The organism is Micromonospora sp. NPDC049049, from assembly GCF_040649115.1.
GTDB lineage: Bacteria > Actinomycetota > Actinomycetes > Mycobacteriales > Micromonosporaceae > Micromonospora.
Map to the genome: position 1 here is coordinate 115,343 of NZ_JBEZEX010000005.1, position 42,670 is coordinate 158,012.

Genomic DNA, 42,670 nt, shown 5'->3' on the forward strand with positions numbered 1-42,670 from the left:
TCGCCCAGCACTCCGCTCTACCTGACCAGCGGTCGCTACGCCGGCCAGTTCGTCATCGGTGACGTCACCTACGGCGGCCTGCAACGGGCGAACGTGGAGAAGGTCAACGGCGAGTACCAGGGCGCGTTGTTCCGGCTCACCCAGGGCCTGGAGGCGGGCGTCTCCGAGGTCAACGTCGGCCCGGACGGCGCGATCTACGTCGGCGGGCTCGGCGCGGGCGGCAACTGGGGCCAGACCGGCAAACTCTCGTACGGCCTGCAGAAGCTCACCCCGAACACCGCCACCACGTTCGAGATGCTCGCGATGCGCGCCACCACGACCGGCTTCGAGGTGGAGTACACCGAGCCGGTGTCGACGGCGACCGCCGCCGAGCTGGCCGCGCGCTACAAGCTCAAGCAGTGGCGGTACGTGGCGACGTCGAGCTACGGCGGTCCGAAGATCGACGAGGAGACCCTGACCGTCACCTCGGCCACCCTCTCGGCGGACGGCAAGAAGGTCAGTCTCACGGTGCCCGGTCGCAAGGCCGGCCGGGTGGTGCACCTGCGCTCCCCGCGCCCGTTCACCTCGACCAGCGGTCAGTCACTGTGGAGCACCGAGGCGTGGTACACGCTCAACTCCATCCCGGGCAGTCCCCCGCCGCCGACCGGCGGCACCATCACCGGCGTCGGCGGCAAGTGCCTGGACGTCGACAACGCGGGCACCGCCGACGGTACGAAGATCCAGCTCTGGACCTGCAACGGCACCACAGCGCAGTCGTGGACGAAGGTCGGCGACACGTACCGGGTGCTGGGCAAGTGCCTGGACGTGGACAACGGCGGCACCGCCAACGGCACGAAGGTTCAGCTCTGGACCTGCAACGGCACCGCCGCGCAGGTCTGGCAGCCACAGGCCGACGGGTCGATCCGCAACCCGCAGTCGGGCAAGGTCCTGGAGGCCGCAGGCGGCAGCAGCGCCGACCGCACCCAGATCCAGCTCGGCACGTACGCGGGCGGCGCACACCAGAAGTGGGTGGTCAGTAGCGGGGTAACCGGCTGACCTCGGACGGAGGGGCGCGGTCTGGCCGGCGGGTCAGGCCGCGCCCCGCCCGTCCACGGCGCGAAGATCTCCGCTCAGCGGAAGAGCACCGGCCGGTTCCCCCGGGCGCCGACGAGGTGGCCCCTGATGTTGATGTCCTCGACCGAGTCGGTCTCCCACACGCCCCGGGTGGTCAGGTCCGTCATCAACCCGTTGCGCCAGAGGAACGGGTGCCACGCAGCGGTGGTGGTGCTCTGGCCCACCACCTCACTCCGGTCGTTGATCGCGGTGGCGCGGCTCCAGTCGCCACCGAGCGTGCCGAGGTCGGTCAGTGTCCCGTTCTGCCAGCGGAACGCCCGGCCGTTCGCCGCGCCCACCACCTGGCCCCGGTTGTTGACCCCGAGGGCCTCGCTGCCGATCTGCGTGAACACCCCGTCGCGCAGCCGGCCACCCACGCAGGTGCACGGGTAGTCCTGCGGCGGCACGTTGAACCCGCCCACCACGTCGCCCGCGTTGTTGAAGTCGGCGGTGAACTCGTAGAAGTACTCCCGACCCAGGTCGGTGAAGACCCCGTCGCGCCACAGGAAGCGGTGCGGCATGTCTCCGGCCGGTTCGCTGGTGCCGAGCACCTGCCGCCGGTCGTTGACGCCGATTGCCACACTGTTCTCCCCGCCCAGGGTGCCCAGGTCGTGGAGCTGACCGTCGCGCCAGAGCACAGCGCGGGTCAGGTAGTCCGAGCCGAACGAGGTGATCGCCACGTCACCGAACTCGTTGACGTCCACGGCGCTGGAATCCGTTTCACCCGGTAGCACGCCCAGGTCGGTGATGACACCGTGGCGCCACAGCACGGCGTGCCGGGCGCCGCTGGCGACCGTGCTCCAGCCGACGATGTCGCCGCGATCGTTCATCGCCGTCGCAGCGCCGTCGCCCCCGCTCAGGGTGCCGAGGTCGACGACCCGATAGCTGTGCGGGGGTGACGGCGCTGCGACGGCGGGAGCGGGAGCGGGAGCGAGGGTGATCATCGCGACGGCGGTCGTCGCTGCGGTCAGCAGGGGACGCGGGGACACCATGGACGCCAAGGGGGACGCTCCTCGGATCGGAGCGGCGACGACCCGGCGGACGGGCGCGGGGCAACCGCCACTGCGCGTTCGATCGGTAACGCACAGTAGATCCGGTGTCGTGGCGGCACGCCAGGGACCGAACGGTCACCGACGCATGAGGTGCGCGTCGGTCAGGGGCCGTGCGGCAGCGGCTGCGCCAGTGCCCGCAGGTCCGCCGGGAGTTGGGCCAGGGCGTCCTCGAACTCCCGGTGCCCGACCACCCGGTGCATCGTCTGGAGCACCGCCCGGGTGCCCCGCTCGGCGGCCGGACGGTCGATCCCGGCGCGGTCGGCGACCCGGCTCAGGAACTCGTCGTAGCCGAACGTTTCCGGCGGCTCGGCGGCCTTGACCAGCAGTGGGCTCAGCTCATCGGCCAGGTGGGGGGCCAACGCGCCCGCCTCCCCGCCGCTGAGCCGCTCGGTGAGGGTCCGCAGGACCGCCTCGGTGAGCGGGCGTGCCTGCTCCGGCGGGAGACCCGCCCGTGCCGCAACCTTGTCGACGAACGCCAGCTCGGCCATGCCCCCGCCCTTCGCTCTCGGAAACGCGTGGCTACCCGGGCCCACCGGCAGCAAACCCGGCAGCCACAGCGGGGATGGTTCTGCTGGTTGCTCCGCGCGGTGCCGTCGGCTTCTCGTACGGTGAGGTCGGACCGGGAACCCGACGGCTGCCCGACGGCGGCCCGTGCCGCAGGAGGAGCAGATGGCCCTCGACCTGCCCGACGTGATCGACCGGTACTTCCGGGCCGTCAACGACCGGGATCTGGACGCCTTCGTCGCCTGCTTCGCGGACACCGCGAGCGTCGCCGACGAAGACCGCCTGTACGACGGACGGGCCTCGATCCGCGCCTGGCGGCAGAAGACGATGGACGCCTACGCGTACACCGCGGAGCCGGTCCGGGTCACGTCGCAGGCGGGCGACTCGTACCTGGCTGTCACCCGGGTGTCCGGTGACTTCCCCGGAAGCCCGATCGAGCTGCGGTACCGGTTCACGCTGCGCGACGGGCTGATCGGCGCCCTGGACATCCGTCCCTGACGGCGAGGGGGCCCACTGACACGAGAGGAATGCGGTGCCGCGAGTCTGGCTCATCACCGGCTGTTCGGCGCGATGGCGGGAGTTGAGCGAATCGATAGCCTTCGACGCGGCACCCTGACCCGACTGCCCTACCGGACCAGCGAGGCCGGTCAGGCCGGCCCGTAGGTGATCAACCGCCGAACGGACGAGACAGTCAAGAGGGCGGTGGGTGACATGATGTGGCGGCAACAGCTACGAGAAGGGTTCCGCTGCCCGATGGCGCACTTTGCGGCTCGCACGCCCACGACACCCGCGCTTAACGCGGTGCCGCTGGTCGGGCAGCCGCATCGGGCGGGCTGATGCCGGGCGAGCGACCGGAGACCGTGGCCGAGCAGAATGTCCCCACCCACGCCGCAGACACCATGGCGTATCAGGTCGCGACGGACATTCGGGCGCTGCGCGCATTCGTCAGCGCCGGTGCGCTGGCCCGTGGCCTGTCGGACGAGGGGGCGGAGCTGTTGACGCTGGCCGTCAGTGAGTTGGCCACCAACACGTTGCAGCACACCACCGGCGGTGGCTGGGTGCGACTCTGGGCCGAGCCGGGTCAGCTGATCTGCGACGTCGTCGACCACGGGCCGACGCGGGCGTTCGGCCGAAGCATGCCGGCCACCGACTCGGTACGGGGTCGCGGGCTGGCGATCGTGGAGCAGATCTGTGACGAGGTCGCCGTGCTCACCAGTCCCGGGGAGACCGTCGTACGGATTCGCCTGAGTCTGTGAACCTCGGCGGCGATCCCCACCCGCCCACGCCAGGTTGACTGCCACAATGCGGACAGCTCGGGCCGACGGTGGCACCGGGTCGGACCCGAACGGGAGGACGCCCCGATGCCGGACAGCGCACGCGAGGCCGAGCTGCTCGACGCCGAGCGCACCCTGCAGGCCGCCCAACGGGCCGGTGACGTCGCCGCCCTCGATCAGCTGCTGGTCGACCAGCTGATCGCCATCGGCCCGGACGGGCGTACCCACAGCAAGCAGGATGACCTGGCCGCTCACCGGGACCGACGCTCGGTCGTCGAGGAGTTGGTGGAGGAGGAGCTGGACCTGCTCGTGGTCGGAGCGACGGGGGTGACGTTCTTCCTGGGCCGCGTGTCCGGCGTCCTCGAGGGAACGCCGTTCGCCGCGCGGCTGCGCTACACCCGGACGTGGGTCCACGACGACCCGCACGGCTGGCGGGTCCTGGCCGCACACATCAGCCCGGTCTGACTCAGGCTGGCGTCCTCAGTTCACTGTGGCGTCGATCGCGCCGAGGCGCAGGGTGCCGTCGTTGAGGGGCGTGCAGCGGATGCCGCCGGTGGTGCGCAGCGCTTTCCACGCCCCCGGTCCGACAGTGACGTCCATCCAGACACACGGTCGGGCCGCCCGGTTGACCCGCAGGCTGACCGGGCCGTCGCCGGAATCCAGCACCAGCACTCTGCCGATCAGCTCGTCCACGGCGATCCCGGTGGTGAGGATGTTTCGCCGCACCTCGGTCAGGCCGATGCCGACCGGCAGCGACTCGCGGGCGATGACAGTGACGCTCGCGTCGCGGTGTGCCTGCTGACCGAAGTACCTGTCGCCGACGATGCCGAGGCCGGCCCGGATCCGGACGGCGTCGACCAGCTCGCCGGGTGGGGCCGGGGCCGGGCCGTCGGCGGGCCGGCCCAGGAAGCGGTGCACGGGCGAGGCCAGCAACTCGACGATCTCCGGCATGGCAGGAATTCTACGAACCGGACAGGGCCGCCGGGGCAGGTCGACGGATGCGCGGTGCCGCCTCTCTTGCCAGGCGACCTCCGCTGTTCTATAACTGTTGCATGAGTTCTATAACAGTACGACCGGCGGGCGTTCCGGGGCGATACGGGAGCTACGGCGGGCGGTACGTGCCGGAGTCTCTGATCCCCGCCTGCGAAGCGGTCGCCGAGGCCTTCTCGCAGGCGTGGGCAGACCCCGGGTTCCGCGGCAGTCTCGCCGCGCTGCTGTCGGCCCACGTGGGACGGCCGACACCGCTGACGCCGGCCGTGCGACTGTCGACCGAACTCGGCGTGACGGTGCTGCTCAAGCGGGAGGATCTGACGCACACCGGATCACACAAGATCAACAATGTGCTCGGGCAGGCGTTGCTGGCCCGACGCATGGGGCGCACGCGTCTGATTGCCGAGACCGGGGCGGGCATGCACGGCGTCGCGACGGCGACGGCCGGCGCCCTGCTGGGCTTACCGGTGAAGGTGTTCATGGGCGAACGCGACGTGGAACGCCAGGCGCACAACGTCTTCCGTATGCGGCTGCTGGGTGCCGAGGTCGTTCCGGTGACCACCGGCAGTCGGACGCTGAAGGACGCCACCAGCGAGGCCATGCGCCACTGGGTGACAGACGTCGACGAGGCGTACTACTGCGTGGGCTCGGTCATCGGTCCGCACCCCTATCCGATGATGGTCCGCGAGTTCCAGCGCGTCATCGGTGACGAGGCCCGGCGGCAGTGCGCGGCCGAGCTGCCCGCTGCCACCCCCGACTACGTGGTCGCCTGCGTCGGCGGGGGCAGCAACGCGGCGGGCACGTTCGCCGGGTTCGTCGAGACCCCGGCGAAGCTCGTCGGGGTGGAAGCCGAGGGCGGCTCCGGCGCGACGAACGGGGAGATCGGCGTCCTGCACGGCTTCCAGTCGCTGTTCCTCCAGGACGAACACGGGCAGATCAAGGAGGCGCACTCGATCGCCGCCGGGCTGGACTACCCGGGCGTCGGCCCCGAGCACGCGTACCTGCGCGATCTGGGGCGCGCCCGGTATGTCACCGCCTCCGACGGGGAGGCGATCGCGGCCGCGGTCCGGCTCGCGCGGTCGGAGGGCGTGCTGCCCGCCATCGAGTCGGCCCACGCGCTCGCCTGGGTCGTCCGCGCCGCCGGCACGCCGGAGCTGCCCAGAGGATCGACGGTGCTCGTCACCCTCTCGGGGCGCGGCGACAAGGACATCACCACCCTGATCGCGGAAGCGGAGCTCGCATGAAGCTACTGATGCCCTACATCACGGGCGGGATCGTGCCCGGCTGGACGGCGTACCTGAACGCCTTCGAGGACGCCGGAGCCGACATGGTCGAGGTCGGGCTCCCGTTCTCCGACCCGACGGTGGACGGCCGCACCATTCAGGAGGCCTCGGACGCGGCGCTCGCCCGAGGCGCGACGCCCGCCTCGGTCCTGGGAGACCTCGCCACGGCGCGGACAGGCATCCCCCTCGTGGCCAGCACGTACGCCAACATCGCGCTACGACCCGGGTTCGGCGACGCGCTGACGGCGGCCGGGGTGACCGGGCTGATCGTGCCCGACCTGCCCCTCGACGAGCTGGCCGGGCTGGACGTGCCGGGCGTCCAGGTGAGCCTGCTCGCCTCCCCCGCCACGCCCGACGACCGGCTCGCCGAGATCGGCCGACGCAGTCAAGGTTTCGTGTACGCCATCTCGATCATGGGCACGACCGGCGAACGCGACCGGCTCGCACCGTCGGCCGTCACTCTGGCCGCCCGACTCAAGCAGGTCACTGATCTACCCGTGCTGCTGGGTTTTGGCATCTCCACCCCGGAACACGCGGGCGAGGCGGCGGCGGTCGCCGACGGAGTCATCGTCGGCGCGGCCGTCATGCGGCGCATCCTCGACGGGGCGGGTCCCACCGAGGTCGGCGCCTTCGTGGCGTCGCTGCGGGCCGCGTTGTCTCAGGTGGCTACCGTGCGATGATCGGCGGTGGCCGTCGATGACGGGAGCGGACAGTCGACGCATCGGGAGACAGAACAGTGGCACGCTACCGGGCCATCGCCGCCGACCTCGCCGCCAAGATCCGCGACGGTCGCTACGTGCCGGGTGAGGCGTTGCCCGCGCAGCGCGAACTGAGCACGGCGTACGGCGTCACTCTGATGACGCTGCGGCAGGCCCTACGCGAACTGAGCGCCGAGGGCCTGATCGTCCAGCGACCCGGCAAGGGCACCTATGTCGCACCTGCTCATGCCGCGTACCAGCTCGGATCGTTGCGGAGCTTCGGCGACGACCTGCGCGAGCAGGGCCACGAGGTCCACACGACGGTGATCTCCCGCGCGCAGCGCCGCGTGCCCTCGCGCGTCGCGGCCCAGCTGCGGGTCCGCGAGGCCGAGACGGGCCTGCGCCTGGAGCGGGTCCGCGCGTTCGCCGGCCGCCGCGCCATCCATCAGATTTCCTGGGTACGCGAGCCGCACGCGAACCGGTTGCACGACGTGGACTTCACCGGCACCTCGTTGTACGCGGCCCTGGCCGACCTCGGGGTGGTGGTGGCCCGGGCGGCGGAGACGATTCGACCGGAGGTGCTGAACGCGGACGTGGCCCGGCACCTGGACGAGGCCGAGGGGGCGCCGGTGCTGGTCAGTGACCGGATCACGTACGCGCCCGACGGGACGGCCCTGGTGACCGACCGGGCCACGATGCTGGGCAGCATGATGCAGATCACCGCCGACCGGGCCGCCACCGGGTTGTCCCTCCACTACGGAGCGGTCTAGCCGGCCCGGCGTGCTCCTCGCCATTGATCTCGCACGGTCGCGACGGTTGCCCGGTGGGGACGGCGGCGTGAGCCGTCGCCGTCCCCACCGTGACCCGGTTCAGGCCGGCGCGCCGGTGACGGTCAGGTTGCGCAGTCGGCCCACGTTGTCGAACGAGCCGAAGCCGACCCGCCCCGAGCCGAACGTGGTGTCCTTCGCGGTCAGCAGCGGGTCCCGGTGCCCGTCGACGTAGACGGCGATCTCGCCGGTGGCCGGCAGGTGCACCACCCGCACCTGGTGCCACCTGGCGTCGGTGATCGCCGGGTTGGCGCCCCGCGAGCGGCCGTTCCACTGGTGGTCGATGCGCTCCCGGTCGGCGTTGTCCACCTTGAAGATGCCGTTGTGCGGATAGATCGTGTTGTCGGTGGAGAGGTGGGCGTAGTAGAACTCGGTGTCCGAGCGCCAGCCGAAGACGATGATCACGTCCCGGTTGGTGACCTCCACCGGGGTGTCGAGTCGTACCTGGGCGTCGACCCGCACCGACGACCACGCCGGTCCGTTGGTCAGCACTGCGTACTCGAAGGGCCGGCGCGGGCCCGGCCGGCTCTCCCCGGCCTCGGCCAGGACGACCTGGTCGTGTGTGAACTGCCACTTCGCCGGCGTCACCGGTGCCCAGTTGGTGGCTCCGGTGGTACGGCGGACTGTGACGTCCCCGACGTCACCGCTGGCGAACTCTCGGGTGCCGGTCACCTTCCAGACCTTTCCGTTGGCCTTCGCGACGACGTAGAGCTCACCGGCGGCGTCGGTGCCGAAGCGCAGGTCCACCCGGTTGGGGTCACCGGGCGCGCCCGGTGCGGACAGGTCGCGCATCCGGACCGGGGTGCCCGCCTCGTCGAAGAGCGCGAGCTGGTGGATAGTGGCCAGCTCCCGGCCCCGGCGCATCTCGTTGGCCTCGGTGTAGAGCACCCGACCGTCGACCAGGTCGCCGAAGACGTACTTGCCGCGCAGCGCGGGCAGCGCCCGCCCCCGGTAGACGAAGCCGCCGGCCACCGCGACACCGACGTCGTCGGTGCAGTTCCAACCGGCTGCGGGGTCGTGGTCGTACGCGGCGACCGGGTAGGTGTAGCCGTAGCTGTCGTCGTCGGCGGGCAGCGGGAGCAGCCGGTCGCAGGGGTTCGTGGCCGCCTTGTCGAAGACGAAGGAGCCTTCGCGCTCGCTCCAGCCGAAGTTGTCCCCGGCACGGACTTCGTAGATCGCCTCGACTGCGTGTTCGCCGATGTGCCCGAGGTACATCCGGCCGGTCGCCCGGTCCCAGCTGAACCGGTGCGGGTCCCGGAAACCCACCGCGTAGAGCTCGCCGAGCGCGCCGGCCCGGCCGACGAACGGGTTCCCGGCCGGGATGCCGTAGCGCCCGTTCGCGGAGTTGGTGCCCCGCGGGTCGATCCGGAGCAGCTTGCCGTGCGGCAGGGCCAGGTTCTGCGGATCGGTGTTGCGAGCACCCTGGCCACCGTCGCCGACGGCCAGGTACAGCAACCCGTAGTCGCGGTCGTGGCGCTTGGCAGTGGGGTTGAAGTTGATCTCCTGGATGCCGTGGACCTGGCCGCCGAAACCGATGCGCAGCACCTCCCGGTGCGTACCGGCGAAGGTGGCGGCGGCGGGATCCGTCGCCGTCCACTCGGTGATGACGCCGTGGAAGAGCGTGTTGGGCTGGGCGTAGTCCGCAACGGCGGTCGTCGTCGACGCCAACTCGGTGTGGATGGTGTAGAACCGGCCGTTCACCCCGAACTCCGGGTGGAACGCGACGTACCCGAAGCCCTGGCCGAGCCCACGACCGGAGAAGAACCGCGGCGCGAACGTCGCGGCCACGTCCAGGTAGACGTGCGGCACGCCGCCCTCGACCAGGTAGAGGCTGCCGTTGAGGTCGGGCACCGCCCGCCGGCCGGAGCCGTCGGGCACCTCCATGATGGTGTTGATCCGCGCGGTACGCATGAGCCGCGCGTCGGTCGGCGCCGGTGTCGGGTACGACTGCGGGAAGCTGGCGTACTCGTTGAGGACCAGCCCGAGTCGGGACTGGACCGGCATGTCGGGGATCGGGTCGTCGACCGCGTCCGCGGCTCGCGCGGGTGTGGCGACCAGTGTGGACAGGATCAGCACGAGGGCGGTGAGGCCGGCCCTCACTGTGGGCCGGCGGACGGCGCCGGCGCGGCGGTGCAGGGTGCGCACGCGTGTCTCCTTCTCGGTGGGACGGTGCCGAGGGTGGTCAGCGGGCAAGGTGGCGGTACTGCCTCCGCACGTCGTTCGCGGAGACCACACTGTCGAGGAACATCAGGCCGTCCATCCGGCAGTCGCACGGGTTGCGTTCCAGGTTGTCCTGGGGGAAGCTGCCGCCGATCTTGATGCCCCGGGGGTCGGACGCCGTGGTCACGTGCGGGCCCGGCCCGGAGACCAGCCACGGGTCGTCGGCGCGGGTGTAGAAGCCGTCCACCGGTTCACCGTTGCGGTAAAGGGCGAGCGCGCCGGTGGCGAAGTCGAAGGTGGCGGCCAGGTGCACCCACTCCCCCATGGGCAGCAGCTCACGCCAGTCCCGGGTGGCGGCGAACGTCTGTGAGTTGCCGCCGTCGAGCCGCCGGCCGAGCGCGACGAGACGCAACTCCCCGTCGACGTCGATCAGCTCCAGCAGAGCGCGGACGCCGTGGCCGTCGGAGTCGCCGGTCAGCACTCCGGCCAGCCCGATCGCGTTGTACCTGTCGTTGGGATCGGCGGTGGTGGAGTTGGGTAGCGGGCGGTCCATGTTCAGCTTGAACCAGCCCATGACCGTGGTGCCGGCGGTGCCGCTGAAGGCACGTAGTGTCCGCACCCCGCTGGCCGACCAGGTGCCGGCCTTCCAGTCGTCGTCGCCGGCGACGGCGGGATCGATCTGCCGGGTCTGCACCGCGTTGCGGCTGCCCCGGTAGGCGCCCTCCGGCACCCGCATGGCGGCACCGCCGTTGATCAGCTCGATCTCGGTGCCGGAACGCCCCTGGTCGCGCTCCAGTGCGGGGTCGCCAGGCACCGGGTGGTCGAAGTCGTACGCGGCGACCAGGTGCGCGCGCAGCGCCGGGTGGACGGCGGACGGGATGCTGCGATCCGCCTGCGCCGGTGGCGCACTGGCGCCGGTCAGTGCGCCGATCGCCAGGAGGGAGACGGCCGCTCGTCGGGCCCTGGACATGGCTGTCACCTCGTTTCGCGGCATCACGGATGCCGGTCACGTAAGCGCTTACGAAAGCGCTTACGTACCCTAGGCTTCGATCGGTGCCGATCGCAACAGATCGGATGACATGGATGTCTTCGGAGGGTTGTCGATGCCCAGGGCCAGCCAACGGCCGCGCCTCGTGGACGTCGCCGAACACGCTGCCGTCTCGCTGGCGACGGCCTCCCGAGCGCTCGCCGGCCGCGAGGGGGTCAGCGCCGAGGTCGCCGACCGGATCCGGCAGATCGCCGGTGAGCTGGGCTATGTCGCCAACCCGTACGCCCGCACCCTGGCCAGCGGGGCCACCTCCACGGTTGGGTTGATCGTCCATCAGATCGATGACCCGTACTTCTCCGAGATCGCCGCCGGGGTCATCCAACTCGCCGCCGAGCAGGGGCTGCTGGTGCAGATCTGCCAGTCCGGCCGCGACCCCGGCTACGAGCTGCAACAGCTGCGCCACCTGATCGCCCAGCGGGTCGGCATCGTCCTGATCAGTGGTTCCGGCTACGACGACCCCCGGATGGAAAGTGCGGCCCGCGCCGAGTTGGCCGCGTTCCAGGACCACGGCGGACGGGCCGCTGCCATCGGACGGCACACGCTCGGCGTCGACGCCGTCCTACCGGACAACGAGGCCGGCGGTCACGCCCTCGCCCAGCACCTGATGGACCTCGGTCACCGGCGGATCGCTGTCGCCGCGGGCAGCGCCGGCCTCACGACGGTCGCCGACCGGCTGGTCGGTGTGTCGTCGGCCCTGCGGCAGCGCGGGCGCTCCCCCGCCGACCTCGCCGTCGTGCACAGCGACTTCACCCGCGGCGGGGGGCGCGCCGCCGCCGAGCAGATCCTCAACGAGCATCCCGAAACCACGGCGATCATCGCGCTCAACGACGCGATGGCCATGGGTGTGCTGTCGACGCTGCGGTCCCGCCGCGTGCCGGTGCCCGCGCGGATGTCCGTGGTCGGCTTCGACGACGTCTCCGTGGCGGCCGACCTGGCACCCAGCCTGACCACCATCCGCCTGCCGATGACCGAGATGGGTCGCACGGCACTCACCCTCGCGCTCAAGCCGCGCACGACACGCCCGCGCCGCCGCCCCACCGGGCACCTGCTGGTCGTCCGCGACTCGACCGGGCCCGCGCCGGGAAGCTGACCGACGCCACCCCGATCAGACGGCCAGGGCCGCCCGGACGTCCCGCTCGGCCGTGACACCCCCGTCGCCGGACGAGGTGACCCGACCGGACTCCAGCACGTGGTAGCGGTCCGCCACCCGCAGGGCGAAACCCAGGTGCTGCTCGACGAGCAGCACACTGAAGCCGGACTGCCGGGTCAACTCGACGATCCGCTCCTGGATCTCCGCGACCACCGACGGCTGGATGCCCTCGGTCGGCTCGTCGAGCATCAGCAGCCGCGGCCGGGTGATCAGGGCGCGGGCGATGGCCAACTGCTGGCGCTGACCGCCGGAGAGCAGCCCGGCCCGCCGCCGCAGCAGCGGGCGCAACGCCGGAAACAGATCCAGCACCTCCGCCGTCGCCACCGCGCCGTCGCGCCGGCCGTCGGCGACCAGCCGCAGGTTCTCCGCCGCGGTCAGGTGCGGAAAGCACTGCTGACCCTGCGGGACGTACGCCATCCCCCGCGCCACCCGCTCGTGCGGCCCGGCGCGGGTGACGTCCTCCCCGTCCAACTCCACGGTGCCGGCACTCGGGCGCAGCAGCCCCGCCGCGACCCGCAGCAGGGTGCTCTTGCCGGCACCGTTGTGCCCGAGCACGGAGGCGACCCCGTCGGGCGGGACCGCCAGGTCGACCCCGTGCAGCACCCGAGAACGCCCGTACCCGGCGTGCACCCCACGCAGCGTCAGCATCATGCCTCCCGGCCGGTGCGGGCCGACCCGGCGTCGACCGGGTGGCCAAGGTAGACCTCCTGCACGCGCGGGTCCGCCTGGACCTGCGCGACCGTACCCTCGCTGAGCACCCGGCCGGCGTGCAGCACTGTGACGCTGCGCGCGAACCGACGCAGGAAGTCCATGTCGTGCTCGATCACGACGACAGTGCGATCCCGGCTCACCCTCTCCAACAGGACGCCGGTGGCGTCGCGTTCCTCATGGCTCATCCCGGCGACCGGCTCGTCCAGCAGCAGCAGCCGCGCGTCCTGCACCAGCAGCATGCCGATCTCCAGCCACTGCTTCTGGCCGTGCGCGAGCGTCCCGGCGAGGTCCGCGGTCCGCTCGGCCAGACCGATCGTCTCCAGCGCGGCGGCGATCTCGTCCGGCACGCCCCGTCGGCGGCGGGCCAAGGTCGCCCAGCTGCGCCGCGCGCCCGCCGCGATGTCGAGGTTCTGCAACACCGATAGCTCCTCGAAGACCGTCGAGGTCTGGAAGGTCCGCCCGATGCCGAGCCGGCTGATCCGGTGCACCGGCCGGCCGAGCAGTTCCTGGTCACCGAACCGGACCGAGCCGCTGGCCCTGACCAGGCCGGTGATCGCGTCGACCAGTGTGGTCTTGCCGGCGCCGTTCGGCCCGATCAGGAACCGGATGTCGCCGGCGGGCACCTCCAGCGAGACGCCGTCCACGGCGGTGAAACCGTCGAAGCTGACCCGCACGTCACGGACGGACAATCCGTCCAACCGCTCGCCGCTCATGCTGTGCTGACTGGGCATGCGCTCACGGCCCTCGCTGCGCTCGGTGCGTTCGCTCATGCCGCCGGCACCTCCGTCCGCTCGGCGCGTCGTCGACCCGGCGACAGCCAGCCGCGCCGCTGCGGCCGCGCGGCGACGTCACGGCGGCGGGCCAACGCCCACAGCGACGCCAGGCCTCCGGGGAGGAACGCCACCACGACCACGAAGAGCAACCCCTGAAGGTACGTCCAGGTGCCCGGAAAACGCTCGGAGAGGGCGGTACGCGCCCAGGCCACCGCCACCGCGCCGAGCACCGGCCCGAGCACCGTCGCCCGGCCGCCCACCGCGACGCCGATGACGAACTCGATCGACGGGACGATGCCGATCAGCGCGGGCGAGATGATGCCCACCGCCGGCACGAAAAGCGCCCCGGCCAGCCCGGCCATGCCCGCCGCCACCACGTACGCCACAAGCTTGACCGACGCCGGGTCGTAGCCCAGGAAGCGGACCCGTTCCTCACCGTCGCGGACCGCCACCAGCAGTTCACCGTAACGGCTGTGGATGAGCTGACGGGTCAGCGCGAGCAACGCCAGCAGCGTGCCGGCGATGATGAAGTACACCATCCGCTGGTTGACCGGGTCGTCGAGGTCGTAGCCGAAGAAGCCCTTGATGTCGGTGAGCCCGTTGGTGCCACCCGTGGTGCCCTGTTGGCCGATCAGCAGGATCACCATCGCGGCGGCGAGCGCCTGGCTGAGGATGGCGAAGTACGCGCCGCGGACGCGGCGGCGAAAGACCAGCGAGCCGAGCCCGAAGGCGACAGCCATCGGCAGCAGCACCGTGGCGGGCAGCGCGAACCACGGGCTGGCGAACGGCCGCCACCACAGCGGCAGCTCGTCGAGTTGCCCGTACAACTGCATGAAGTCGGGCATCCCACCCGGGCCCGCGTCGGCGAGCTTGAGGTGCATGGCCATCGCGTAGCCGCCGAGGCCGAAGAAGACACCCTGGCCCAGGGTGAGCATCCCGCCCCGGCCCCAGGCGATCCCGATGCCGACCGCGACCATGGCGACGCAGAGGTACTTGGCGAGCAGGGCCAGCCGGAAGTCCGACAACACCAGCGGGGCGACCGCGAACAGCAGCGCCGCGCCGAAGGCGAAGCCGGCCAGGGTCCGTAGCCGCGAGCGGCCGGCGGGGCGGCCCGGTGGTACGGCGCCGGCAGGCGCCGGGCGGACGGCGGTGCTGGGTGGCGCGGGGGTGACGGCGGTCATGCGAGGCTCCTGGTCCGCAGGGTGAACAGGCCCTGTGGCCGCCACTGGAGGAACGCGACGATCGCCACGAACACGATCACCTTGGCGACGCTGAGGGTGGTCAGGTACTCCCCGGTGGCCTGGAGCACGCCGAGGGCGAAGGCGACGATCACACTGCCCTTGAGCTGGCCGATCCCGCCGACCACGACGACCAGGAAGGCATCGATGATCAGGTTGGTGCCCATGGTCGGGCCGATCGGGCCGAGAAGGGTGAGGGCCACCCCGGCGAGCCCGGCCAGGCCGGAGCCGAGGAAGAAGGTCGTCCGGTCGACCCGGGAGGTCGCGACGCCGGAAACGGCGGCGAGGTCGCGGTTCTGCACCACCGCGCGGATACGACGTCCGAGCGGGGTGAGTCGCAGCGCCAGGGTGAGCGCCGCGACAGCGGCCAGCGCCAGGGCCAGGATGAACAGCCGGTTGTTGGCGATGGTCAGCCCGCCGGGCAGCGCCACGTTGCCGGTGAGCAGCTCGGGCGCGCGGGTCTGCACATTGGGGCTGCCGAAGATGTCCCGGGCCAGTTGTTGCAGGATCAGTGACACACCCCAGGTGACCAGCAGGGTGTCCAGGGGGCGGGCGTAGAGCCGGCGGATGAGCAGCACCTCCAGCAGGACACCCATGGTGCCGGCGACCACGAACGCCACCGGCAGCGCGACCGCCAGTGACAGGCCAGCGCCGGTGATGCTCTGTTGCAGAACGTAGGTGGTGTACGCGCCGGCCATGATGAACTCACCGTGCGCCATGTTGATCACGTTCATCTGGCCGAAGGTCAGCGCGAGGCCGAGCGCGATGAGCAGCAGCACCGCGCCGATGCTGATGCCGGTGAAAAGTTGACCGAAGAGGACTGTCACGGTGGGTACTCCGAACTGCTGGTCGGGTGGCCCGGGCGGAGCGCGCGGCAACGCGTTCCGCCCGGGCCGGCGTCGTCAGCTCAGGCCGCTCGCCCACGGGTAGGTCTTGAGGTACGGATCCGGTGCGACCGGCTTGCCGGAGTTCCACACCTCGGTGATCAGGCCGTCCGCGCCGATCTTGCCGATCCGGGCGGTCTTCGCGATGTGCTGGGTCTTGCCGTCGACGGTGACCAGGCCCTCCGGAGCGTCGAAGGTGATCCCGTCCGAGGCGGCGCGGACCTTCTCCACGTCGAAGGCGCCGGCCTTCTCGACCATCGCCTTCCACAGGTGCACGCCGACATAGGCGGCCTCCATCGGGTCGCTGGTCGGCTTGTCCGCGCCGTACTTCGCCTTGTACGCGGCCACGAACTTCGAGTTCGCCGCGCCCGGAGTGGTCTGGTAGTAGTTCCAGGCCGTCAGCTGGCCCTCCAGGTACTGGGTGCCGATGCCCTTGACCTCTTCCTCGGCGATCGACACCGACACCACAGGCATCGCGGCGGCGCTCAGACCCGCCGACTTGTACTCCTTGAAGAAGGCGACGTTGCTGTCACCGTTGAGCGTGTTGAACACCGCATCCGCGCCGGATGATTTGACCTTGTTCACGATGGTGCCGAACTCGGTGGAGCCCAGCGGCGCGTAATCCTCACCCAGCACGGTCATCCCGTTCGCGGCCGCGTACGCCTTGATGATTTTGTTTGCGGTCCGCGGAAACACGTAGTCGCTACCGACCAGATAGACCGACTTCGCGCCCTGCGACTTGAGGTAGTCCAGCCCGGGAACGATCTGCTGGTTGGTCGTCGCTCCGGTGTAGAAGATGTAGGGCGACTGCTCGAGTCCCTCGTACTGCACCGGGTAGAACAGCAACGCCTTGTTCTTCTCGAACACCGGCTTGACCGCCTTGCGGCTGGCCGACGTCCAACAGCCGAAGACAGCCGCCACCCGGTCCTCGGAGATGAGCTTCTCGGCCTTCTCCGCGAAGGTGGGCCAGTCCGAGGCGCCATCCTCACCGACCGGCTGGATCTTCTTGCCGAGGACGCCGCCGGCCGCGTTGATCTCGTCGACGGCGAGCATGATGGAGTCGCGGACGGTGACCTCGCTGATCGCCATGGTCCCGGAGAGCGAGTTGAGCAGGCCCACCTTGACGGTGTCGCCGGAGACGTCGGCGGTGACGCCGGTCGCGCCACCCTCGTCGGTGGTCTTGCTGCCGCACGCGGTCATCGCGGCCGCGGCGACCAGGGTCATGGCACCCGCCAGGATGCGGCGGCCCCGGAATAATGACATCTACTCTCCCTGCGGTGCAGTCATGTGGCGAAAGGACGGTCGGTGCGGTCCGATGGAGCTGACGTGGGCGGTGCCGAGATCGACGGGTGGACGCCGCGCAGGGCACCGGCTCGGATATGGGCAGGGAAAGCGTTGACCGGCATGATTGCGCGCGTGTTTCCCGGTCCTTAATTGACTGTTTCCGAGGGACCTTCGCGTCGCACACGAATAAGCGGCCGACACCGTTGGGGAGGAAACGGTGCCGGCCGTTCGGAAAGACGCAGGGATAAGTGCCACCACATTGGTCGACGGCGAATCCGCCAACGGTGGGCACACAATGGTGAGATCTGACTCCTCGGCCAGATACTTCACGCAGGAAGCATCTTAGGGCGGGATCGGGTGGCGCTGTCAAGAGTCGGGTGGGCCGACTGCCGTGCCCGGTTCAGAGCTGAGCGAGCACAGTGAAGTCGAGCCCGTCGGCCTCGGCCAGGTAGATGCGCTGCCGGACGTGCCGCTGACGCAGCCGTAACCGCCCACGCGGCCCGTGGTAGGCGACCGTGTCGGCGGCCGTCTCGATGGCCCGTACGTCGAGGGTGCGGGCCTGGCCGATCAGCGCGGCGAGCAGCATGACGCCCTCGTAGCAGGACTCCCCCAGACTGCCCAACGGTGGCGCCTCCACGCCGAAGCGCCGCGCGAACTCGCCGTGGAAGTCGAGGTTCTCCTGTGTGACAAGTCCGGCGAAGAAACCCGCGGTGCTGTAAAGCCTTCGAGTCGCGCCGGCACCACTGGCCAACAGCATGTTCTCGTCCATCAGGGTGCTCAGCCGCAGGCAGCGCTGATCCAGGCCGGATCGGGCGAACGCCCTGTTGAACCGCACCGCGTCGGCACCGACCAGCAGCATCAACACCGCGTCCGCGTCACTGTGCTCGATGCGGCGTAGCACCTCGGTGAAGTCGTGCGCGTCCAACGGCAGGAAGTGCCGGCCCACCAACTGCCCACCGCCGCGCAGCGCGTACCGCTGGGCGGCCCGCGCCGTACGGCGCGGCCACACGTAGTCGTTGCCCACCACGAACCAGCGGCGCACCCCCTGCTCCGCGGCGAGCATCCGCATCGCGGGCCACAACTGGGCATCGGGCGTCTCGCTGGTCAGGAAGACACCTTCGGTGCGTTCGCCGCCCTCGTAGAGTGCGGTGTAGACGTAGGGCACCCGGTGCGCGACGCGGGGTGCCAAGGCCTGGCGCACCGAGGAGATGTGCCACCCCGTCACCCCCTGCACGGCTCCCACCGACACCAACGCCTCGACCTCGGCGGCCACCTCGGCCGGCGGTGCGCCACCGTCGACAGGCACCAGGCGGACCTCCCGGCCCAGCACGCCACCGCACCTATTGATCTCCTCGACCGCGAGCTGCGCGCAGAGCTCACAGGTGGGGCCGAACATGCCGGCCGGCCCGCGCATCGGATAGACCAGCGCGATGCTGACCACGGCACGGTCGACGGTCAGCCACGGCGGTGCCGGCGCGGACATGAGCACATGATTGCCCGGCCCACGACGGAAGACCAGCGCTCACCACTGACCGGGACGACTCGCTACCATGACAGGGCCACCGGACCAGGGAGTTTCATGTCAGACGTGCCCGGGGCGCCAGCCGACCTGCTGCGCTCGCTCACCCGCGCCGAACGGCTGCTCTCCCGCCGGCTGGGCGCCGTTCTGGCCGACGACGCGATCAGCATCGAGGCCTGGAGGGTGCTCTGCCTGCTCGCCGACGGCCAGGGTCACCCGATGAGCGAGGTGTCCGTCGAGGCGTCGCTGCCGCCGGGCACCCTCACCAAGCTCGTCGACCAACTCGTCGACCGCAACCTCGTCTTCCGCCGGATCGATCCCATCGACCGCCGACGGATTCGGGCGTACCTGACCGCTCGGGGCCGCCGCGAGCACGCCCGCCTGGACGAGCGGGTCCGCGCCAGCATCGCCGAACTGGACGTGCCGCACGCCGCCGACCTGGTAGGCCAGATCGACGACCTGATCGGCCGTCTCGACCCGGCCCGGCCACGGGAACACGCCGACGCGTCCGGCCCCCACCGCTGATCCGTCCCCGGCTCACCGGCCGAACTTCTGGGCGAGCCGCAGTCTCACCCTGCTCCCCACGCGGCAAGAATCGGCCCGGGCTGGCCTCGAGCGCGACCCAAGTCCAACCGCCGCCCGACCCGCACGCATCACTCGGCCACACGCGCCACCAGCCGCGAACGCCACCGGCCCCGCACACCCCAACCAGCCGCCAACACCACCCGGCCACACGGGCACCCAGACGCCAACGCCACCCAGCCCGCACGCCTTCACCAGCCGCGAACGCCACCCGACCGGACACCCCACTCAGCCGCGAACACTAACCGGCCACACGCGGCACCCAGCCGCGAACGCCATCGAGCCTCGCGCTGCACCCGCCCGAGAGCGTGATGTCTGTGAGTCATCGTGATGACTCACAGACATCACGCTCTCCGCAGTGTCCGCCTCCAGAACGGCCCCCGGGGTAGGCGGACCGACTGGGCTTCCTAGTCGGTGAGGTGGGCTAGCCGGTGAGGTGGGCGCGCAGGGTGTGCGCGTCGGGAGCGGTGGCCGTCCACAGGGTCGCCGGGCCACCGGCCAACGGCAGCCGGGCGACACCGCCCTCGGCCAATGGAGGTTCGGCCGGCCGCGACGGGTCGACCACCAGCAGCGATCCCGTGGCCGGGGCGCCGCCGAGCACCGCCGGGCCGGCCCATCCCGGCGCGTGCGGTCCCACCGCGAGGGACTGCCGCAGCAGTGGTCGACCCGCGTAGTCGACCTGGGTGTGCACGACGGCGCTGCCGGGCGCCTCGCCGTACCGGCCGCAGATCAGCTCGTCGCGCCACCGCAGGCCCGCACCGTCGGCCAGCTCGATCCGGGACTCGGCGAGGTGCGCGCAGCCAGCCGCCGCTACCAACTGTTCCGGAAGCCAGTGCAGCGTGGCCCCGGCGTGCACCACCGCCCGCACCGCCATCCGGGAGACGGCACCCACGCGGCCCGGCAGGGCTATCGACGCGGCGACGCTGTGCACCCGCACGGCCGCGCCCGGCCCGACCTCGATCTCCAGGCGCAGATCGTCGCCGGCCAGTGGCCCGGCCGCCCCGCCGACGAGGTGCACAGTGGCGACACCACCGTCGGTCGGGGTCTGGCGCAGCAGCAACGGCGTTTCGCCGTGCAGCTCGACAAGGGCCGTGCCGCCCCGCCCGTCGGCCCGGGCGACCAGCCGGGCGAGCGCTCGCATCAGGCCGTTTCCGCCGTTACGGCGAGCGGGTGCAGGGCGGCGTGGTGGGCCAACTCGTGCCGGATCCAGTCCGCGACCGACGTGGCGGTGGGGTCTCCCACGATGGACAGGAAGAGGGTCGGGAGGTCGCCGCGCCGGGCCCGCGCGTCACGATCCATGACGGCGAGGTCGGCGCCCACCATCGGGGCCAGGTCGGTCTTGTTGATCACGAGAAGGTCGGCGGCGGTGACCCCCGGGCCGCCCTTGCGGGGGACCTTGTCCCCGCCCGCCACGTCGACCACGAAGATCTGCCGGTCGACCAGCCCCCGACTGAAGGTCGCCGTCAGGTTGTCCCCACCGCTCTCGACGAGGACGAGGTCCAACGGGCCGACCGTATCGGCCAGTTCGTCGACGGCGTCGAGGTTGGCGCCGATGTCGTCGCGGATCGCCGTGTGCGGGCAGCAGCCGGTCTCCACCGCGCGGATCCGCGCCGGGTCCAGCACGCCGGCCCGCCGGAGGAAGTCGGCGTCCTCGGTCGTGTAGATGTCGTTGGTCACCACGCCGAGCCGCAACTCGTCGGCGAAGGCACGGCAGAGCGCGGCCACCAGGGCCGTCTTGCCGGAACCGACCGGGCCGCCGATGCCGACCCGCAGGGCACGGCCGGCACGCGCCAACGGCGGATGGGGGTCCACCCCCGGCTCCGGATGGGTGTGCGGAAAGGTCTCGTCGTGGGGTGGGATGGCCGCCGTCGGCGTGCCCGGCGGCGGCGTGATCGGTTCGACGGCGGGCACAGCGCTCGGCACAACGGTGTCAGGACGCAAAGAGACGCACCTCCCAGGTGGCATGGATCTCGGCATGGATGTCGGCGAGTGGGGCGGCGGCGGCTGGCAGCCGCTCCGGTGGATCATCGGCGGCCCGCGCCGCGTCGGCGGCCGTGCCGTCGCAGGCGTCGGCCAGGCCGACCAGCAACGCTTGGACCTGGTACGGGTCGAGTCCGAGAAGACGTACGCCGGCGCTGGCCGCCCCGGTCAGCGTCCCGTACGCGGCGATCGTGGCGGTCTCGACACGGGACAGCCCGGCCGCGGCGCAGAGCAGCCCGAGCACCAGCGGCTGGTGTGCGCCACCGGGCGTCGCGGGCAGGTCGGCGAACGGGGCGTCCGACCAGATGGCCCGCCCGGCCCGCAGCAGCGCCCTACCCTGTCGGCGCGAGACCGCCCGCAACGCCGGGGCAGCGGTACGCGCGTCCAGCTCCGCGTCGAGCCAAGCCAACGCCCCCGACCGGGCGGCGGACTCAGCCGGCACCGCCGCCCGGTGTGCGGCTGCCGCGAACGCCGCGCCGACCAGACCGGCGGTGGCCAGTCGTCCGGCCAGGAACGCCTCCAACGAGGCCAGGTCGGTGACCCGGCCGGCGGCGACGGCCGCCTCCAGACCACCGGAGTGCGCGTGCGCCCCGGCCGGGAAGCGCCCGTCGGCCAACAGCAACAGCAGGCTCGGCGTTGCCATCAGAACAGGAAGTACCGCTGGGCCATCGGCAGTCGGGTCACCGGGTCCGGCTCCACCACCTGCCCGTCGATCCGCACCGTGAAGGTGTCCGGGTCCACCTCGATGCGCGGCATCGCGTTGTTCTCCGGCAGGTCGGCCTTGCCCCGCGACCGTACGTCGCTCACCGGCACCACCCGGCGACGCACGTCCAGGCGGAGCCCGGCGTCCAGGGCCGCCGGGGCCACGAAGGCCAGGCTGGTGGCGGCCGCCGCCGCGCCGTACGCCCCGAACATCGGCCTCGGCAGCATCGGCTGCGGTGTCGGGATCGAGGCGTTGGCGTCGCCCATCTGGGCGTACGCGATCATGCCGCCCTTGAGTACCAGGTGCGGCCGGACCCCGAAGAACGCCGGGTCCCAGAGCACCAGGTCGGCGAGCTTGCCCGGTTCGACCGAGCCGATCTCCCGTTCCAGGCCGTTGGCCATCGCGGCGCAGATGGTGTATTTCGCCACGTACCGTCGGGCCCGGTGGTTGTCGGCGGGCCCGTCACCCGGTAGGGCGCCGACCCGGTCCTTCATCACGTGGGCGCTCTGCCAGGTCCGCATGATCACCTCGCCGACCCGGCCCATGGCCTGCGCGTCGGAGCCGATGATCGAGATGGCGCCGAGGTCGTGCAGCAGGTCCTCGGCAGCCATCGTGGACGGTCGGATCCGGCTCTCGGCGAAGGCGAGGTCCTCCGGCACGGACGGGTTGAGATGGTGGCAGACCATCAGCATGTCCAGGTGCTCGGCCAGGGTGTTCGCGGTGTACGGCCGGGTCGGGTTGGTCGACGACGGCAGCACGTTCGGTTCGCTGGCCACGGTGATGATGTCCGGTGCGTGACCGCCACCGGCTCCCTCGGTGTGGTACGAGTGGATCGCCCGTCCACCGATCGCCCGCAGGGTGTCGGCGACGAATCCGGCCTCGTTGAGCGTGTCGGTATGGATCGACACCTGGACCCCGGACGCGTCCGCCACCCGCAGGCAGGCGTCGATCGCCGCCGGTGTGGTGCCCCAGTCCTCGTGCAGCTTGAAACCGCCCGCACCGGCCCGCAACTGTTCCCACAGCGCTTCGCTGGAGACGGTGTTGCCCTTGCCGAGCAGCAGCACGTTGATCGGCATGGTGTCCAGTGCCTCGTGCATCCGGGCCAGGTGCCAGGCGTTCGGGGTGACAGTTGTCGCGCGGGTCCCCTCGGCCGGCCCGGTGCCGCCGCCGACCATCGTGGTGATGCCACTGGCCAGCGCTTCGGTGACGATCTGCGGGCAGATGAAGTGCACGTGGGTGTCGACCGCGCCGGCGGTGAGGATCCGCCCGTTGCCCGCGATCACCTCCGTCGACGGGCCGATGACCAGGTCGGGGTGCACACCGGGCATGGTGTCCGGGTTGCCGGCCCGGCCGAGCGCCACGATGCGTCCGTCGCGCAGCCCCACGTCGGCCTTGACGACGCCCCAGTGGTCGAGCACCACCGCGCCGGTGATGACGGTGTCCAGTGCCCCCTCGGCGCGGGTGGCACGGGACTGCCCCATCGACTCGCGGATCACCTTCCCGCCGCCGAAGACAGCCTCGTCGCCGCCTACGCAGTGGTCGGTCTCCACCTCGATCAGCAGGTTCGTGTCGGCCAGTCTGATCCGGTCACCGGTCGTCGGGCCGTACAGGTCGATGTAGCGGTCCCGCCGCACGGCGCTCACCGCGTTGACCCGTCGGCAGTGACCGCGTGCGGCGAGGGGTCCAGCGGTCCCGCGCACTCTGCGCGCAGACCCGGCACGACACGTGCGCCGCCAAGTGGTACGAGCTCGACGCTGCGGTTGATGCCCGGCTCGAACCGGACAGAGGTGCCGGCCGGGACGGCCAGCCGCTGCCCCCAGGCCGCCCTGCGGTCGAACGACAGCGCCGGGTTGGCTTCGGCGAAGTGGTAGTGCGAGCCAACCTGCACCGGGCGGTCGGCGGTGTTGACCACGAGCACCGTGGTCACCGGACGACCCACGTTGATCTCGACCGGGTCGGCCGCCGGCAGGATCTCCCCGGGGATCACGGGATCGGGTGGTGCACCGTCACGAGCTTGGTGCCGTCCGGGAACGTCGCCTCCACCTGCACCTCCCTCAGCAGCTCGGGGATGCCGTCCTGGACGTCGTCGCGGCCCAACACCGCCCGGCCGGCCGACATCAGGTCGACCACCGACCGCCCGTCGCGGGCCCCTTCGAGGAGGAACGCGGTGATCACCGCGACGGCTTCGGGGTAGTTGAGGCGCAGGCCGCGTTCGCGGCGGGCGCGGGCGACATCGGCCGCGACGTGGACGAGCAGGCGATCCTGCTCGTGCGGGCTGAGGAACACGGGGCTCTCCCGGTGGGTCGGCGTGCCCCGGCTCGCCGTCGGCTCCACGCGGAGCCACCCGGGCACCAGGACCCGAGGGGACGAGCTGGGAGTCACACGACCGCCGGGCCACCGCCGACGGGGCGACCCGGGACTCCACCATCCCGGCCCGCACGACGGGCATCCGGCGGTGTCGGGTCGGATGCGGACCGCACCGCCCACCGCTGAGCAGACCGTAGAGGATCGCCACCGACCGAGGCAACAGTCCACTGGGGATCGGCCTGGTTCACGGCCCGGCGCGGGTACGTGTTCCCGTGCGGCGGCAGGCAGGGGATGATCACCGGATGACGGCGACGAGGGGTACGCGCGCACTGCTCGGTGTTCTGTTCCTGGCGGCGGCCACGGTCGGGACGTGGCTCCTCTGGCTGGGCTGGGACACCCGGTACACGGTCGACGCGCAGACCGGCGCGAGCAGCGGCCCGTACGAGCCGTGGCAGGTGATCGGCTGTGTGGTGACGCTCGTGCTGCTGGCCGCGCTCGCCGGGACGCGGCTCAGCCCGTGGCTGGTGGCGCCGGTGATGACCGTGGCGTTCACGGCAGCCTGGTCGTGGCGGGCCGCCGGGACCGACGACAGCGGGCTGTGGGTGGTCGGGGGGATTCTGGTGCTGGTCGGGATGGCGGCCGGCAGCACCGTGGTGAGCCTCGCGGCGCGGCGGGTCGGCCAGCGGTTCGCCGGCCGACGCGCCGCGAGATAACCGATCGCAGCGGGCCGCCGGTCAGCGGGCCACGGCGGGTTGCGGCGCTGGCACGCCGGCGAAGGGGATGTCGACGTGGTCGCCGGCCCCTGGCTGGCCGTCGGGGTGCCGCCACAGCCCACGCTCGCGAAGGATCGGCAGCACGCCCTCGCCGAACCAGTACGCCTCCTCCAGGTGCGGATAGCCGGAGAGGATGAACTCGTCGATGCCGAGCGCGTGGTATTCAGCGATCCGGTCGGCGATTTCGGCGTGGCTGCCCACCAGCGCCGTGCCGGCCCCGCCGCGGACCAGCCCGACCCCCGCCCACAGGTTGGGGGCGACCTCCAGGCCGTCGCGGGAGCCACCGTTGAGGTCGAGCATGCGGCGCTGCCCCTCGGACTCGCTGCGGCGCAGTCCCTCCTGCACGGCCCGGATGTCGGCCTCGGACACCCCGTCGAGCAGGCGCTGCGCCTGCGCCCAGGCCTGCTCGGCGGTGTCACGCACGATGACGTGCAACCGGATGCCGAAGCGCAACTCACGCCCGGCGCGGGCGGCCAGCGCCCGGACCCGCTCCAGCTTGTCGGCGACCAGGGCCGGCGGCTCGCCCCAGGTGAGGTAGACGTCGCTGTGCCGCACCGCCACCGGAAGTGCGGCGGCGGAGGACCCACCGAAGTAGACCGGCGGCACCGGGTCAGGCGGCCGGTGCAGCCGTGCCTGTTCGACGCGGACGTGGGTGCCGTCGTGGTCGACGGTCTCGCCGCGCCACAGCGCACGCACCACGTGCAGGAACTCGTCGGCCCGCGCGTACCGGGCGTCCTTGTCCAGGAAGTCGCCGTAGGCCCGCTGCTCCTGTGACTCGCCGCCGGTGACCACGTTGAGCAGCAGCCGGCCCCGGGACAGCCGCTGGAAGGTCGAGGCCATCTGGGCTGCGAGGGTGGGGGCCAGCAGCCCGGGCCGGAAGGCGACCAGGAACTTGAGTCGCTCGGTCACCTCGGTGAGCATCGCGGTGCTGAGCCAGGCGTCCTCGCACCAGGCGCCGGTGGGGGTGAGGGCGCCGACGAAGCCGAGTTGCTCGGCGCTGCGGGCGATCTGCCCGAGGTACGCCACGCTGGCCGGGCGGGCGCCTCCCGCGGCACCGGTCGGTACGCCGTGGCCGCCGCCGACGATGTCCCGGCTGTCGCCGTTGGTGGGTAGGAACCAGTGGAAGGTGAGGGTCATGGGGCTCTTTCCTCCAGCGCGGGCGGTCGGCGCACGCGGCGAGGCGGGCACCTCCTGAGGGGTGGGACGATCCCGCCGACAGCCTACCCATAAAACCTATCGGGTTAGTAGGCTACTGCCGGCGGCGACACCTGTCGATGCGCCGCTGTCCGCCTGCCCCCGACCCGAGGAGCCGCCATGCCCACCCCGTCGACGAGCCGTCCCCCGCACCGCCGCCTCCTGACGGCGGCACTCAGCACAGTGGCGCTGCTCGCCACTGTCGCGGTGAGCGCGTGCGGCGGGTCCGCCGATGCGGACGGCGGCAGCGCTCAGAAGCTCCGGATCGGCTACCAGCGCTTCGGCGGGCTGAGCCTGGTCAAGGCGCGCGGCGCCGCACCGGATGTGGAGTGGTCGCTGTTCGAGAGCGGACCCGCGCTCACCGAGGCGCTCAAGGCCGGCTCCATCGACATCGGACAGGTCGGCGAGGCGCCGCCCGTCTTCGCCGCCGCCGGGAAGATCCCGTTCTCCGTCATCGGCACCTCGGCACCGATTCCGCAGGGGGAGGCCGTGCTGGTCAAGGCCGACCGGGGCTTTCGCAGCTTCGCCGACCTGAAGGGCCGGACGGTGGCCCTCAACAAGGGGTCCAACGTGCACTGGCTGCTGGTCCGGCTGTTGGAGGCGAACAACATGACGTTGAAGGACATCCAGGTCAAGTACCTCAAGCCCGCCGAGGGGCGGCCCGCGTTCGACGGCGGGCAGATCGACGCCTGGGTGATCTGGGACCCGTACTTCGCCCTGGCCGAGCAACCCGGGGTCCAGGTGCTCGCCGACGCGACCGGTCTGGCCAGCAACCGTGAGTACGTCCTGGCCTCACCCCGAGCGGTCGACAAGCGGACGGACGAGATCCGCGCCTTCCTCCAGCGCTACCGCGAGGTGACCGACTGGGGCATCGCCCACCCCGAGGAGCGGGCCAGCACCCTCGCGCCGGAGCTGAAGATCCCCCAGGACGTCACCAGCCGCGCCCTGGCCCGCAGCGCCAAGCCCCTCGCCCCGGTCACCCCGGCCATCGGCGACGAACTTCAGGCGATCACCGACAGCTTCATCGCCCTGGAACTCATCCCGGGGCCGGTCGACCTCCGATCCCGGGTCGACGGCCGGTTCAACGAGGTGTTCCAGTGAGTCGGGCGACGCTCGTCGAGGCGCCCGAAGAGGTCACCGCGGCGGCGCCTGTCGTACCCCGTCGTCAGCGGTCGACCCGGCGCTGGCGGCGGGTGGTGAGCCCGGTGGCGCTGGTCCTGGGGTGGGAGTTGGCCGCGCGGACCGGGCTGCTGGCGGCCGAGAAGCTGCCCGCGCCCAGCGACGTCCTGGCCACCGGCGCGCGGCTGAGCCGGGACGGGACGCTCGGAATCCACCTGCTGGACTCCCTCACCCGGGCCGGTGCCGGCCTGCTGATCGGCGGTCTCCTGGCCCTGGTCCTGGGCACCGTGGCCGGGCTGCTGCGGCTCGGTGACGACCTGGTCGACCCGCCGGTGCAGATGGCCCGGATGCTGCCGCACCTCGGGCTGGTCCCGTTGCTGATCATCTGGGTGGGCATCGGTGAATCACTCAAGATCAGCCTGGTGGCTCTGGGCGCGTTCTTCCCCATCTACTTCAACACCTACGCCGGGATCCGGGACATCGACGAGCGGCTGGTGGAGGCGGCCCGCACCTGTGGTCTGGGGCAGGCCGCCCGACTGCGGCACGTGGTGCTGCCCGGCGCGTTGCCGTCGCTGTTCCTCGGCCTGCGGCTGGCGATCGGGGCGGCCTGGCTCAGCCTGGTCGTCGGCGAGCAGGTCAACGCCCAGACCGGGATCGGCTTTCTGATGATGGAGGCGCGGGAGTTCAGCCAGACCGACGTGGTGGTGCTCGGCCTGCTCGTCTACGCGCTGCTCGGGCTGATATCCGACAGTGCGTTGCGGGTCCTGGAGAGGAGGATGTTGACATGGCGTCGCGGACTGCGGGCCACCTGATCGGCGCCGAGCCGGTGCTCACCGCCCACGCGGTGCGCCGGGCGTTCGGGCCGACGGTCGTGCTGGCCGGGGTCGACGTGACCATCGCCCGCGGCGAGGTGGTGGCCCTGCTGGGCGGCAGCGGTTCCGGCAAGAGCACGCTGCTGAGGATTCTCGCCGGGTTGGACGGCGAGGCCAGCGGGACGAGCGTCGTGCACGGCACCGCCGCGGTGGTCTTTCAGGAGCATCGGTTGCTGCCATGGAAACGCGTGGCGGAGAACGTGGGGCTCGGCCTGTCCGGCGCGGACGGCCCGGGGCGGATACGGCGGGCGCTGGCCGAGGTCGGTCTCGCCGAGCGGGATCGCGCCTGGCCGGCGGAGTTGTCCGGCGGGCAGGCGCAGCGGGTGGCAGTGGCGCGGGCCCTGGTCCGCGAGCCGGACCTGCTGCTGCTCGACGAGCCGTTCGGCGCCCTGGACGCGCTGACCCGCCTGCGGATGCAGATCCTGCTGCGCCGGCTGCGCGCCGAGCACGGCTTCGCCGCCCTGCTGGTCACTCACGACGTGGAGGAGGCGCTGCTGCTCGCCGACCGGATCCTGCTCCTCGATGAGGGCCGCATCGCCGCGGAACTGCCCGTCGACCTCGGCCCCACCCGCACGCCGGACGACCCGGCCTTCGGCGCGCTACGCCGCCACCTGCTCGACCGACTCGGCGTTCCCACCACCTGACGAGCGGAGCTGCGATGACCCGCTGGACCCCCGACCCCACGTTCTACCCCTCGCCCCGCGAGGCGGTGACCGCGCCGGCGGAGAAGCTCGCCTACGTGGCGGCCTTCGACCGGACGGCCAGCCGTCCGGACGCCATCGTGGTGCTGGACACCGACCCCGACTCCCCCGACTACGGCCGGGTCGTCGGCTGGACCGACCTGCCGTACGTGGGTGACGAGCTGCACCACTTCGGCTGGAACGCGTGCAGCAGCGCGCTCTGCCCGACCGCGCCGCACCCGCATGTCGAGCGGCGTTACCTGATCGTCCCCGGCCTGCGGTCGTCGCGCATCCACGTGCTCGACACCCAGCCGGATCCGCGCCAGCCGCAGATCGTCAAGGTGATCGGGGCCGACGAGTTGGCGAAGCGGGCCGGCTACTCACGGCCGCACACAGTGCACTGTGGCCCGGACGGCATCTACCTCTCCGCTCTCGGCGGCGCGGACGGCGCGGACGGCCCGGGTGGCATCGCCATCCTCGACCACACCACGTTCGAGGTCCGCGGGGCGTGGGAGGCCGACCGGGGGCCGCAGTTCCTGGCGTACGACGTGTGGTGGCACCTGACCCAGGACGTGCTGGTCACCAGCGAGTGGGGCACCCCGCCGATGATCGAGGACGGCATCATCGGTGAGCTGCTGCTGGGTCGACGCTACGGGCACGCCATCCACTTCTGGGATCTGGCGAAACGCCGGCACGTCCAACGGGTCGATCTCGGCGACCAGTACCAGATGCCGCTGGAGCTGCGGCCGGCACACGATCCGACGAAGTCGTACGGGTTCGTCGGCGTGGTGATCAGCGTCGAGGACCTGTCCGCCTCGATCTGGCTCTGGCACCGCGACGGGGACGCCTGGGCGGTCACCAAGGTCATCGACATCCCGGCCGAGCCGGCCGACCCGGCGAACCTGCCCGACCTGCTCAAGCCGTTCGGGGCGGTGCCGCCGCTGGTGACCGACATCGACCTGTCGGTCGACGACAGGTTCCTCTACGTCTCCTGCTGGGGCACCGGGGAGCTGCGCCAGTACGACGTCAGCGACCCGCTGCACCCGGTCCAGACAGGCTCGGTGCACCTCGGCGGGATCGTCCGCCGCACCGCGCACCCGTCCGCACCCGATGAGGCCCTCGCGGGTGGCCCGCAGATGGTGGAGGTCAGCCGGGACGGCCGGCGCGTCTACGTCAGCAACTCGCTCTACGGCGCGTGGGACGACCAGTTCTACCCCGACGGGGTGGGTGCCTGGCTGGCCAAGCTCGACGTCGACGTGGACGCCGGCGGGCTCACCCCGGATGAGCGGTTCTTTCCGCACGGGGATGAGTTCCGGGGCCTGCGGGTGCACCAGACCCGGTTGCAGGGCGGCGACGCCTCCTCCGACTCGTACTGCTATCCATGACCGTCACCACCCTCGCGACGCTCGCCGCGCTCGGCGCGTTCCATGGTCTGAACCCGGCGATGGGTTGGCTGTTCGCCGTGGCGCGGGGCCTTCAGGAGCGCAGCCGGCTGGCGCTGCTGCGCGCCCTGCCGCCGATCGCGGTGGGGCATCTCGCCTCGGTGGCCATCGTCGCCGCGTTGGTCGCCGCGACCCGCTCGGTGACGGCGAGCAGCACCCTCGCGGTGGTCGGCGGTGTGGTGCTGGTGGCCTTCGGGCTGTGGCGGCTGCTCTCCGAGCGGCACTTCCGCTGGGCAGGGATGCGACTGTCCGCAGCACAGCTCGCCGCCTGGTCGTTCCTCATGTCGTCGGCGCACGGGGCAGGGCTCATGCTGGTGCCGGTGCTGGTGGCCGAGCCGGTGCCCGGGGGTCACTCCGGGCACCTGGCCGCCGCGCCGGTCGGCGCGCTGTCCGGCCTCGCGGCGGCCGGGGTGCACACCGTGGCCATGCTCGGCGTCGCCCTGGCCGTGGCGCTGCTGGTCTACCAGGTGCTCGGGGTCGGCGTGCTGCGTCGGGCCTGGTTCAACGTGGACCGGCTCTGGGCCGGAGTGCTGGTGGCCGCGGGGTTGGTGACGCTGATCCGGGCATGACCGACCATCGTGGACGGCGGCAAATCGTGATCTGATGTCGGGGTGATCACTCCCACTCCCCTCATGCGCCTGGTGGCCGGTGTGTGGGGGTTCAAGACCCTCGCGGCCGGCGTCGAGCTCGGTCTGTTCACCCGGTTGGCCGGCGGGCGGACGATGACCGTCGAGCAGGCCGCCGCCGAGTTCGGGCTGCCCGACCGGCCCGCGGACCTGTTGCTGGCCGCCAGCGCGTCGCTCGGCCTGTTGGAGAAGGCGGGCGACGGCTACCGCAACTCGGAGTTGGCCGAGCAGTTCCTGGTCGAGGGTCGCCCGTACTACTTCGGGGCGCAGGTTCGTTACTCGGACCTGCGCACCTACCTGCCCTGGCACCGCATCGGGGAGGCCCTGCGCACGGATCGGCCGTTGACCTGGGACCCGGAGGCCCAACAGTCGATGTTCGACACCGCCGATCCGGAGATGCTGGCGCAGTTCTGGGACGCGATGTTCTCCACGTCCAGCTTCACCGCCAGCGCGCTGGCCGACGCGTACGACTTCTCGGCGCACCGCCGGCTGCTCGACGTGGGCGGCGGTGCCGGCGCGTTCCCGATCGAGTTCTGCCGCCGCCTGCCCGAGCTGCGGGCCACCGTCCTGGATCTGCCGCACGTCTGCGTGCGGGCCCGGGAGCGGATAGCGGAGGCCGGCCTGACCGGGCGGATCGACGCGGTGGGCGGTGACTTCCTCGCCGACCCGGCGCTACCCGACGGGCACGACGTCATCCTGCTCAGCATGATCCTGCACGACTGGGACGAGCCGACCAACCGGGCGTTGCTGGCCCGGTGCCACGCGGCGTTGCCGCCCGGTGGAGCGATCGTGGTCTGCGAACTGCTGCTGAACGATGAGCGCACCGGGCCGCCGGAAGCGGCCCTGATGGGGATGAACATGCTCGTCGAGACCGAGGGTGGCCGGAACTACTCGGGCGCCGAGTACGCTGCCTGGCTCACCGACGCCGGCTTCGTCGACGTGCGTACGGTGCCGTTCGACGCGCCGGGCGCCAACGGCGCGGTGGTGGCGCGCCGGGCCTGAACGCGGACGACACCCGGCCCCGGGTGCGAAACCGTGGGCCGGGTGTCGCAGCGCCGGGTTGGCGCTGGCGTCCGATCGGCTACCGGTACGGGTCAGGCGCGAGCCTTGGCCGGCTGCTTCATGAAGTCCATGATCGCCTTGTTGACCTCGTCGGCGTGGGTCCACGGGATGCCGTGCGGCGCGCCCTTGAGCGTGACGAGCTGGGCGGTCGGCATCATCGGCCCGAGCCGCTGACCGGTCACCGGGTAGGGAAGCACACGGTCCTGGTCACCCTGGACGATCAACACCGGAATGTTGATCTTCGGCAGATCCGGGCGGAAGTCCTCCTGCCAGGCGTCCACGCTGTCGTGGGTGGCCTTGCCGGAAGCCATCGCACCGATCTGCCAGTGCGCCCGGTACGCCTCCTCGCTGACTCGCTTACCCATGTTCTGGTCCGGGTTGAAGAACGCGTCGCAGAAGGACGTCAGGTAGGCGAAGCGGTCCTTGATGATGGCGTCCTGGAAGCCCTTGAAGAGGCTCCGGTCGACACCCTCCGGGTTGTCGCTCGCCTTGGCCAGCATCGGTTGCAGCGGGCTGAGCAGCACGGCCCGGCTCACCCGCTGCGAGCCGTAGTTACCCAGGTAGCGGACCACCTCGCCGGTGCCCATCGAGTGACCGATGAGGGTCGCCTCCTTGAGGTCCAGCTCGGTCATCAACACGTCCAGGTCCGCCGCGAACGTGTTGTAGTCGTACCCGAACGCCGGCTGGGCGGAGTTGCCGTAACCGCGCCGATCAATGGTGATCGTCCGGTATCCGGCGTTGAGTAGCGCGGTGGTCTCCTTCTCCCAGGTCGCACCGTTGAACGGGAAGCCGTGGATGAGCACCACCGGCTTACCGGAACCGTGGTCCTCGTAGTACAGGTCGATGGGCGCGGAGTTTTCCGTCCCCACGGTAATGAAAGGCATGTTTTACTCCTGCTCCGGTTTGGGCTGTCGGACGCCCCGCGCTTTCCCGCCCGGTCGACGGATATGCGGGCCGTCAGATCGGCCCGAACAGCAGGAACAGGGGTTCCCGGACCCTCCCCCGCCGCCCTAACCTCGGGGGGTGAAACTTCCGCCCCGGCTGCGGGCCGTCAGTGACCTGCACATCGGGCACCCGCAGAACCGCGCGTTCGTCCAGGAGCTGCACCCGGAGAATGCCGGTGACTGGCTGCTCGTCGCCGGGGACGTCGCCGACCGGTTCGCCGACATCGAGTGGGCGCTCGGGCTGCTGAGCAGCCGGTTCGCCCGGGTCGTCTGGGCGCCGGGCAACCACGAGCTGTGGACGCCACCGCGCGACCCGGTCACGTTGCGCGGCGAGGAGCGCTACCGCGAGCTGGTGCGGATGTGCCAGCGGTTGGGGGTGCTCACCCCGGAGGATCCGTACCCGGTGTGGGACGGCGACGGCGGCCCGGCCACCATCGCCCCGCTCTTCGTGCTCTACGACTACACGTTCCGGGTGCCACAGGCGCGCACCCAGCAGGAATCACTGGCTTTGGCGTACCAGGCCGGGGTGGTGTGCACCGACGAGGCACTGCTGCACCCCGACCCGTACCCGAGCCGGGAGGCGTGGTGCGCGGCACGGGTCGCCGAGACCGAACGCCGGCTGGCCGAACGCGACCCGGCGCTGCCGACGGTGCTCGTCAACCACTACCCGCTGGTGCGGGACCCCACCGACGTCCTGCGTTTCCCGGTCTTCGCCCAGTGGTGCGGCACCGTCCGCACCAGCGACTGGCACCTGCGCTTCGGCGCGTCCACCGTCGTGTACGGGCACCTGCACATCCCCCGCACCACCTTCCACGACGGGGTGCGTTTCGAGGAGGTCTCCCTCGGCTACCCCCGCGAGTGGCAGCCCCGGGGGTCGGTGCCCGACCCGGTGCGCACCATCAACCCGGCGGACGACGTGCGCCGGCGCTCGTCCGTCAGCGGGTAAACCCGACTGTCAGTGCGGCACACCGGCCGGGAACTCCTCGACCCCCAGCACGCGCAGCAACTCAAGCTTCTCCCGCGCCTCGGCGTCGGCCGGGGTCAGCACCAGCAGCTGCTGGCCTAGGTCGGGGGTGACCAGGGTTTCGCAGTCCATCGTGATGCGGCCCACGCGCGGGTGCATGAACGTCTTGCGGTCGGCCCGGCGCACCGCCACCTCGTGCTCGGCCCACAGCCGCCGGAAGTCGTCGCTCGCAGCCCGCAACCGTTCGATCAGACCGGTCACGGCCGGATCGCCGGCCCGCCGACCGGCCACCGCGCGCAGGTCGGCGACCTGCTGGCGGGCGTGCCGCTGCCATTCCTCGGGGCCGTGGAGGTCGCGGATGACCGGGTCGGTGAAGTAGCGGTAGGCGACGTAGCGGCGGTCGCCGGTCAGCCCGGTGTGGTCGCCGGTGAGCAGGATCGACATGCGGTTCTGCGCAAGGACCTCGCCGAGGTCGGACAGGACCATGGCGGGGGTGCCGCCAACCAGGTCGAGCAGGCGGACCAGGCCGGCCCGGGCCAGGCTGGCGATGCCGTCGGCGGGCGGCGGCTGGTGGCCGGCCAGGTGGAACAGGTGGCTTCGCTCGTCGTCGGTCAGGCGCAGGGCCCGGGCCAGGGCACCGAGCAGCTGGGTCGACGGCTGGCTGCTACGGCCCTGCTCAAGGCGTACGACGTAGTCGACGGACATGCCGGCGAGCATGGCGACCTCCTCGCGGCGCAGGCCGGCGGTGCGGCGGCGGGGGCCGCCGGCGATGCCGACCTCGGCGGGGCGGATGGCCTCGCGCCGACGCCTCAGGAAGTCGGCGAGCTGCTCACGCTGCATGCCTCCATGCTGCCTCGGGGACTGGGCACCGAGCCAGGGAGCGGCGCTCCCACGATAAGCGCTCCGCTGCCGGCGGGCCGGAAAGCGGCGCAGGGTGGAGGCGAAATCGACCGATGAGGAGAGTTTCGATGCAGACACGCACTCTGGGCAACACGGGTCCCAAGGTTTCCGCGGTGGGGCTGGGGGCGATGAGCATGTCGGGCACGTACGGGCCGGCCGATCGCGAGGAGAGCATCGCCACCGTACGGGCCGCGCTGGACGCGGGGGTCACGCTGGTCGACACCGGCGACTTCTATGGCATGGGGCACAACGAGCTGCTGCTGTCGGAGGCGTTGCGGGGGCGCGACCGGGACAGCTATCTGCTGAGTGTGAAGTTCGGGCAGCAGGTGGGGCCGGGCATGCGGTTCGCCGGTCAGGACTCCCGCCCGGCTTCGGTGCGGAACTTCCTGAGCTACTCGCTGACCCGGCTCGGCGTCGACTACGTGGACATCTACCGGCCGGCCCGACTCGACCGGTCGGTGCCGATCGAGGACACGATCGGCGCGATCAAGGAGATGATCGACGCCGGCTACGTGCGGTATGTGGGGCTCTCCGAGGTTGACGCGGAGACCGTCCGGCGGGCGCACGCCGTACATCCGGTTGCTGATCTTCAGATTGAATACTCGCTGCTGTCGCGGGCGGTCGAGGCCGACGTGCTGCCCACGCTGCGGGAGCTGGGCATCGGCCTGACCGCGTACGGGGTGCTGAGCCGTGGCCTGCTCTCGGGGAACTGGACGCCGGGGCGGGCGGACGATCCGCGTAACCACAGTCCCCGCTTCTCCGCCGAGAACGCGCCGCACAACCTCGCCCTGGTGGAGGCGTTGCGCCGGGTCGCCCACGCGAAGGGGTGCACTGTGGCGCAGTTGGCGATCGCGTGGGTGGCAACGCAGGACCCGTTCATCGTTCCGCTGGTCGGTGCGCGTACCCGGCAGCGGCTGGCCGAGGCGTTGCCGGCGCTGGACGTGAAGCTGTCGGCCGATGATCTCGAAGAGATCGAGGCGGCCGTTCCGAAGGGTGCCGCGCGGGGTGACCGTTACCCGGCGGCGTTCATGTCGAGCCTCGGCGTCGGTAACTAGTGCCTCGTCAGGCAGCCATGATCGGGTAGTCCGGGTGTCGGACCTCGGGGCTGGGCGGCCGCCGCTCCCCGACGGCCGCCCACGCCTCGGTCAGCTGGCGTAGACCTCCAGGGCCGAGAGCTGTCCTGCCGGCCAGCCGGTGTTGCCGGTGACGGCGATCCGCACGTAACGCGTCTGCGCGGCGCTGAAGGTCAGCGTCACCTGGTTGCCGGTGGCCGGGTCGAAGGTGCGCCCCGCCGATCCGACGAGCGTGCCGAAGCTGCTCCCGTCGGTGCTGCCCTGCACGGACAGTGTCTGCGTCCGAGCACCCCACGCCGACGACGGAGGCAGCTTCAGCACCACCCGCCCGACCGTGCGCGTCGCGCCCAGGTCGACCTGCACCCACTGTGGGAACGCGCTGTTGGTGCTCTCCCAGTAGCTGTTGGCGTCACCGTCGACCACGTTGCCCGACCCGTAGCTCTGAACGTGGCTGCTCTCCGACGTGGATCGGCCCCGGGCCAGGTCCGAGTTGGCCGCGGCGTCCGTGGTGACGGTGACCGCGTTCGACGCGCTGGAGGTGTTGCCGGCGGCGTCGCGGGCGACGACCGTGAAGGTGTACGCGGTGGACGCGCTGAGCCCGCTCACCGTCGCCGTGGTGCCCGTGACGGTGGCGACGACGGTGCCGCCCTGGCGCACCTGGTAACCGGTGACCCCGGTGTCGTCGGTGGAGGCCGTCCAGGACAGCGACACACTTGTCGACGTCTTGCCGGTGACCGCGAGGCCGCTCGGGGCGGTCGGCGGGTTGTCCGGGGTGGTGCTGCCCGCGTACACCTCGACCTTGGCGAGCTGGCCCGCCGGCCAGCCGGTGTTGCCGGCGATGCTCAGCCGGACGTAGCGGGCCGTGGTGGTCGTCAGCGTGCGGGTGACGGTGTTGCCGGTCGCCGGGTCGAAGGCGAACGCCGAGGCCGCGGCGATGGTCGAGAAGGTGCTGCCGTCGACGCTGCCCTGCACGGTGATGGTCTGGGTACGCGCGCCCCAGCCGGCGGGCAGCCGTACGACGAGCTTGTTGACCTGGTGGCTGGCGCCGAGGTCGACCTGCCACCAGTGTGGGAAGGCGCCGCCGCCGCTCTCCCAGTAGCTGCCGGCGTCGGAGTCCACCGCGTTCGAGGCCGGGAACGGGCCGTTCTGGCTACTGGCCGAGGTGGACCGGCCGGCCGCGAGGTCGCCGCCGGTCGGGGGCGGGGTGCCGACCATCGGTGGGGTGGGGCGGACCGGGGTGAGGGCGAGCTGCCCCTTGAGCATCCGGCCGCCGTCGGCGGTGATCCGGAGGTAGTAGTCGGAGGAGCAGGCCACGCCGTCCTCGTCCAGGGCGCGGATGTTCGCGCCGGCCGGGGTGGTGGCCTGGGTCTCGGACGTCTTCGCGATCTGGTTGCCCTCGTTGTATTCGTCGAACATGGACACGTAGAGGCCCTGGGAGCCGAGCCGGACCATGTTGTAGATGTGCCGCCAGTAGAAGTCGCCGTGTTTGCGGTGGCCTCCGGCGAGGTCGCCAGGCATCACGCAGGGCAGGTAGTCGATGCCGCGCGCCGCGCAGTCGGCCATGTCGCCGACGTTGACGTTGTTGTAGTAGGAGTCCAGCTCCTCCACCGTCCTGGCCCGGTAGACCATCCATGGCGAGATCGCGTGGAACGCGTGGTAGACGTCGAGGAAGCCGGGGCGGGAGTCCTCGATGCCCTGCCGCCACCAGGTGGGCACGCCACCGATGACGTAGCAGCCCTGGGCCTTGAACCAGTTGATGACCTCCAGGCAGGGCCCGGGGGTGAAGGGTCGGCTGGGCTCGCTGAAGCCGAAGCCCCAGATGCAGACGACCGGTTTGCCGTTCTGTCGGGCGTACGCCGAGGACGCGGTGTACGCGGCCATCTTCGTCGTCCAGTCGGTCTTGATCTCCGATTGGAAGGTCAGCCAGTCGGTGACGTCGTACATGATGTAGAACTTGCGGTTGTAGCGTTCGGCGGCGGAGCGCACCTTCTGGGTCATCGCGTCGCGGGTCGGGCCCTCGTCGCCCATCGGGTTGAACCGTTGCAGCGCTGCGGTGTCGCAGCCGTTCTCCTGCATCCAGCGGAAGTGGGTGTCCACCGTCTGCTGGTCGTAGGAGGAGAAGAGGGTGGCCGGCTGGCCGTTGCCCAGGTTGGGGTACGCGGTGGGGTAGGTGCGGGTGTACTCGCGCATGTCCGGCCAGGACACGATCGTGGTGTTGGCGGGTGAGGGCGGCTGGAACCGGTCGCGGCCCCAGTGCCACCAGCCGCCGATCGGCGCCCCGTCGCCGGGTGCGCTGAACCAGCCCTGGTAGCCGACGGTCACCTTGCCGACCACGTCCCCGGGGGGACTGGCGGCGTGGGCGGGGCTGGACAGGCTGGTGAGCAGCTCGGTGGTGGAGGCGGTGGCGAGGGCGGACCCGGCCAGCACCGATGTGACGAACCTGCGGCGGGAGACCGCCATGACGACCACTCCTTCGGGACGGAAGGCATTGACGGCCATCGTGGCAGCAGTGGATGCCGACCCGCAAGAGTTAGACTGATCAATGAAAATACCGATCAGATGACGGGAATTACACGCCGAGTCCTCAGTGGCTGACGGCGCGCTCCAGCGCCCGCACCGGGGACAGGATCTGGCTGCCGGCCTGGCGGCGACGGGCGTCACGCACTGTCATCCGTACGCCCTCGGTGAAGCCGATCTTCGGGTACCACCCGAGCAGCTCGCGCGCCTTCCTGGTGTCCAGCGCCATGTTGCGCACCTCGCCCGGCCAGGGCAGCGGCTCGTACCGGGCCGCGTTGCCGACGCCGGACGCCTCCCGGACCGTGTCGTAGACCTCGTTGACGCTCGTCTGCCGACCCGAGGCGATGTTGACCAGACCCACCCCGGGGTGGTGACAGGCGACGGCGATCGCCTCGGCGACGTCGCTGACATGGATGAAGTCCCGGGTCTGCGTACCGTCGTCGTAGATCACCACCTGCCGGCCGCCGAGCAGCGCGTCGGCCATCAGGGACACCACGCCGCAGTCGCTGCCCTCCTGCCGGGGTCCGTAGACGTTGCCGAACACCATCGAGGTGTACGGCAGGCCGTGCTGACGCCCGTACCAGTCGAGGTAGTGCACGCCGGCGGCCTTGCTGACGCCGTACGGGCTCACCGGGGCGATCGGATGGTCCTCCCGGACCGGCAGGTCGTGGGCGGCGACGCTGCCGAAGATGGCGCTGCTGGCCGCGTTGATCACCAGCCGTACGCCCCCACGGGCGCAGGCGTCCAGCACGTTGACGGTGCCGAAGACGTTCACGTCGGCGTCGTACAGGGGTGACCGACGGGCCGCGGGAACGCTGGGCTGCGCGGCGAGGTGCACCACCACGTCCGGCTGCCACTGGTGGATGACCTCGACACCCTCCGGCGTACGGATGTCTCCCGAGACGACGTCGGCCTCGGTCAGCCCGCCGTACGCGGCATCGGCCAGGTTCTCGATCCGACCGGTGGAGAAGTTGTCGAGCACCCGGACCTGACTGCCCATCAACATCAGCCGGGCGACCACGTGGCTGCCGATGAAGCCGGCGCCTCCGGTCACCAGCACGCGTCCGGGGATCAGGTCCTTCGGCGGGTCGACACCGACGGCAACAGCTGGCTGGTCCATGTGGAACTCCTTGGAACGACGGGGTTGTCGGCCCTCAGCGGCAACCGGACGGCCGGCACGACCGTAACTCACTGAATACCTACTAAAGGGATGTTTCGCCCAACAGTTTGGGTAGCTATGCGAGGTTGAGGACGAGAAGTCCTGTTTTTACCTATCCGGGACTAATGGGGCTTTTGTGACTAGTAGCTTACTTCCGGGGTGCTCATCCGCATGCCCTCGAACCACCTGACGGAGATGGAGGTCGGCGCGTTGAGGAAGACCCCGGAACCCGTGACCGCGGACTCAGCTCCGTTGCCGGGCAACGACAGCGCAACCTCCCACGACCTCGCCGGGGCACCAGAGTCCGAGACGCGACAACGCCCGGAGATCCCGCTGCAGCTTCAGGAGTTGTTCACCCGCTACGAGCAGGCCACCCGCTCCGACCAGCACCGACGGCGGGCCCGCGTGGTGGTCCTCGAGGCGAACGACGCGGCCACCACGCCCGACCGCCTCGACGAGGAGTTCGACGTGGCCGTCCGGCTCCCGGTGCCGGTCTGCGCCGAGGAGTTCGCCAGAGTGCTGGCCGGCGTCCGCCCTCGACTCCTGTTGCTCAAGCACTCCCTGGAGAGCATCGACGACCGCATCATCACCAGTTGCATGAGTGCCGGCGTCGAGATCATGGTGCTGGCCCGTCCCGTCTACGGTCTGCTGCGGGCACCCGCGATGGCGCGCTTCGGTGGGCTGCCCTGGATCCGGCTGGGTTCGGGCGGCGCCGGTCGACCCCGAGGCGAGCGGCTCAAGCGGCTCTTCGACCTCGGCGTGATCCTGCTCAGTGCCCTCGTGGTGATCCCACTGATCGCGGTGATCGCCGCCGTGGTGTCGTTCACCGGCCCACCGTTCTACCTCCAGCAGCGCGTCGGCACGGGTGGCCGCCTGTTCCGGGTGGTCAAGTTCCGGACCATGCGGGTCGGCGCAGAGCAGACCACCGGCCCGGTCCTGGCCCTGCCGGACGACGTCCGGATCACCCGACTGGGTCGCTGGCTACGACGGTCCCGGCTGGACGAGCTGCCCCAGCTCTGGAACGTGCTGCGCGGCGAGATGAGCCTCGTCGGGCCTCGCCCGGAACGACCGGAGTTCATCGCCGGCTTCGCCCGGTTGCCCGACTACGACCTGCGGCACCTGATCCGGCCGGGGCTGACCGGCATCGCGCAGCTCACCGGCGGATACGCGGCCACCGTGGAGGAGAAGCTCCGGTGTGACCTGCTCTACCTCAATTGCCGCTCGATGCGGGTCGACCTGACCCTGCTCCTGCTGACCGTCGTCGAGCTGTTCCGCGGGTTCCCCCGTGGCTAACGCGACCCACGCGGTGGAAAGCCGCGTCACCCGCAACACGGCCAGCATGCTGGCCGCGCGGATGGTCGCGGCGGTGGCCGGACTGGTCTCGGTGCCGGTCGTCTACCAGCAGCTCGGGCCACGGGAATTCGGGATCTGGGTGGTGCTCACCGGCCTGCTGGCGATGGCCGCCCTGATCGACCTCGGACTCGGCTCCGCACTGGTCCGCGAGGTGGCGCGGGCCGAGAGCCCGGCGGACCGCGACCTGGTACGTCGGCTGCTCGGGCTGGGGCTGGGCTGGGCCGTGCTGCTGGGCCTGCTCACCCTGGGGGCGCTCAGTGCCTGCTGGCCGTGGCTCGTCGGGCCGCTGCGCCTCGCTGACCTGGCCGACGAGGCGTGGCAGGCCACCCTCTGGTTGGTCGTCGGCCTGGTGGCCGGCGCCGTGGAACTGCCGTGGCGGGCCGTACTCGAAGGCGGCCAACGGTACGGATCACTCGCCGCGATCAGCGCCGGCACCGCCATCCTCGGGGCAGCCCTCGCCATCCTGGTGGTACGCCTCGGCGGCGGCCTGGTGGCGTTGGCCGCCTCGGCCGCCGCTACCGGGGCGATCCGTACCCTCCTGCTCGCCGCGGCGACCCACCGCCAGTGCCCGGACCTGTCCCCACGATGGGGACGGACCGACGTCGCCGACATCCGGCGGATCGGCGGCTATGGCCTGCGGGTGCAGGTCTCCAGCGGCGCAGGAATCGTCAATGTGGAACTCGATCGCCTCATCCTCGGTGGTGCCTTCGGCCCGGCCGTGGCCGGCGGATTCGACCTGGGCAGTCGCCTGCTCAACCTGCTCCGCCTGCCCCCGGGTTTCGCCCTCATCGCGCTGTTCCCCGCAGCGGTCGCCCGCACGGTGTCCCAGGGCACCGGCTGGCTGGACCGGTTCTACCTGACCGCCACCCGGTACCTCGCGCTGTTCCTGGCCCCGGCCACCGCCGCGCTGATGGTCACCGCCGATCCGCTGGTCCGGCTCTGGCTGGGCCACCAGGTCCCCTGGGCCGCAGCGAACATCATCATCCTCGCGCCCGCGTACGCCCTCAACCTGATCGCCGGGGCGGCGACGATCGCGGCCCGTGCCGAGGGCCGGCCCGGGTTGGAGACGCGGTACGTACTGCTCTCCGTCGTCCTCAACCTGGTCCTGACCGTGCCGATGCTGCTGCTGTGCGGGCCGCTCGGCGTACCGCTGTCGACAGCGCTGGCGGTGGTGCTCAGCACCGGGTACTTCCTTGTCTACTTCCACAGCGCCACGGACCGGCCGCTGGCCCCGCTGGCGCGGGCGATCTGGCCGCCGCTCGCCGCGGCCGCCGCGGCCGGGTTGGTCACGACGGCGGCCAGCCAGCTCCTGCCGGACGGTCCGGGACGCCTCGACGCCGCCCTCGCCGTGTCGTCCCGGGCGGGTCTGACAGTGCTCGTCGCCGGCGCGCTGCTGATCGCCGGCGGGCACCTGGGCGCGAGCGACCGGCTGCGACTGCACCGGCTGCTGCGCGCGCCGACGGCGGTGCTGTCGCCGAGCACGGGCGGTCCGCGATGAGCGTCGACCACCGCACCGCGCGGTGCGTGCTGTGTGGGCCACGGCAGGCCCACCTGCCCCGACTCGGCGGGCTGCTGCGCCGCTGCGAAGGCTGCGGCTTCAGCTGGACCGCGCAGGAGCAGGCCGCCGAGGACGGGCGATACGACGAGGACTACTTCGCCGAGGGTGGTTACGACGACTACTTCCGGGCCGCGCCACGCCGGTTCGAGGCACGGCGGCGGCTGCGCTGGCTGCTTTCCACAGTCCGTCCCACAGTGCTGCTCGAAGCCGGCCCCGCCGGGGGTTACTTCCTCGAAGCCGCCCACCAGGCCGGGATCACCGCCAGCGGCATCGAAGCCAGCCACACCGCCGCCACCTTCGCCCGCGACCACCTCCACATGCCCGTACGCCAGGGCTACTTCGAAACCATCGCACCCACCCTCACCGCCGACGCGT

Annotated in this window: 43 protein-coding genes (1 of these 43 only partly in view); 21 read left to right on the forward strand and 22 right to left on the reverse strand. The window is 71.3% G+C overall.

The window, feature by feature from the left end; genetic code table 11:
• A protein-coding gene (locus AB0B68_RS07755) for a ricin-type beta-trefoil lectin domain protein (protein ID WP_357200131.1) crosses the window boundary here: on the forward strand, window positions 1–1,035 show its 3' end. It extends 1,371 nt beyond the left edge of the window; only the last 1,035 of its 2,406 coding nucleotides appear in the window; its start codon lies off the left edge, out of view; it ends in the stop codon at window positions 1,033–1,035.
• Window positions 1,036–1,109: 74 nt separating this feature from the next.
• Here AB0B68_RS07755 and AB0B68_RS07760 read toward each other — a convergent pair whose 3' ends face one another.
• Both AB0B68_RS07760 and AB0B68_RS07765 read right to left on the reverse strand, forming a co-directional pair.
• Window positions 1,110–2,084 (reverse strand): hypothetical protein, encoded by a 975-nt coding sequence (locus AB0B68_RS07760; RefSeq protein WP_357258635.1) that lies wholly within the window; start codon window positions 2,082–2,084, stop codon window positions 1,110–1,112.
• Between the two features lie 161 nt (window positions 2,085–2,245).
• Window positions 2,246–2,632: a DUF2267 domain-containing protein gene (locus AB0B68_RS07765; protein WP_088989254.1), complete on the reverse strand. Its 387-nt coding sequence runs from the start codon at window positions 2,630–2,632 to the stop codon at window positions 2,246–2,248.
• A 181-nt stretch (window positions 2,633–2,813) separates the two neighbouring features.
• Here AB0B68_RS07765 and AB0B68_RS07770 point away from each other — a divergent pair, with 181 nt between their 5' ends.
• From AB0B68_RS07770 to AB0B68_RS07780, 3 genes are all read left to right on the forward strand, one after another.
• A complete protein-coding gene (locus AB0B68_RS07770; RefSeq protein WP_357196243.1) occupies window positions 2,814–3,146 on the forward strand; it encodes a nuclear transport factor 2 family protein in 333 nt (110 codons plus the stop codon).
• Window positions 3,147–3,484: 338 nt separating this feature from the next.
• Window positions 3,485–3,904 carry an ATP-binding protein gene (locus AB0B68_RS07775; RefSeq protein WP_357196245.1) on the forward strand — a complete coding sequence of 140 codons (420 nt, stop codon included), beginning with the start codon at window positions 3,485–3,487 and terminating at the stop codon, window positions 3,902–3,904.
• 105 nt (window positions 3,905–4,009) lie between these two features.
• The gene (locus AB0B68_RS07780; protein ID WP_357196248.1) at window positions 4,010–4,387 is read left to right on the forward strand and encodes a nuclear transport factor 2 family protein; all 378 of its coding nucleotides are present in this window, start codon (window positions 4,010–4,012) and stop codon (window positions 4,385–4,387) included.
• A gap of 15 nt (window positions 4,388–4,402) precedes the next feature.
• Here the strand turns inward: AB0B68_RS07780 and AB0B68_RS07785 are convergent, their stop codons facing one another.
• Window positions 4,403–4,873, reverse strand: a complete 471-nt coding sequence (locus AB0B68_RS07785; RefSeq protein ID WP_357258418.1) for a molybdenum cofactor biosysynthesis protein — start codon at window positions 4,871–4,873, stop codon at window positions 4,403–4,405.
• Window positions 4,874–4,974: 101 nt separating this feature from the next.
• On the opposite strand from AB0B68_RS07785, the gene trpB reads away from it, so the two are divergent.
• The 3 genes from trpB to AB0B68_RS07800 are packed head-to-tail and all read left to right on the forward strand — an operon-like array spanning window position 4,975 to window position 7,663.
• Complete coding sequence (gene trpB, locus AB0B68_RS07790) at window positions 4,975–6,156, forward strand: tryptophan synthase subunit beta (RefSeq protein ID WP_357196251.1); 1,182 nt, start codon at window positions 4,975–4,977, stop codon at window positions 6,154–6,156.
• Complete coding sequence (gene trpA, locus AB0B68_RS07795) at window positions 6,153–6,875, forward strand: tryptophan synthase subunit alpha (protein WP_357196254.1); 723 nt, start codon at window positions 6,153–6,155, stop codon at window positions 6,873–6,875. Before trpB ends, trpA begins: the two co-directional genes overlap by 4 nt.
• A gap of 56 nt (window positions 6,876–6,931) precedes the next feature.
• Window positions 6,932–7,663 carry a GntR family transcriptional regulator gene (locus AB0B68_RS07800; protein ID WP_357258422.1) on the forward strand — a complete coding sequence of 244 codons (732 nt, stop codon included), beginning with the start codon at window positions 6,932–6,934 and terminating at the stop codon, window positions 7,661–7,663.
• Between the two features lie 99 nt (window positions 7,664–7,762).
• Here the strand turns inward: AB0B68_RS07800 and AB0B68_RS07805 are convergent, their stop codons facing one another.
• Both AB0B68_RS07805 and AB0B68_RS07810 read right to left on the reverse strand, forming a co-directional pair.
• Complete coding sequence (locus AB0B68_RS07805) at window positions 7,763–9,865, reverse strand: PQQ-dependent sugar dehydrogenase (RefSeq protein WP_357258426.1); 2,103 nt, start codon at window positions 9,863–9,865, stop codon at window positions 7,763–7,765.
• A 37-nt stretch (window positions 9,866–9,902) separates the two neighbouring features.
• Window positions 9,903–10,850: a LamG-like jellyroll fold domain-containing protein gene (locus tag AB0B68_RS07810; RefSeq protein WP_357196263.1), complete on the reverse strand. Its 948-nt coding sequence runs from the start codon at window positions 10,848–10,850 to the stop codon at window positions 9,903–9,905.
• Between the two features lie 109 nt (window positions 10,851–10,959).
• Between AB0B68_RS07810 and AB0B68_RS07815 the strand changes: the two genes are divergently transcribed.
• Entirely contained in the window at window positions 10,960–12,018 is a 1,059-nt protein-coding gene (locus tag AB0B68_RS07815; RefSeq protein WP_357258428.1) for a LacI family DNA-binding transcriptional regulator, read from the forward strand.
• 15 nt (window positions 12,019–12,033) lie between these two features.
• Here the strand turns inward: AB0B68_RS07815 and urtE are convergent, their stop codons facing one another.
• The 6 genes from urtE to AB0B68_RS07845 form a co-directional block, all read right to left on the reverse strand.
• The gene (gene urtE, locus AB0B68_RS07820; protein ID WP_355006688.1) at window positions 12,034–12,726 is read right to left on the reverse strand and encodes an urea ABC transporter ATP-binding subunit UrtE; all 693 of its coding nucleotides are present in this window, start codon (window positions 12,724–12,726) and stop codon (window positions 12,034–12,036) included.
• Window positions 12,726–13,559 (reverse strand): urea ABC transporter ATP-binding protein UrtD, encoded by an 834-nt coding sequence (urtD, locus tag AB0B68_RS07825; protein WP_357196270.1) that lies wholly within the window; start codon window positions 13,557–13,559, stop codon window positions 12,726–12,728. The genes urtE and urtD overlap by 1 nt, the downstream gene beginning before the upstream one ends.
• Window positions 13,556–14,743 (reverse strand): urea ABC transporter permease subunit UrtC, encoded by a 1,188-nt coding sequence (gene urtC, locus AB0B68_RS07830; protein WP_357196273.1) that lies wholly within the window; start codon window positions 14,741–14,743, stop codon window positions 13,556–13,558. Before urtC ends, urtD begins: the two co-directional genes overlap by 4 nt.
• Window positions 14,740–15,627, reverse strand: a complete 888-nt coding sequence (gene urtB / locus AB0B68_RS07835) for an urea ABC transporter permease subunit UrtB (protein WP_357196276.1) — start codon at window positions 15,625–15,627, stop codon at window positions 14,740–14,742. The genes urtC and urtB overlap by 4 nt, the downstream gene beginning before the upstream one ends.
• Window positions 15,628–15,702: 75 nt before the next feature.
• Window positions 15,703–16,947, reverse strand: coding sequence for an urea ABC transporter substrate-binding protein (gene urtA, locus AB0B68_RS07840; protein WP_355006684.1), 1,245 nt, complete (start codon window positions 16,945–16,947; stop codon window positions 15,703–15,705).
• A gap of 421 nt (window positions 16,948–17,368) precedes the next feature.
• The gene (locus tag AB0B68_RS07845) at window positions 17,369–18,451 is read right to left on the reverse strand and encodes a substrate-binding domain-containing protein (protein WP_357258431.1); all 1,083 of its coding nucleotides are present in this window, start codon (window positions 18,449–18,451) and stop codon (window positions 17,369–17,371) included.
• A gap of 96 nt (window positions 18,452–18,547) precedes the next feature.
• Here AB0B68_RS07845 and AB0B68_RS07850 point away from each other — a divergent pair, with 96 nt between their 5' ends.
• Window positions 18,548–19,012 carry a MarR family winged helix-turn-helix transcriptional regulator gene (locus AB0B68_RS07850; RefSeq protein ID WP_357258434.1) on the forward strand — a complete coding sequence of 155 codons (465 nt, stop codon included), beginning with the start codon at window positions 18,548–18,550 and terminating at the stop codon, window positions 19,010–19,012.
• A 481-nt stretch (window positions 19,013–19,493) separates the two neighbouring features.
• On the opposite strand, the gene AB0B68_RS07855 is transcribed toward AB0B68_RS07850, so the two are convergent.
• The 6 genes from AB0B68_RS07855 to AB0B68_RS07880 are packed head-to-tail and all read right to left on the reverse strand — an operon-like array spanning window position 19,494 to window position 24,038.
• Window positions 19,494–20,210 (reverse strand): urease accessory protein UreD, encoded by a 717-nt coding sequence (locus AB0B68_RS07855; protein WP_357258437.1) that lies wholly within the window; start codon window positions 20,208–20,210, stop codon window positions 19,494–19,496.
• Window positions 20,210–20,962 carry an urease accessory protein UreG gene (ureG, locus tag AB0B68_RS07860; protein WP_357258638.1) on the reverse strand — a complete coding sequence of 251 codons (753 nt, stop codon included), beginning with the start codon at window positions 20,960–20,962 and terminating at the stop codon, window positions 20,210–20,212. The genes AB0B68_RS07855 and ureG overlap by 1 nt, the downstream gene beginning before the upstream one ends.
• Before the next feature lie 37 nt (window positions 20,963–20,999).
• On the reverse strand, window positions 21,000–21,692 hold the full coding sequence (locus tag AB0B68_RS07865; RefSeq protein WP_357258440.1) for an urease accessory UreF family protein: 693 nt from the start codon (window positions 21,690–21,692) through the stop codon (window positions 21,000–21,002).
• Window positions 21,692–23,395, reverse strand: coding sequence for an urease subunit alpha (locus tag AB0B68_RS07870; RefSeq protein WP_357258444.1), 1,704 nt, complete (start codon window positions 23,393–23,395; stop codon window positions 21,692–21,694). Before AB0B68_RS07870 ends, AB0B68_RS07865 begins: the two co-directional genes overlap by 1 nt.
• Window positions 23,392–23,739 (reverse strand): urease subunit beta, encoded by a 348-nt coding sequence (locus AB0B68_RS07875; protein ID WP_357196293.1) that lies wholly within the window; start codon window positions 23,737–23,739, stop codon window positions 23,392–23,394. Before AB0B68_RS07875 ends, AB0B68_RS07870 begins: the two co-directional genes overlap by 4 nt.
• Entirely contained in the window at window positions 23,736–24,038 is a 303-nt protein-coding gene (locus AB0B68_RS07880; RefSeq protein ID WP_030335444.1) for an urease subunit gamma, read from the reverse strand. The genes AB0B68_RS07875 and AB0B68_RS07880 overlap by 4 nt, the downstream gene beginning before the upstream one ends.
• A 323-nt stretch (window positions 24,039–24,361) precedes the next feature.
• Here AB0B68_RS07880 and AB0B68_RS07885 point away from each other — a divergent pair, with 323 nt between their 5' ends.
• On the forward strand, window positions 24,362–24,772 hold the full coding sequence (locus AB0B68_RS07885; RefSeq protein ID WP_357196296.1) for a hypothetical protein: 411 nt from the start codon (window positions 24,362–24,364) through the stop codon (window positions 24,770–24,772).
• A gap of 21 nt (window positions 24,773–24,793) precedes the next feature.
• On the opposite strand, the gene AB0B68_RS07890 is transcribed toward AB0B68_RS07885, so the two are convergent.
• On the reverse strand, window positions 24,794–25,969 hold the full coding sequence (locus AB0B68_RS07890; protein WP_357258447.1) for an LLM class flavin-dependent oxidoreductase: 1,176 nt from the start codon (window positions 25,967–25,969) through the stop codon (window positions 24,794–24,796).
• 177 nt (window positions 25,970–26,146) lie between these two features.
• Between AB0B68_RS07890 and AB0B68_RS07895 the strand changes: the two genes are divergently transcribed.
• Genes AB0B68_RS07895 through AB0B68_RS07920 form a run of 6 tightly spaced genes read left to right on the forward strand, consistent with a single transcriptional unit; the run spans window position 26,147 to window position 31,767 of the window.
• Window positions 26,147–27,127 (forward strand): aliphatic sulfonate ABC transporter substrate-binding protein, encoded by a 981-nt coding sequence (locus AB0B68_RS07895; RefSeq protein WP_357258450.1) that lies wholly within the window; start codon window positions 26,147–26,149, stop codon window positions 27,125–27,127.
• Window positions 27,124–27,957, forward strand: coding sequence for an ABC transporter permease subunit (locus AB0B68_RS07900; RefSeq protein WP_357196304.1), 834 nt, complete (start codon window positions 27,124–27,126; stop codon window positions 27,955–27,957). Before AB0B68_RS07895 ends, AB0B68_RS07900 begins: the two co-directional genes overlap by 4 nt.
• The gene (locus AB0B68_RS07905) at window positions 27,930–28,661 is read left to right on the forward strand and encodes an ABC transporter ATP-binding protein (RefSeq protein ID WP_357196307.1); all 732 of its coding nucleotides are present in this window, start codon (window positions 27,930–27,932) and stop codon (window positions 28,659–28,661) included. The genes AB0B68_RS07900 and AB0B68_RS07905 overlap by 28 nt, the downstream gene beginning before the upstream one ends.
• Window positions 28,662–28,675: 14 nt before the next feature.
• The gene (locus AB0B68_RS07910) at window positions 28,676–30,082 is read left to right on the forward strand and encodes a selenium-binding protein SBP56-related protein (protein WP_357196310.1); all 1,407 of its coding nucleotides are present in this window, start codon (window positions 28,676–28,678) and stop codon (window positions 30,080–30,082) included.
• Complete coding sequence (locus AB0B68_RS07915; protein WP_357196313.1) at window positions 30,079–30,708, forward strand: hypothetical protein; 630 nt, start codon at window positions 30,079–30,081, stop codon at window positions 30,706–30,708. Before AB0B68_RS07910 ends, AB0B68_RS07915 begins: the two co-directional genes overlap by 4 nt.
• A 42-nt stretch (window positions 30,709–30,750) precedes the next feature.
• Window positions 30,751–31,767, forward strand: a complete 1,017-nt coding sequence (locus AB0B68_RS07920; protein WP_355006668.1) for a methyltransferase — start codon at window positions 30,751–30,753, stop codon at window positions 31,765–31,767.
• Between the two features lie 92 nt (window positions 31,768–31,859).
• Here the strand turns inward: AB0B68_RS07920 and AB0B68_RS07925 are convergent, their stop codons facing one another.
• Window positions 31,860–32,711, reverse strand: a complete 852-nt coding sequence (locus AB0B68_RS07925) for an alpha/beta hydrolase (protein WP_357196317.1) — start codon at window positions 32,709–32,711, stop codon at window positions 31,860–31,862.
• Window positions 32,712–32,850: 139 nt separating this feature from the next.
• Between AB0B68_RS07925 and AB0B68_RS07930 the strand changes: the two genes are divergently transcribed.
• Complete coding sequence (locus AB0B68_RS07930; RefSeq protein ID WP_357258453.1) at window positions 32,851–33,717, forward strand: metallophosphoesterase; 867 nt, start codon at window positions 32,851–32,853, stop codon at window positions 33,715–33,717.
• Between the two features lie 9 nt (window positions 33,718–33,726).
• On the opposite strand, the gene AB0B68_RS07935 is transcribed toward AB0B68_RS07930, so the two are convergent.
• A complete protein-coding gene (locus AB0B68_RS07935; RefSeq protein ID WP_357196323.1) occupies window positions 33,727–34,575 on the reverse strand; it encodes a helix-turn-helix transcriptional regulator in 849 nt (282 codons plus the stop codon).
• 128 nt (window positions 34,576–34,703) lie between these two features.
• Here AB0B68_RS07935 and AB0B68_RS07940 point away from each other — a divergent pair, with 128 nt between their 5' ends.
• A complete protein-coding gene (locus AB0B68_RS07940; protein WP_357258456.1) occupies window positions 34,704–35,690 on the forward strand; it encodes an aldo/keto reductase in 987 nt (328 codons plus the stop codon).
• 90 nt (window positions 35,691–35,780) lie between these two features.
• Here AB0B68_RS07940 and AB0B68_RS07945 read toward each other — a convergent pair whose 3' ends face one another.
• Together AB0B68_RS07945 and AB0B68_RS07950 are read right to left on the reverse strand one after the other, a co-directional pair.
• Window positions 35,781–38,168 carry a discoidin domain-containing protein gene (locus AB0B68_RS07945; RefSeq protein ID WP_357258459.1) on the reverse strand — a complete coding sequence of 796 codons (2,388 nt, stop codon included), beginning with the start codon at window positions 38,166–38,168 and terminating at the stop codon, window positions 35,781–35,783.
• 124 nt (window positions 38,169–38,292) lie between these two features.
• A complete protein-coding gene (locus tag AB0B68_RS07950) occupies window positions 38,293–39,345 on the reverse strand; it encodes a GDP-mannose 4,6-dehydratase (RefSeq protein WP_357196332.1) in 1,053 nt (350 codons plus the stop codon).
• A gap of 210 nt (window positions 39,346–39,555) precedes the next feature.
• Between AB0B68_RS07950 and AB0B68_RS07955 the strand changes: the two genes are divergently transcribed.
• The 3 genes from AB0B68_RS07955 to AB0B68_RS07965 all read left to right on the forward strand — a co-directional run.
• Window positions 39,556–40,677 carry a sugar transferase gene (locus AB0B68_RS07955; protein WP_357196335.1) on the forward strand — a complete coding sequence of 374 codons (1,122 nt, stop codon included), beginning with the start codon at window positions 39,556–39,558 and terminating at the stop codon, window positions 40,675–40,677.
• Window positions 40,670–42,235 (forward strand): oligosaccharide flippase family protein, encoded by a 1,566-nt coding sequence (locus AB0B68_RS07960; RefSeq protein ID WP_357258462.1) that lies wholly within the window; start codon window positions 40,670–40,672, stop codon window positions 42,233–42,235. Before AB0B68_RS07955 ends, AB0B68_RS07960 begins: the two co-directional genes overlap by 8 nt.
• Window positions 42,232–42,670: hypothetical protein (locus AB0B68_RS07965; RefSeq protein ID WP_357258466.1), on the forward strand; the 439-nt coding region annotated here is incomplete at its 3' end. The genes AB0B68_RS07960 and AB0B68_RS07965, both read left to right, overlap by 4 nt.

Coding starts and splice junctions, on each gene's coding strand:
- AB0B68_RS07765 (WP_088989254.1), bottom strand. CDS start 2,632: ATGGCCGAGCTGGCGTTCGTCGACAAGGTTGCGGCACGGGCGGGTCTC.
- AB0B68_RS07895 (WP_357258450.1), top strand. CDS start 26,147: ATGCCCACCCCGTCGACGAGCCGTCCCCCGCACCGCCGCCTCCTGACG.
- AB0B68_RS07935 (WP_357196323.1), bottom strand. CDS start 34,575: ATGCAGCGTGAGCAGCTCGCCGACTTCCTGAGGCGTCGGCGCGAGGCC.
- AB0B68_RS07945 (WP_357258459.1), bottom strand. CDS start 38,168: ATGGCGGTCTCCCGCCGCAGGTTCGTCACATCGGTGCTGGCCGGGTCC.
- AB0B68_RS07850 (WP_357258434.1), top strand. CDS start 18,548: ATGTCAGACGTGCCCGGGGCGCCAGCCGACCTGCTGCGCTCGCTCACC.
- trpA (WP_357196254.1), top strand. CDS start 6,153: ATGAAGCTACTGATGCCCTACATCACGGGCGGGATCGTGCCCGGCTGG.
- AB0B68_RS07865 (WP_357258440.1), bottom strand. CDS start 21,692: ATGGCAACGCCGAGCCTGCTGTTGCTGTTGGCCGACGGGCGCTTCCCG.
- AB0B68_RS07925 (WP_357196317.1), bottom strand. CDS start 32,711: ATGCCTTTCATTACCGTGGGGACGGAAAACTCCGCGCCCATCGACCTG.
- urtA (WP_355006684.1), bottom strand. CDS start 16,947: ATGTCATTATTCCGGGGCCGCCGCATCCTGGCGGGTGCCATGACCCTG.
- AB0B68_RS07845 (WP_357258431.1), bottom strand. CDS start 18,451: ATGTCCGCGCCGGCACCGCCGTGGCTGACCGTCGACCGTGCCGTGGTC.
- trpB (WP_357196251.1), top strand. CDS start 4,975: ATGAGTTCTATAACAGTACGACCGGCGGGCGTTCCGGGGCGATACGGG.
- urtE (WP_355006688.1), bottom strand. CDS start 12,726: ATGCTGACGCTGCGTGGGGTGCACGCCGGGTACGGGCGTTCTCGGGTG.
- AB0B68_RS07940 (WP_357258456.1), top strand. CDS start 34,704: ATGCAGACACGCACTCTGGGCAACACGGGTCCCAAGGTTTCCGCGGTG.
- AB0B68_RS07950 (WP_357196332.1), bottom strand. CDS start 39,345: ATGGACCAGCCAGCTGTTGCCGTCGGTGTCGACCCGCCGAAGGACCTG.
- AB0B68_RS07910 (WP_357196310.1), top strand. CDS start 28,676: ATGACCCGCTGGACCCCCGACCCCACGTTCTACCCCTCGCCCCGCGAG.
- AB0B68_RS07775 (WP_357196245.1), top strand. CDS start 3,485: ATGCCGGGCGAGCGACCGGAGACCGTGGCCGAGCAGAATGTCCCCACC.
- AB0B68_RS07760 (WP_357258635.1), bottom strand. CDS start 2,084: ATGGTGTCCCCGCGTCCCCTGCTGACCGCAGCGACGACCGCCGTCGCG.
- AB0B68_RS07780 (WP_357196248.1), top strand. CDS start 4,010: ATGCCGGACAGCGCACGCGAGGCCGAGCTGCTCGACGCCGAGCGCACC.
- AB0B68_RS07885 (WP_357196296.1), top strand. CDS start 24,362: ATGACGGCGACGAGGGGTACGCGCGCACTGCTCGGTGTTCTGTTCCTG.
- AB0B68_RS07890 (WP_357258447.1), bottom strand. CDS start 25,969: ATGACCCTCACCTTCCACTGGTTCCTACCCACCAACGGCGACAGCCGG.
- AB0B68_RS07915 (WP_357196313.1), top strand. CDS start 30,079: ATGACCGTCACCACCCTCGCGACGCTCGCCGCGCTCGGCGCGTTCCAT.
- AB0B68_RS07815 (WP_357258428.1), top strand. CDS start 10,960: ATGGATGTCTTCGGAGGGTTGTCGATGCCCAGGGCCAGCCAACGGCCG.
- AB0B68_RS07810 (WP_357196263.1), bottom strand. CDS start 10,850: ATGTCCAGGGCCCGACGAGCGGCCGTCTCCCTCCTGGCGATCGGCGCA.
- AB0B68_RS07855 (WP_357258437.1), bottom strand. CDS start 20,210: ATGCGAGCGCTCGCCCGGCTGGTCGCCCGGGCCGACGGGCGGGGCGGC.
- urtC (WP_357196273.1), bottom strand. CDS start 14,743: ATGACCGCCGTCACCCCCGCGCCACCCAGCACCGCCGTCCGCCCGGCG.
- AB0B68_RS07955 (WP_357196335.1), top strand. CDS start 39,556: ATGCCCTCGAACCACCTGACGGAGATGGAGGTCGGCGCGTTGAGGAAG.
- AB0B68_RS07905 (WP_357196307.1), top strand. CDS start 27,930: ATGGCGTCGCGGACTGCGGGCCACCTGATCGGCGCCGAGCCGGTGCTC.
- AB0B68_RS07785 (WP_357258418.1), bottom strand. CDS start 4,873: ATGCCGGAGATCGTCGAGTTGCTGGCCTCGCCCGTGCACCGCTTCCTG.
- urtD (WP_357196270.1), bottom strand. CDS start 13,559: ATGAGCGAACGCACCGAGCGCAGCGAGGGCCGTGAGCGCATGCCCAGT.
- AB0B68_RS07770 (WP_357196243.1), top strand. CDS start 2,814: ATGGCCCTCGACCTGCCCGACGTGATCGACCGGTACTTCCGGGCCGTC.